We start from the raw sequence: 56760 nt of genomic DNA on the forward strand, positions 1-56760 counted from the left end.
CAATTTGTGGGAGAGTATGACACTGCCTTTCTTTTAAAAACCCTATCCTTTAATGGATAGGGTTTTTTGTTTTTATATAGGTTTGGTGTTTGCACTAAAAAATATTCGGTTTTTAGTCCATATTTTTTAAAAGAGGCATAGTGTTTGATTTTTCGTATTAAAAAAGATATAAATCTTACTATATTACAAATCATTAACCAATTAAACCTATGAAAAACAAACTGTTAGGATTAACCCTGATCGCCTTACTATGTGCAGGAAAAATGAATGCTCAGGAAAAAGAAGAACAAAAACCTAGTGTAGAGAAAGAAATTATAGGAGTTCAGGCCGGGCTTGGAGTATGGGCATATTATGAATTTAAAATGGCTAATCAGTTAACTCTTCGAACTGAAGCCGGCCTTAACGGAGGTGTTTGGTTCAAATCTTCCTTTTACGGAGGTACCGAAGGTGGACTTTTACTTACTCCAATTGTAAGAGCAGAACCGAGGTGGTATTATAATCTTAACCGCAGAGTAAGAAAAGGCAAGGATATTAAAGGGAATAGAGCTAATTACTTATCACTGGATACTTCGTTTGCACCTGATTGGTTTGTTGTTAGTACAAACGATGATTATAAATTTTATAAACGACCTATTGTATCGGTGATTCCTACTTGGGGTATAAGAAGGACACTTGGAAAGCATTTTGATTATGAAACCGGAGTTGGTATTGGTTATAGCCATGCTTTTAAGTTTACAAAAAATGGTTATACCTATAAAGCTCAGGATGGTGCTGTACTTAATTTACGTTTTCGTATAGGATATCATTTTTAAACTTTAGCAATATTTTAATATAGCGTGAGGTTGTATGTTGTAACTTTGGATAGATTCAACTAACTAAATAGCTAAACATGAAAAAACTGATTTTTGCTTCAGCGATGCTGATAGCTGCTTTTACTGCAACCGCATCGGTTACTGTTCATTATAATGATTCTGTTGTATTTTATGAACAGGAGAACGAATATAAAGAAATTAAGATTAGTGAAATACCTAAGGAAGTAATGGATAATATCCATAAGGATTATGGAGATTATAAGGTAGTTAAAGCCTATAAATCGGATAAAGGAAACTATAGGCTGGATATGAAAACTCAGGATGGTATTGGCCTAACGGCATCGTTTACCGGAGAGGGAAAACTGATAAAGATATATTCTTAATATATATTATTATATAGTTACTGAAAAAGAGAGGTTAATGCCTCTCTTTTTTTGTTTTATGATGTGTCGTTTTATTGCCCTTTTGTCACGGTATAAATGAACCAAATATAAAGTTTTGGTTTTCAGGTTTATAACGATTACTTCTTTTCGGTTTGGTAGTATTCGCAAACGTCTTTCATAATACATTCGCTATGTTTAGGATTGCTTGGTCGGCATGTTTCACGACCCAGGTAGGAAATTGCCATTCCAGCATCTGCCCACATGTCACGTGGTAGTGCTTCCATCATTTGTTTTTCAATTTTAATGGCATCTTTACCCTGTGCAATCCCTAATCGGGGAGCTACGCGTATAACGTGTAAGTCGGCCATTATACCTTCTACCGGCACACCGGATTCTCGCATTATTACATTTGCCGATTTTCGCCCAACACCTTTCAGGGCGGTTAGCTCTTTCATGGTCATTGGGATGTTTTTATCTTCTTTTACGGTAGAGGCTATATCCTGCAACCATGCTATTTTGTTTCCGTGGAATCGTACTTCGCTAAGTATTGCGGTAAGCTGTTCGGTATTGGCTTTTGCAAGTGATTTCATGTCAGGAAATTCCTTAAAGAATTTTGGTGCTACCTTATTGATATGTGCATCACTGTCTTGTGCCGAAAGTACTACCATTACCAGTAACTGGTATATGTTTTTATATTCCAGCGGATGTTTTGCGCCTCTGTATTTTGCGAGTAACGGTTTTAAGGCTTGTGCCCAGTCGGTTTTTTCATTAAAAAGATCCATAGTTTAAAGTTACTGTTTTATTTGATATGATTGATGTGTTTATGTCCTTTTGTCTTGGCACAAAAGAACGAAAAAGTCAAGGCTTTGGCTCTTTAAGCTAAAAATTATATCTCTCAGCTAAACCATCCGAACTCGGCTGTCGCCTCAAACAGCTGATGCTTATTAACGCTTCGTTTATAATTTTCTATACGCTACAGAACCTAATGCCGTTTGCTGACTCTTATGCTAATACTACTATTGTCATTCTGATTGCAGCGATAGCGGAATGAAGAATCTAAAAAGATTTCTCCTCAAGATCGAAATGACAAGGGTATTAATTAATAGATTGCAGCGTGGTTCTTCTTATCAGTGATTATAGTAGTTTATGTCCTTTTGTCTTGACACAAAAGAACGAAAAAGTCAAGGCTTTGGTTCTTTACGCTAAAAATTATGTTTCTCAGCTAAACCATCCGAACTCGGCTGTAACCTCAAACAGCGGATGCTTATTAACGCTTCGTTTATAATTTTCTATACGCTACAGAACCTAATGCCGTTTGCTGACTCTTATGCTAACACTACTATTGTCATTCTGATTGCAGCGATAGCGGAATGAAGAGTCTAAAAAGATTTCTCTCAAGGTCGAAATGACATAGGGTATATTGCAGCGTGGCTCTTCCTAGTAATGATAGTAGGGAATAAAAAAGCCCCGCTGGTGGGCGGGGCGGGGTATCTGTAAAAAAATGTTACTCTTTAAAATCTACCGAAAGGGAATTAACGCAATAGCGTTGTCCGGTTTGGGTAGGTCCGTCGTCAAACACGTGGCCAATGTGACCGCCACAGTTGGCACACATAATCTCGGTGCGAATCATACCGTGTGAGGTATCTTTTACGTATTCAATTTTACCGGGAAGGGCTTCATCAAACGATGGCCATCCGCAGGACGAATTGAATTTGGAATCAGAAGCAAATAGGGGTTCGCCACAGGCTCCGCATACATAAGTACCTTCTTCAAAGTGCATATTGTATTTGCCGGAGTGGGGGAACTCAGTTCCTTTTTGCCTAAGTATTTTATAACGCTCAAGGCCAAGTTGTTCTTTCCACTCGGCTTCTGATTTGTTTACATTGTATTCTTTCATTGTTGTTACTCCTTTTTTGCTTTTTTAAGTTCTTCTGCAGGGATAAATTTAATGGAAACCGAATTGGTACAAAAACGTTCTCCGGTTGTAGCTTTTGGTCCGTCGTCAAACACGTGCCCCAGGTGACCACCACAGTTGGCGCACATAACTTCGGTACGGTGCATACCAAGCGAATTGTCTTCTTCATAAACTACAGATCCTTTAATAGCCTGATCAAATGAAGGCCATCCGCAGTGAGAGTTGTATTTGTTGTCTGACTTAAACAGTGGGTTTCCGCAGGCGGCACATACATATACGCCATCTTCAAAAAACTCATCATATTTTCCGGTATAAGGCCTTTCGGTGGCTTTTTCACGAAGTACCGAATATTCCTCGGGGCTTAGCTCGCTTTTCCATTCGGCATCGGTTTTAGTAACCTTAAACCTGCCTTCCGTTTTTTCGGTTTTAGCCTTTTCGGTTTTATGTTCTTTCTTTTTTACCTGTCCGTTACATGCCGTAAGCGAGAACAGGATAAGCAATGCCATTAATTTTTTCATGATAGTAAGAATTGGGTTAACGTTTTGATGACAGTGCTGTCGCCCAAAATTTTTCGGTGTCCTAATCCCTGCGTAATCATAAGCTGGCTGTTTGCCAAATATTTATGAATGTGATGTGCAGCGGTTACGGGAACATCGGTATCATCTTCGTCGTGAATAACCAGTACGGGAACAGTCACTGCCTGTGCTGCTATATACGCCGAATAGCTGTTAATGGTTTCACCAAACTTTTTTTCAAACAGCTTCATCATCAGTTTACCTGTACCAATATTCATGCCTAACTCTTTTATAAAGTTATTCATTATATCTTCTATAATATCGCCACTGCCTATAATCACTGCCTTATCTACCTTAAGTCCCTGTTTTATGGCGTTAAGTACCGACATGCCTCCTAATGAATGCCCTACGGCATAGGTAAAGGGACCGTATTGTTTTTCAAGTTCCAGTATAGCGGCAATAAACTCGGTCATATCACTCGTTTTTCCGGGTGCTTTGCCATGCCCCGGAGCATCAAAACTAACAGTGCTGTAGCCTTTTTTAACCAGTTTTTCGGCGATGGACTGTAATTGTGTTCCGCGTCCGCTCCAGCCGTGTACTAATAGTACTTTTTTGTCGCTTTCGCCATAGTGGTAAGCCCTTATGGTTTTATTGATAGCCGGAACTTTTACAAACTCCTGCCTGCTTTCGGACTCCATTTTTTCCTCCCGTTTAGGGATAGGGAATTTCATAGGGGTTATAAATAGCTTCATGGCAAATTTTGCCGCCATTTTTTGTGAGGTGGCCTCTAGTACCTTAGCTGTGATCCTTATGGGTTTTGGTATGGCCATCGACCTTCGGTTTGAACTGCTTACTGACATGGTGGTAGAATTATTTATTGGCAAGTTAGAAATTTCTTACCTTAGATGGTATTAAAATTAAATTAAATGCTACGTCCGTTTGACAATTATTTTGACAAGCTTAATGAACCGGTAAAGGGATGCCTGCTTGCCCTAAAGGATTTTATAAGTGGTTTTGACACCGATATAACGCAGGAGTGGAAATACAGTATGCCGTTTTTTTATTATAAAGGAAAAATGCTGTGCTACTTTCATACCCACAAGAAAACGGGGGAACCTTACATTGGTTTTGTAGACGGAGGCCTACTGGATTTTCCTGAACTGGTACAGGAAAAGCGTGCACGTATGAAAATATTGCCGATAAACCCTGAAGCCGATATTGATTTGGCTTTAGTTGGGTCTATTTTAAGAGCATCGCTTGATTTAAGAAAGTGATTAGCCTAATCAAAACGTTCACAATACTTTAACGGACTAAGGGTAATTATTAAGGAAATTACAGGAAAATATTTACTAATTTTGATTTAGCAAAACCAATTTTATCGTTATATGAGAAAGAGTATAGTTGTGTTATCGGGGTTTATACTGATGATGTTTTTTGCCTGTACGACCAATCCTTTTACAGGAAAATCACAGTTTAACGTGGTGTCAAACGACCAGATTTTTCCTGCTTCCTTCCAGCAGTATGATGCTTTTATTAAGGAAAACAAGGTGATTACCGGTACTGCAGAAGCAAAAATGGTTACTACAGTAGGTCAGAAAATTAGAGCTGCTGCCGAGAAATACCTTAATGCCAATGGGTATCAGGGGTATTTAAAGGATTACCAGTGGGAATATCATTTAGTACAGGATCCGTCGCTTAATGCATGGTGTATGCCGGGTGGTAAAATTGTAGTATACAGTGGTATACTTCCGGTTACTAAAACCGAAGCCGGACTGGCAACTGTTATGGGACACGAGGTTTCGCACGCGTTACTTAACCACGGTGGACAACGTATGACGGCAAGCCAGGCTCAGCAGGTAGGTGCCGTACTTTTAGGAGCTGCAACAACCCAGGAAAGCGAAGCTGCACAGCAAATTTATATGCAGGCTTATGGTGTGGGGTCTAACGTTTTAGGTGTGCTTCCGTTTAGCAGAAGCCACGAGAGCGAGGCCGATAAATACGGACTTATACTTATGGCGATTGCAGGGTATAACCCGGATGAGGCAATTAGTTTTTGGCAAAGGATGTCGGCACAAGGCGGAGGTGGTACTCCAGAGCTGCTTAGTACGCACCCTAGTGATGCTACAAGGATTGCTAACCTGCAAAAAATGATTCCGGAAGCTAAAGCCGAAGCGGCTAAGTTTGGGGTAACATTCAAATAAAGATTTTAGATAAAAGATAATAGACATAAGACTATTATTTAAAGATATTGAGCCTCGCTTTTAGCGGGGCTTTTTTATGAAATTAGATTTTATGATTTAAAATTGAAAGATTTAATAAAGTGATGTGGGTAACAAGTTAAGCTGATATTTAATATATTGCTGTATGAAAAAACTACTTGCCTTACCCGTGTTGTTTTTATTGATAATATCCTGTAATAATGGAATTGAGAAACCTTTAAAAACAGAAAAAGAGATTAGTCTTCTATTATATCTAATTAGAGATAATGTTGCTATTAAAAATGTAGATATTGATACTCTCCCTTATTTTGGAAAAGATTCTCTGACGTTGCGAAAAATTGTGTTTTCTGATTCTGTTGTGTTTTATTATCCGTACAGGCATTTGATGGATTATACAGATACACTTATCATTAAAAATGATAAGGTTAATTTAAGACAGGAGTTAAAATACCTTTCCCAAAAAACAATTGCGCTTAACGGTAAGCCTGTTACAGTAAAAAAATATTCACAGGATGTTTTACCTACAGGACCAATGGGCAATATTTTTATAAACGATTCTTTGGGGATTGTTATGAGCCGTACATTAGCACACCCTAACTCAATGCATATTAACTGTTATGATACTCATAACCTGAAGGAATTACATATGGCTATTGCTGCAGATCGTTCGTTTTTTGAATTTGAAACAGATTAAAATTCTCTATGAAAAAACTAATCGCCTTACCCGTTTTGTTTTTAGTGTTTTTTACGGCCTGTAAAAAGCAGGAAACCGCTACTATAAATTTTGAGATTGACCTCTTGGAGTATTCTCGTGAACAAAGCAAATCGGTTACTATTACGGCTGACGGTTTTTTATATTTTTTAGATGAAAAACTGGAAGATTACCCGGAGGTAAAAAAATTAAAACTTAATCCGTCACAAATACAGGAACTGCAGGTTCGTTTAGAGGAGGTAAAACCAGTGGAAGGATGCAATACTCCAAACATTGCTGCTACAAATGGTGTATTATATACTTTAAATGTTAAGCATAACGGAGAAGAAACCACTTATAGGGCTAATCCGGGATGTGAAAGCTATAAGACAATCGATGCTTTTGTAGCTTACTTATTTGAGCTTGCGCAAAACAGTGAGGCTAATAAACTTTTTTTAATGCGTTCTGAATTAATTGATAAGTATAAAAGCAAAGAAAATAAGGAAATTAAGACTGTTAGCGATTTTAGGTTTATACCTGAAGAGAAGCCGGGGGGAACGGCAAATGAACTTCCCGATGTGCAAACACTTCGTAAGCTTGAATTAATAAAGGGAGCTGATCCGCTTATTTTAATGGGTGATTCATTTAGTTTTTGGGATGAAAAGATTCATAAAAGCTTTGTCGTTTTTTACAATGATAACACGATTTTTAAATACTGCATGCTTTTAAATGATAAGGGAGAGGTAAAGGAAATAAGGAAAAAAGAAGTGGTTGGGGAGAAGGAGAAACAGGAAATGCTAAACTTGTTGCAAGACATACAGCTATTACAAAAAACAATGCATTTTGTAGCTTATAATGCCAATAGGGGAAAATGGGATAACGTTGTAGATGGCGGTCATTATATACTTGGGATATATAAAAATGAGGCGTTCTCTGAATATGAAACTCTTGAGCTGGAAGATTATAAAGCTAAACCACAAAATAATTACGGTTATAAGGAGGTAAAGCAGATTATTGAAATTATTAAAAAGATTGATTTTTATAACGAGCTGTTTGGGTCATGAGACTAGTATAAGCTATTTTTAGTTTTGTATTATTTTTTTGATAGTAAAATACCTATAAAAGGGTATGGTGTAGTTTATGTTAAAATGTTAATTTTAACACTTTAACAAAATCACCAAATCCAATGAAAACAAAATTACTTTTATTATTACTAATTGCCTTTTGTGGAGCTAATGCTCAGGTTGCCGGACTGAAAGTTAAGAGCATATCACCGGTAAAGGCAAACAGACTTCAAAATTCTTTTACAGGAGAGTCTACAACAGTGAAATCTAAAGAACAGATTTTAATAGAATATCATACCAAAGATATTAGTGTAGAGGAAGAAAAAATTAACAAAATACAAACTGAACTTACCAATAATGCTAATAATTATGACCCTACGGCAAATCCGCCTGTTGAGCGATTTACCGATGATGAAATTAACAAGAAGCTTGAAACTATTGCCAGCTACAAAAAGAATATTAAGGAGCTAAATACCCAGATAGACAGCCTTGAGCAGGTAATGCGAATTGATACTGTACTTTTTAAAAAACTCACTTATTTTCCCGGAGGAAAAAAATCAAGAGCTGTTTTTGATGTGCTTTATGAAAACGAAGGCAAAAGGTTTAAGGCTCTTGGTAATACAGGTGTAAGCTTTGGTAACAATTCTGGTTCAATTTATTCAGAGTTGGTAGGAGGTAACCTTGGTGCTTTTAGGGTGAGCCTTGGTACAATGGTTTCCAGTAGTAATAGTAGTGACGAAGAAAGCGCACAGCAGGAAGAAGCCTATCAAAGACTGGTAACTTATGGAGGTAATACTGTTTTAACTTTTGAGTATCCTGTTATTTATACACACTCTACTAACCATGACTATAACTTGCTGGGTAGGTTTATTGCAAAAGGAGCAGCCGATTTACCAGCTTTTGGTACCACTACTGATGATTGGGCCGGAAGCGCATCTGTAGGGTTAAATTTTTATGGTGATGCAGCTATAGATAATAATGAACTGCGCTTTTTCTTTGAGGCGAGTACGTCTCTTTATTTTGGAACCGATGAATATCAAACCAACCTTGGTATAGATAAGAGTAACTTTACATTTGGACAGGTAACACTGGGACTTGTATTTCTTGAAAACTTTAAAATATCTTTTGTAGTAACAACCTTTAGTTCGCAAAGTAACCTTAGAAATAAAAATGTTGTTGCCGGTGGGCAGGTACTGCGATAAGTATTTAAATGAGTTATATTCTATAAAAAAGCTTTGGGAAACCAAGGCTTTTTTGTTTACAGAAATGCTATATTGCTGTATGAAAAAACTACTTGCCTTACCCTTATTGTTTTTACTATTTTGCTGTAAAGCCGTTCAACAACCTGCTGTTACATTAAACACTGTACATTTTAATAAATTTAATGACAACCAAAGTTTATATCAAAAACTCGGTATAAACGACCCCGATGCACTAATAGTATCGGTGTTAATATATAGTTCATGGAGTTGGGGTAAAAGCACCAGTTATCTGGCAGTGCTTAGTGACGGGAGAATGTTTAAATATCATCATCATGTTCATAGTCTGCAATATGAAGATGAATTACGAAGCGCTGAAATTACTGATGTTCAAGAGAAAGAAAAGTTTCTAAAACTTATTAATGCTACAGCAGATATTAATCCCGACAAACTTGATATACAGGTTAATGAAAAGGGGAAAAAGATGCTGATATATGATGCTGCCCAATATGAAATAACATTATGTAGGGGTAGTAACGTACTGGAACTTAACAGTTATGCTCCATACGATTTTATTAAATATGGGGCTATAGGAAAGGAGGACAGGCAAAAACTTATTGATTTTGCAGATGAAATGTACTTTTATAATGATTTGTTTAGGCATATTATATATATAGAATTTGACGCCGATGAGGAGGGAAGCAGCATAACCGAAGACAAACATAAAACCGAATTTAAATTACTGCCCGCGATAAGGGATGATAAGTTTGTTTACAATCCTGATAAGCATAAGGTAAAGGAGGTGCTTTTTGATGATGTAAAGGATAAATTGCTTACAAAGAAAAAGGCTGTGAAAAGCTTTGAAGATTATACTCAGGACAAAGTTGACGGTTTTCTTAAAAATACGGGTAATAATCCCAGGATGATAGCACCTTCGGCTTACTACTATCCTTCAGTCTATTTCAGTAAAATATACCTTTATAAAAAAACAGACGAAAAAAAAGGCCTCCTTTATGAGGTAGACTGGTATTGTAAAGCTCCAAAAATGGCGTATGAAAAATAACAGGTATTTTACTAATCATATTTATTTGAATATATTTTTTAAATGAAAAAACTACTGGTTTTACTAATACTTACTACAGGCTTTTGCAGTGCACAAACACAAAATATGACTTATACATTTAATTTTAATAGTTCACACCATCAGTTTTATCTTGAAGATAAGGAAGCCAAAGGTGATACTGGTTCACCTAATTTTTGGACAGATGAGGCTTTTACAAGTATGTTGGCAATGGAATCAGGTATTATTGGTGTAAGTACCTATAGTTATGGTAGTGTAAAAGGGGAAATAACCGTTTTGCAAGATCCCGTTAAGGATATAGATTATAGTTTGTATGATCATGTTGTGGTAGGAGGGATTGAGATCTCATCGGGAGAATTACAAATTGTGGATTGCTTTACAACAAGAGTAGAGTTATCCATAAAAGTGACTCCGGGTAAATACAGGGTAAGGGTTTATGGTTCTAACTTTAACAGTGTAGAAGATTTTGATTTAGTGAATGATAGTGATAACGATTATTATAAAATTGAAATTTGGCCTGACGATAACATGGAAAGAAAGGTTTTAAAACAATTTAAAGGTTTTTATTAATTGATTATGTGTAAAGATGTTTTTGGCGGTATGTTTGTGTTTTTTCTGGGGATATTGTTTATCGCCTTAATACTTACAGGTATACTTAATTTTTTACTTCCTCCTAAATACAGTAAATTGTGGATTCAACTTCTTGTATTTTTAGGTTTTGTCATTGTTGAACTGGTAGCAGTTTACTGGTTACTATCGGGTATTTCATTAAGGTGTTAGCCTGGTTGTGTTGTAAAATCTAACATTGCAATAATCCTATAATCCAAAAAATAAATTAGTTTTGGCAAAACAAACCAAATAATTAAGTATGTCGGTACAACTACAAAAGGGAGATAAAAAGCTCCTTAATGCCTGGGCGTTTTACGATTGGGCCAACTCGGTTTACAGTCTGGTAATTGCTTCGGCAGTATTCCCTATATTTTATGAGCAGCTTTTTAGCAGGGCAAAAATAGAATATATAGATTTTTTAGGCTTTACAGTAAAAGATACCGCCCTAATGAGCTTTATTACCGCCTTTGCCTTTTTGGTCGTGGCATTTATTTCGCCGTTACTTTCGGGTATTGCCGATTATAGCGGAAACAAAAAGGGCTTTCTTAAACTATTTTGTTACATGGGTGCACTGGCCTGTATTGGTTTGTACTGGTTTGACTTAGGTAATTTATACCTTAGTTTATTGCTTTACTTTTTTGGGCTTGTAGGTTTTTGGGGCAGCCTTGTGTTTTATAACTCTTACCTGCCCGATGTTGCCTACCCCGAGCAGCAGGACAGTATAAGTGCAAAAGGGTACTCAATGGGGTACATAGGTAGTGTGATACTGCTTATACTTAATCTTGCTATGGTTATGAAGCCTGAAATTTTTAATATTACAGGTACAGAAGAAGATCCTGCTGCTTTAAAAGCCATGCGTATATCGTTTGTAACGGTAGGTGTCTGGTGGATACTGTTTAGTCAGTACACTTATTATTATTTACCAAAAGGAAACAAAAACAGCAATAGGGTAACCCGCCATGTACTGCTTAACGGCTTTAAGGAGTTGCGCAAAGTATGGGATCAGTTAAAACACACGACCGAACTGAAGCGCTACCTTGGGGCATTTTTTGTTTACAGTATGGCTGTACAAACGGTAATGCTGGTAGCTACTTACTTTGGCGCAAAAGAGATAGAGTGGGGTAGTGACGATGCTAAGAGTATGGGGCTTATAGGCAGTATCTTGTTAATACAGCTTGTGGCCGTTGCAGGTGCGATATTAACCTCAAAACTATCTGCAAAATTCGGAAATATTAAAACTCTTATAGGGATAAATGCTGTTTGGGCTGTTATATGTGTAGCGGCTTACTTTGTAACCCTGCCTATGCACTTTTACATTACCGCCGGTTTTGTAGGATTGGTAATGGGAGGTATACAATCGCTGTCAAGAAGTACCTATTCTAAAATGTTACCTGAAACTCAGGATACTGCTTCATTTTTCAGCTTTTATGATGTGACCGAAAAAATAGGAATCGTTATAGGTATGGTACTTTATGGGGCTATAGACCAGATTTTCGGGAGTATGCGATATTCTGTGATATTCCTTACATTATTCTTTGTAATTGGTATAATATTGCTGACAAGGGTATTAAAAAAACATTAAGATATTAAAAAAAATACTTTATATTTGGGCACCTAACAACTATAAAACCATATGAAAAACTTTAGAAGATTATCGGCTTTAGTATTGTTTATTTCGGCATTTAGCTTTGTTTCATGTGACACAGAGCCTGTAGATCCGGTTCTTTTAGATAATGTAAACAATCCGGAGAATCCGGGTACTAATCCAAACAATCCTACTAATCCGGGTACAAGTGACGGTAGTTACTGGCCGCTTGCCGTTAATAACGAATGGGTTTTTGATGTTGAAGATGAAGGGGAGAGCCCAATGTTACTTACAGGTACACAAACAATAGATGGTAACCTGTACTATACATCAAGCACTGGTTTTGTTGATGCCGGAACGGGAGATTTTACCGGAGAATCGAGCACAGGAATAAGACATAATAACGGAGACTACTCTATGAGAATAAGTGTTGATATTCCAGATCAACAGGGAATGCAAATTACCGTTTCGCCATATGAGTATACTTTATTAAAAGATTACCTTGAACCGGGACAAAGCTGGGTAGAGGATTTACAACAAACAACCAGCTATCAGGTTGAAGGTGTAACTATTCCGCCAATTGTTATGGATATTCATGTTGAGAGCATTATTCAGGAAAAAGGAATTACTGTAGATGTAAACGGTACTACTTATGAAGATGTAATCAAGGTAAAACAAACAATGGTTTACGGAGGAGAACTGGGTAACGTAACAAACATGACTGTATATATATGGTTTGCTAAAAACGTAGGCCCTATTAAATCAGAATCTCAGGGAGGAGGATTTACATCAAGCAGTACGCTTGTATCTTACACGCTGAACTAGCAATTAAATACAGAATAAAAATAAGAAGTTATGAAAAAGATGAAAATTGTACAGGCGTTTGCGCTTCTGTTTTTGGCCATGGGCTTTGTAGCCTGTGATACAGAACCGGTAGACCCGGTATTATTAGACAATATTGGTAATAACCCAGGCGGTTCTACAGGATCGTTTACTGTAAACTTTAACGGCGAAACGTATACTGCTACCAATACACTTGCGGTTATAAACGATGGTATGCTTATAGTTTCGGGATTAAGAGGCTCACAGGGGGAATCGGTTAGCTTTGCTGTACCAAACCCTGCTGTAGGAACTTTTTCGGGTGATGATGTACTTATGTACTATCAGCCTGTAGGAACAGATTACCAATATATCAACTTTGGGTCAGAAGGTTCATCAGGATCTGTAAACATTACAAATATTGATGCCCTTAACCAAAAAGTGTCGGGTACATTCAGCTTTACCGGATGGTGGAGTAATGATGAGGAAGATTTAGAGCCTATAGAGTTTACTGCCGGTGCATTTACAAACATATCTTATACAGGTACAATACCTGGAGGTGGTGGAAACCCTACAGACGATTTATTTACAGCTGTTCTTGACGGTGCAGATTATCCTATCGCTAATGTTGCCGTAGCGGTTGCCGATGGTGGATTAGGAGAGACTATTAGCATTAACGGTCTTGATGCCGTTCAAAATAAAGTGGTACTTACTATAGATGCTTCATTAACTCCGGGTACATACCAAATTACCGGAAACATACTGGAAGACGTAGTAGGTGCAAGATATGTAACCGAATCTCCGGAGTCAATGTATATGGCTACAACCGGATCTATAGTTATAAACAGCAAAACAGAAGAGAGGATTGCAGGAACATACAGTTTTTCTGCTACAAACGGTACCGAAGTAGTTAACTTTACAGGTACTTATGATGTAGACTACAGCTTCTAAATTTTAGTTTCGAACTACTAACTCAAACTACTATATCTACTGGTACGCCCCGCTTTATGTGGGGCGTTCTTTTTTAAGAAAAACCCTAGTGTGGCATAATGATTGACATTATACTGCGTTAACATATCAGCTAATGCATTGTTATTACTGATATACAAGTAAATAATATCCCCAAGTTAACCGGGGCATTTGCATAACAGCAAATGTTTAATGACAAAATGACCTATTATAAGTATGTCTAATCAAAAAATATTAAATATTGACAGTTTGTCACTTCAGGAACTGGATACAGATGCCGATTTGATTCCGTTAATGACCCCTGAAGATGAGGAAGAAATGAACCGCGAGGTACTACCTGCAGATTTGCCTATACTGCCATTGCGCAATATGGTGCTTTTCCCAGGGGTGGTAATCCCAATTACAGCAGGCAGGGACAAGTCTATCAAACTGATAAACGAAGCCAATGCCGGCGGTAAGATTATTGGGGTAGTGGCTCAAAAAGACGAAAAGGTTGAAGAGCCTACAGCAAACGATATCCATAAAATAGGTACTGTAGCCCGCATACTGCGTGTACTTAAAATGCCCGACGGTAATACAACTGTAATCATTCAGGGTAAAAAACGCTTTGAGATTGATGAGATAACTACCGAAGAGCCGTACCTGCGTGCTACTGTTAAGGAAGTGAACGAAGACCGTCCTGAAAAGGACGACGTGGAGTTTAATACCATTATAGATTCGATTAAGGAACTGGCTATCCAGATTATTAAGGAAAGTCCGAATATCCCTACCGAGGCCACCTTTGCCATTAAGAACATTGAGAGCGACTCGTTCCTTGTGAACTTCGTTTCTTCAAACATGAGTCTTACGGTTAAGGAAAAGCAGGAACTGCTTGCAGAGGGGAGCCTTAAAAACCGTGCGCTGGAAACCCTTCGTCACATGAATCTGGAGCTGCAAAAGCTGGAACTTAAAAACGATATCCAGAGTAAGGTACGTTTTGATTTAGATCAGCAGCAGCGTGAATATTTCCTTCATCAGCAAATGAAAACCATTCAGGAAGAACTGGGTGGCGTTTCACACGATCAGGAAATAGAGGAAATGCGCAAAAAAGGCAAAGCCAAAAAGTGGAACACAAAAACCAAAGAACACTTTGATAAGGAGGTTTCGAAACTGCAGCGTATGAACCCGCAGGCGGCAGAATATGGTATTCAGCGTAATTATTTAGAGCTGATGCTTGATTTGCCGTGGAACGAATTCTCTAAAGATAAGTTTGACCTTAAACGTGCCGAGAAAATACTGCACCGTGACCATTTTGGACTTGAAGACGTTAAAAAACGTATTATAGAATACTTGGCTGTATTAAAGCTGAGAAACGATATGAAATCGCCTATATTGTGTTTATACGGTCCTCCTGGGGTTGGTAAAACATCTATAGGTAAATCGGTTGCCGAAGCTCTGGGACGTGAATATATCCGTATATCGCTGGGCGGACTTCGTGATGAGGCCGAAATTCGCGGTCACCGTAAAACATACATCGGTGCTATGCCGGGTCGTATTATCCAGAGTATTAAAAAGGCAGGGACAAGTAATCCTGTGTTTGTACTGGATGAGATAGACAAACTGTCTGTAGGGCCAAGCGGAGACCCATCAAGTGCATTGCTTGAGGTTCTTGACCCGGAGCAGAATTCAGAGTTTTATGATAACTTCCTTGAACTGGGGTATGACCTTAGTAAAGTGATGTTTATAGCCACGTCTAACAACATGGCAACAATTCAGCCTGCCCTTCGCGACAGGATGGAAATTATAAACATGACCGGGTATACCATTGAGGAAAAGGTAGAGATTGCAAAACGCCACCTGTTACCAAAACAACTTAAGGAACACGGACTTACCGATAAGGACCTTAGTATTGGTAAAAAACAGATGGAGAAAATCGTTACCGGTTACACAAGGGAGTCGGGCGTACGCGGATTGGAAAAACAAATTGCCAAAATGGTAAGGCATACTGCAAAATGCATTGCCATGGAGGAAGAATATAACCATAAGGCTACTGAAGCCGATATTGTTGAGGTACTGGGTTCACCAAGAATGGAGCGTGATAAGTATGAAAACAATGAAGTGGCAGGTGTGGTTACAGGTCTTGCCTGGACAAGTGTAGGTGGCGATATATTATTTATTGAATCGTTACTTAGTAAAGGTAAGGGATCGTTAACTATGACGGGTAACCTTGGTAATGTTATGAAGGAGTCGGCTACCATCGCTTTGGAATACATTAAGGCCAATGCAGAACAGCTTGGTATTAGTCCGGAAGTGATTTCCAGCTATAACGTACACATCCACGTGCCGGAAGGAGCTACACCAAAAGACGGACCAAGTGCCGGTATTGCTATGCTTACCTCACTGGTATCATCGTTCACGCAAAAAAGGGTGAAAAAGAATCTTGCCATGACAGGGGAGATTACCCTGCGCGGACGTGTATTGCCTGTAGGTGGTATTAAGGAGAAAATCCTTGCTGCTAAGAGGGCAGGTATTAAAGAGGTTATCCTTTGTGAAGAAAACCGTCGTGATATAGATGAAATCAAACAGGAATACTTACAGGGGCTAACGTTCCACTATGTGAGCGATATGCAGGAAGTGGTTAAACATGCCATTACCGACCAAAAGGTGAAAAACGCAAAAACGCTATAATTTCAAATAGGTTATACTTTATTTGAAACAGGAAACGGCTAAGGGATATCTTAGCCGTTTTTTTATGTTTCAGGGGTTGTCATTCCGATACGAAACGTAGTGTAGTGAGGAATCTCTGATTTTTGAATAGAGATGTCTCCTGCCGTCGACATGACATACAGAGCGCAATGACGGTTGAGGTTTTGTCCTTTTGTCTTGACACAAAAGAATCAAAAAGTCAAGGCTGTGGTTTCTCAGGCTATAAATTCCCTCTTTCGGCAAACCATCCGAACTCGGCTCTAGCCTCAAACAGCGGATGCTTTTATACGCCACTTTTGGTAATTTACATAACGCCTTCAAAACCTAATGCCGTTTGCTTACTCCGCTTGTCATTGCAAGCGTAATGCAATGGAGCGTGGCAATCTCACATTAGATTACTTCGTCGTTCCTCCTCGTAATGACGCAAGAGGTTGTCATCCTGACGTTAGGAAGGATCTCTTTTAAAATTCTTCATTTAAAATAGATTACTACGGCATATTGAAGTCTGTTTTCTTATGTCTTTTATCTGTTATCTAAATCAAAATTCTAATCTTTAATTACTCTTATCTCGTAAGTAAAAAAATAATATCTTCGCACCTGCGTTATAGTATGCAGAAAAACCTACAGACGGCAATGTTCAAAAAAGCGTTTATTTACTTCTTTATCTTATTTACGGCTGTGTCTTACAGCCAGATAGGAGGTAAATATACATATCAGTTCCTTAATCTTGTAACCTCTCCGCGTCAGGCGGCTTTGGGAGGTAAGATTGTTACCCTGTACGATTATGACGTAAATCAGGCTATTTACAACCCCGCAACCATTAACCCGGAGATGGACAATCACCTTACGGCGAACTATGGTAGCTACTACGGGGAGGTGAATTATGGTACTGCTGCTTATGCCTACACGTGGGACAGGCACGTGCAAACTTTCCATATGGGGGTTAACTATGTTGATTACGGTACGTTTGAAGGCCGTGACGAAAGCGGATTGCTAACTGGCGATTTTACCGGTAGTGAGATTGCCATTTCTTTTGGATATGCCTACAATGTACCCTGGACAAACCTTTACCTGGGGAGTAACCTTAAACTTATATCTTCTACACTGGAAAGCTATAACTCCTTTGGGGTGGCACTGGATATAGGGGCTATTTATATTGATACCGATAACGATATTAACTATGCGCTGGTATTACGTAATATGGGAACTCAGTTAACTACCTATGCGGGACTGCAGGAAAAGCTTCCGTTTGAGATTATTGCCGGTATATCGCAGGAGGTGGAAAACGTGCCTATACGCTGGCATATTACGCTGGAAAACCTACAACAGTGGAATATTGCTTTCTCAAACCCTAACCGCGCCGAACAGAGTATTGACGGTGAGGTTACCGAAGAGAAAGTTTCGTTTATCAATAATGCACTTCGTCACGTTATACTGGGCGCCGAACTCTTTCCGGGTAAGAGTTTTAACCTTAGGTTAGGCTATAACTTTAGGAGAGGGCAGGAGCTAAGTATACAGGACAAGCGAACTTTTTCGGGAATTTCTGCGGGAGTAAGCGTAAGGTTTAATAAATTGCGCTTTGATTATTCGTACTCAAGATATACCCTTGCAGCAAATACAAGCCTTATAGGGTTAACCATTAACCTTCAGTAAATTGGATAAAAAAATTACGATTGCCATAGATGGCTTTTCGTCTACCGGAAAAAGTACGCTGGCTAAGCAACTGGCCAGATATTTGGGCTATGTGTATGTGGATACAGGTGCTATGTACCGTGCCGTTACGCTTTATGCCATGCAAAACGGACTGATAGGTGAAGATTTTTTTAACCGCGAAGGCCTTATTGAGCACTTAGATGATATTACATTACAGTTTCTTTACAATCCTGTACTGGAGTTTGCCGAAATGTATCTTAACGAGGAGAATGTAGAGAAGGAAATACGTACTCTTGCCGTGTCACAACTGGTAAGCCGCGTTGCAGAAGTGCCACAGGTGCGCCACAAGCTGGTAGAACAGCAAAAGCACATGGGCGAGAAAAAAGGTGTGGTTATGGACGGACGCGATATAGGTACCGTAGTGTTCCCTAATGCCGAGCTTAAGATATTTATGAATGCCACCCCCGAAACGCGTGCACAGCGCCGTTTTAAAGAGCTTACAGGACTGGGGCAGGAGGTAACTTATGATGAGGTGTATAAGAACGTGGTAGAGCGTGATTATATAGACACCCATCGGGAAGACTCTCCGCTTGTTAAGGCCGATGATGCCATTGAGATGGATAACTCCAATATCACCAAGCAGGAACAACTGCAAAAGGTTATTGATATTGTAGATAAGCTACTGGCAGAATAAATCTACCTGCATTATGCAAAAAAAGCTACTTTTTATATTTGGCGCCATAGTGGTTTTTCAGTTGTTTTATTTTTTAAGGAAAAGTATCATGCAACGCCGCAATGAAAAAGGTGTTTCCTTTTTTAATGCTGCTCAAATACGTACTTACTTTGTAATTGTCCTTATTGCTTTACTGCTGTTTTTTATGATGACGTAGGTACTCTCCTTGTCATTCTGATACGAAACGTAGTGTAGTGAGGAATCTCATTTAAAATTTAAAATTCATCATTTATAATAGATTGCCGCGTCGTTCCTCCTCGCAATGACGATTGAGGTTCTGTCCTTTTGTCTTGACACAAAAGAACGAAAAAGTCAAGGCTATGGTTTCTCAGGCTATAAATTCCCTCATTCGGCTAAACCATCCGAACTCGGCTTTCGCCTCAAACAGCGGATGCTTTTATAAGCCTCTTTTGGTAATTTACTTAACGCCTTCAAAACCTAATGCCGTTTGTTTATTCTGCTTGTCATTGCGAGCGTAATGCAATGTAGCGTGGCAATCTCTCATTAGATTACTTCGTCGTTCCTCCTCGTAATGACGCAAGAGGTTGTCATCCTGACGTTAGGAAGGATCTCCTTTCCATTCCGACTGTAGCGATAGCGTAACGGAAGAATCTAATCCAAAATTTATACGTCTATATTATTAAGATGTAATATCTTACATGTTTTAATTGTTGAAAACTCCTGAATTTTTAAATGTTAAAAAGTGTTAAACTTCTAAGCAAAATAATTATTTTGGCAACATAATTAACCAAACCTTTACCTTATGAAACCACCAATTAACATCTACAATTATGTAGAGGAGTATCATCGTCATAACGATAAACTAAACAGGGAATTTGAAATTAATGAAATTAACCTTGGAGTAATCAAATCGTTTATCACCCCTAATTTAAATGACCCCGAACTGTATAGTACTTATACTATTGATGAGGTTACTGCCGATAAAATAAACAAACACCTTTCAAAAAAAATAAGCTTTGATTTTAATACCTATGAGTATTTCTTTCAAAGATATGGTGACTATGATGAATAGGTAACCTATGGGGATGTTTAGAATAAAAAGCTTAAATTGTACAGTAATTATTTTTTATAAACATCCCCATGAAAAAAATAATCCCCTTTCTTTTAATTGCGTTGTCATCGTGCAGCAGCAGTGTTTCGTTAATAACGGCTAACGATGAGTATGCCTACTATATAACAAGCAAAAATCTTAAAGAGTTTAGTAACCCTGATAAGACAATCCTAAAACAGGTAAAGAACAAAGAGGTGGCTGCCGAGTTTGATTATCTGAAAAAGTACCTGATTACAGGAAAAGATCACATGATGCCTACAGCTATTTTTACTTATGCTATAGTTAAAGGGAACGATACCATATACGCCACTTCTAACCTTACTTATTGGTTTTATAAAGAGAGGGTGATCTTGTATCAGTCGCCTATCATAAATGTAGAAACCATAGCTGATTTACAGTAAACATTTATATTTGCACAAAATATAACCTTACCTATATGAAGTATCTTTCTTTATTAGTTGTATTGCTGTTGTTATCATGTAAAACTAATAATAGTATATCCCAAAATCCATGTAACACTGATTACTTGTATAAGCTTGAAAATGCCGATACATTAAACGACAGGAAAATATTCCTTTTCTTAAAAAACTACAATAATACGGAGTGCGATAATAATGCAGAATACTGCCAGTGGAGAAATGAACTATTGTTTTTGTTGTTGGCTAACCATACAAATCAGTTTTTAAGTCAGTTAGACAGAATACCCGATAAAGCAAAAATACTGGATGAACTGGCTTCTCCTGTTCATGACGGAATAGATATTACTTCTGTTTTAGATAAGGTTAAAACTTATGATAAATATCCCGAAACAAAGCAGGAAGTGATTACAGCTTTAAATACAGCGATGCAAAAATATAAACGAACGGTACGCAATACACGATTCTTTTAAGCCTATACAATACCTAATATTTACTTTATATTAAATCTTACTATAATGAAATACACTATTGCTTTTTTAATTGTCTTTTTATGTGCCGGATGTGAAATTAAAAAAGAGTATATAAACGATTCCGAAGATGTTGCCATGAGCAAACATTTAGCAAATTCGTTTTATGAAACCATGTCTCATGAGGAAAGAGTACCGCTTTATAAACTAATGGGGGATGAGGTAGATTTGGATGAATTTAAGTCAGTTATTGATGAGAAAGATTCGCTTTATGGAAATATAGCCTATGTTAAGGTTATTGATGTGCAAACAAAAAAAAGCGAAGGGACAGCCGGACTTCATGTTGAAAGTGAGGTGAGTACCGAAATATACCGTGAATTTGCCAAAGTTTACGAAAAGATACTTATAGTGCAGGAAGGGTATGAAGAGCCCAGGGTACAAAAATTTATCACTGATAGTGTAGGAGAAATCAATTTTGAATACAGGGATTATAAAAGGCATATGGAAGAAGAGGAAAAGCGTAAGTATGAATATTCTAAATAATAAGAATTTTGCATAAAAAAAGCGCATTGGTCAGGTATTATTTGCTTTTCATCGAATATTTAAGAAAAACACTGTAAATATTTTTCTTACAATAGTTTACAAGGAAATTTTCTTATTAAATTTACTTCCCAACCAAAAACTACGGCCTGTTATGAAACACATTAGCTTAATGCTATTTGCAGTGCTTGTTTGCGCATGTACACAACAAAAACAAAAGGAAACAGCACTACAGCCGGCGCATAAAGCCGCAATGCACGTAACCCCGTGCGACTCTGATTTACTGTCACAGCTGGAAGATAATAAAAATATTACCAGCTATGAGATTTTTCAGTATTTAACCACCTTTGAAAAACTTGATGCCAATGTAAACCCTGAGTGCAATTACCGAAGGTTTAAAATTTTGTTCAATTTACTTGATACACATACCGACACTTTTTTACAAAAGCTGAATGAAGTATCGCTACAGGCAAAACAAAATGTACTTAAACTTATTAGCATTGCCCAGATTAAGGAAGGGGATGTGAGACGCCTTTCTGAAAAGGTTACAGCAGCCGAGGCACAGCCAAGAACCAAGTCGGAAATGCTGGTTACCCTAATGAAGAGTTTAGGGCAGCACGAATAATATAGCTGAATGAAAAAATATACCTTACTAACCCTGTTACTGGTTGTAACCTGTATATCTGTACTATACTGGCAGTATGATTACACACCCTTTTATCCGGTAAAGCATATAGGACAGAAATATGTGGTAGATAATATAGAGAAACAGTCACACCAGTTTAACGAAAACCTGGTTAAAGTGCTTGATTACTATGATGTTGACTACAAACTGTGTAACGGGGTAGTACATATTAAAAATCAGCTCTATGCCAACAAAGCTTTAATGTATAATTATACCCGAAAGGCTAAGGATGAGATGTGGTTTAGCGATCATCATTTTGCTTATTACAAACAAAAATAAAATTGAATACCGAAAGAATAGCCTACAAGCTTTTTTTAGACGATGTTAGGGAAGTCCCTATGGTGTACCCCGAACTTACTAATAAGGATTTTGTGATTGCAAGAACCTACAGTGAGTTTGTAGAAATTATTAAAGAAAACGGACTCCCTTACTTTATTAGTTTTGATAACGACCTGGGGGAAGACGAAAAGGGTAACCTGCTGCCTGATGGTTATGCCGCTGCACAATGGCTTGTTTACCAAAGCGGACTCGATTTAAAGAAACTCATTTTTAAGGTGCATTCGTCTAAGCCGGTGGCAGCGCTAAAAATAAAGTCGTTACTGGATAATTATATCAATTTTATAAACGAAAACTGATTTGTGTTTATATCCTGTCCAGATTTTTTACGGTAAAATCATTCTCGGTATTACCCGTATTTAGTGTGGTATTAGGCTCAAAAAGCAATACTTTCACTTCTCCTACGGCTACGGGTTTATGGTTAGTTCCCTTTGGGATAACAACAAATTCCCCGGCATTTATCTCCAATGTCTTATTATCAAGCTCCATAATAAGTTTTCCTTCCGTAACGAGAAACATTTCGTCTTCATTATCGTGTTTGTGCATTACAAACTCGTCTTTAAACTTAGCCACTTTAACCAACTGTCCGTTAAGTTCGCCTACAATTTTAGGGTTCCAGTATTCTGTAAAAGAGTCAAATTTTTCCTTAAGGTTTACTGTTTTTATTTCCATAGCTTAATTTTTATCAAATATACAGTTTTAAGCTATGAGATAATAGGCATGCATGGTGTTAAAACTTAACCTACATAATTCACTATATTTCAACTTTTTTGGTAGTTTTACCACCATGTTCAATCAATGTATATACACATGGGGATAAAAGGCCGTTTGGTGTTAATGAACTTCCTACAGTTTTTTATATGGGGTTCGTGGTTAATTTCTTTAGGTAATTATATGGGCGCTTCGCTGGGCTTTAGCGGTATACAGATAGGCGGAGTTTATACCACTATGGGTATTGCCTCGCTTTTTATGCCGGGACTGCTGGGGATTGTTGCCGACAGATGGATTAACGCCGAAAGATTACTGGGGCTTTGTCATCTTATAGGAGCGGCCCTTATGCTTTATGCCATAACGGTTACCGATTACTTTTGGTTTTACATTATAATGTTGCTTAATGCCTGCATGTATATGCCTACCATTGCATTAAACAATTCGGTTTCTTATAACGTACTGGAGAAAAAGGGATACAGCATAGTAAACGATTTCCCGCCTATACGCGTGTGGGGTACTGTAGGTTTTATTGCTGCCATGTGGACGGTAGATTTTTTAGGCTATACCCAAAGTGCGGGTCAGTTGTATGTGGGGGCTGCTTCGGCTTTACTGCTGGGCTTTTATGCCTTTACCATGCCACCGTCCCCACCATTGCAAAAGGAAACCAAAAAGAGCCTTATGTCTACCCTTGGGCTCGATGCCTTTGTATTATTCAAGCAACGAAAAATGGCAGTATTCTTTATATTTGCCATGCTGCTTGGGGCTGCATTACAGATAACCAATGCCTTTGGCGGACCTTTTCTTGAAGATTTTAAAACCGATTATCCTGATTCCTTCGGGGTACAACACCCTAACTTACTGCTGTCTATCTCACAGGTTTCCGAAACCGTATTTATATTACTTATCCCGTTCTTCCTAAAACGTTATGGTATTAAAACTGTTATGCTGTTTAGTATACTGGCATGGGTATTCCGTTTCGGGCTGTTTGGTATTGGTAACCCGGATGACGGACTGTGGCTACTGGTACTTTCTATGATTATTTACGGTATGGCGTTCGATTTCTTTAATATATCGGGCTCTATGTTTGTGGAGAAAGAGGCCGATCCAACCATTCGTTCGAGCGCACAGGGACTGTTTATGATTATGACAAACGGTATAGGTGCTTTTGTAGGCGGACTGGCAAGCGGATGGGTAGTAGACCATTTTACCGAAAACGGAATACGCAACTGGCAATACATCTGGTTTACTTTTGCTGGTTATGCACTGGTACTAGCCATTATTTTCCCCTTTGTATTTAAGGTAGAAAAAGGGGAGATGGTTAAGGAGGAAAATTAATATGAAACTTAACTCAATAATGAAACACCTTACACTACTATCTGTTTTTATGTTACTGCTTGCTGGCTGTAATAAACCAAGTCATCCTGTTTTTACCGAAAAATATATAGGTAATGAGAACGGTTTAAACCTAAAGATTAAAACCAAACATTACCGTAGCTGTGATACAGATTCTGTGAACTGCGAATCGACTCTGTTTTCTCAAAAACTGTACTTTAGGGATGGAGAGAAAGTTTTTAATACAGTTCCGGAGGATATTAATTTTCGTGTAAGCAATGTAGCTATGTGTACTACATATGATAAGACTGTTTATTACAAGGTGTGTTTGTTTAAACAATCATTTTTTAGTGCAAAAAAGAAATTGACTGTCTATGATCATAAAGGTGGTTTTGTTGCAGAAATAGAATTTGGTGCTGAAAGCAAACACGACACAATATTTTCTGATGAAGAAATAATAGATTATTTTGAGGATATGGGGAATAAAATAATAGAAAAGAAGTCTTTTACAGCGCTTTATTCCGAGTAAATTATTTCAGATAATCGTTTATATTTTCAGCTACATTTTTATTGATGTTTTCCATATTTGTAGGAGTTACTCGACGTTTTGTCGTGATAATTTGCTTTTTGTCGAAAAATATACCCCCTTTACAGATGTTTCAAATAATTGGGAACCTATAATTCAATATTAAATTCGTATTTTAATCCCCAAATTGTTAGTTATTATAAGTATTTTGTAATAAAAGGAGACGATTAAACAAAAATTTAATATTTAGTTTCCTACAAGGATAAATTTTACTATTTTCGTAATAACCATAATCAACTAAAAACCACCGCCTTATAATGAAACAGATGCCCCTATTACTGTTTTCCGTAATGCTATTGCTGGTGGGTTGTAAAAAAGAACCCAAAAAAATTGCGGAAGTAGAGCCTGTAGAAACTGTTGTTCCTCAGGTTGAGTATACTATTAGCCTGCAGCCGTACAACGGTGTTTGGGTTCCAAAAAACTATGTAGATTCACTAAAGGTAAGCCGTTCGCCGTTTGCCTCATCAAAATTCCTTAAAGGTATAAACAGTGTTGTAATTGCAGCCGCACCCGAAGAGCCTAAAACGCCCATAAAAATATATTATGGTACCGAAGGCGAACAGGGTATGATTATACAAAAAGATGCCGAACCTTATATTAGCTACAATACGCTTGACGGTAATGTGGAAGAGCGACTGTACATTAATAACGACATGCTTACATTTAACCTTAACGGACACAAGGCCGAACTGGTTAGGGTGGCTGAGGTTGCTAATGCCAAAGACGAGTCTAAAGGGGTGAATGATATTACTAACAGGGTATTATTCGATAATAAGAGCTATTCCTGCCATTGCCCTGAACTGGGTGGTTTTACGACTAATATAAAACTGAATGCCGATGGTAGTGCCCAAAATCTTTTCGGGTATGATAACTATGAGGTGGCGACTGTTTTTGTATCGGATATCTACCCGATGGATAAAATATACTTTAAAAATGGTAGTGAGTGGGGTAAAAGCTATCACTACAAACTGGAAGGCGATAAAATAAGGCTGTTTGATATGGTTATTAATGATGAAGGTGCCATTGATATTAAACCGTTTTGTGTACTGGAGGAAACCCAGTTTTTTAAGCTTACGCCTAACGAGAAACAGGCTTATATAGAAGAGAATAAAAGAAGCCTTGACGAGCTTGTGGTAAGCCACTATGGCGAGTATGCCACTATGGGTGACATGATGGAAATTACCGGAGTACTGTCGTCGTTAAAGGAACAGAGGGATAACCTGTCGTTTTACATGTTTGTGGCAGGACAGATTTATAAAAATAAGATGGCCGATTCATCCAATCCTATAGGGGAGAGCCTGGGGATTAGTGCCGATGATTATTTTTATCATATCTTCCTTGAAAGGCCTGAGCTTTTTTATGCTTACCTGGGTGCCGACAAAACCCCTTATATTCAGCGTAGGCTGAGACAGGCGGTTAAAGAAAGACTTCAGCTTGAAAATGATGCTGCCGATGGTACCAGGTTTGCCGATTCGCTTTACAATGTGCATATCCAATACTGCAAAGGATATGAATGGTCTGTAAAATCAGTATTTAAATAAGAGTTTAATAAGTACAGTAGGCTATTACCTATATGTACTTTTTTGTATTTCTATTGTAGTTATTGTGCTACAAAAGTGCAGTTTATCGATAAATTCAATCTTTTTATAGTCTTTTTTTCATGAATTGTTGAGTAAACAGCAGGTGATTTACTTATTTGTTAAATTTAACTGTGGTTCCTATTATGAACCAAGAGTGTTATTGTTTATCTTTTTTTGAATTACCACGCTATACCCCATGAATCTTAAAGAAAAACTATTGCTTACAGTTCCCGAATTTGATTTTAGGGAATACCAAAACGAAGACGATTTTATTGTTGTTTGTTTTTTTGCCCTCTTCACGGCAAATAATATGCACAGTACCATTATCATGGAGCATTGTGCTAACTGCATTACTTTTATATATAACAATAAGTACCCTAACTATGATGCCATGCTGGACCAGATTGCGCTAACTCTTTTTGATGAAAATCAGTTTAATGATGCATTTTTAAAGATGCTTCCGGCTGAGGTGCAACAGCGTTTTCACAACTCTATAGCGATGTGGAGGCAGGGTAGTGGTAGTGTGCAGTAGTTTTTATTTATGTTGTATTTTAACATTAGCGGGACGCTTGCGCCAGTATAGGGAGTAGTTCTATCTTAATCAAAGCTTTGTGAATAAACCTCTCACACTAAAAGTGCTAAAAAAATGGAATTAAATTACATAATGAAGTAATATCATACTTGCCTTTCCATTAAAAAAACAAATATGATACACAAATTAACTGCTTAGATTTATATTTAATCTGTAACCATATTTCAGGGCTAGACACTTGGAAACCATCTGTCGATTAAATTTTTTATTTCAAATTTGGCATTCTCAAGAGTTGAATTTAATTGGTCTCTATTTTGGTCTACACCAAAAGCTGAAATCTGTTCTGAAGAAATTCCCATAAAATCAAAATTTTGTTTTATTGTAAGCGAAGCATATTCTTTAATATTACCAGAATTATTATAATCAAACCCACTAACCACTAGTGATAAAGCCTTTTTATTATTACAAAGACCGACAAATCCTGTTTCAGGGCTAAAAGAGAATGTTTTGTCACTAACTACGATAGCATCTATCCATGCTTTTACAGTTGCTGGCATTGTGAAATTATAAATGGGAAAAGCTAATACAATATTATCAACTTCAAGAACTTCATCTATAAGTTTATTATGATTAGATAGTATTGAGAGCTCCTCTTCTGAAAAATCTCTTTTTCCCATATTCCATTCCATTATTAAATTCAAATTTTTTTCTAATAATAAATCCGGTGGAGTTTCGGCTAAATTTAAATGCTTCATTTCTGTTTTTCCTTTTGCCAGTTTTACAAATTCATCAAATAAAATTTTGGTGTAAGAACCTTTTCTGGGCGTGTAGTTTATTACTAATGTTTTTGTCATTGTTTCTATTTTTTCTACAAATATAGATTCGATAAATTGATAATTTTAATTATTTTTGTTTATCTATTTATAACATATATTATGATTAATTTGGAGTGGTTGAGGACTTTTAGCTCTATTTATGAATGTAACAACATTACAGAGGCCTCAAAAAAATTGAATATGACTCAACCCGGAGTTAGTAAACATTTATCTGCTCTTGAAAATCATATCGGTAAAAAACTATTTGAAAGAACCACTCGAAAATTAGAACCTACCGAATACGGAAAGTTCTTGTATACCCAAATTACTAATCCATTACAGGAATTAGAAAAAGTAGAGTATTATTCAGGGCAAAGAGCAAAAAAAGAACGTTATGCTATAACAATTGGTTGTACTACAGATTTTTTTAAAAAAGAATTAATTAATAAAATTTATTCTTTTGATATGTATATTGTCACAACTTTTGGAACTGAAAAAGATTTGATTGAAGCCCTTGAAACGGATAAAATCCAATTACTGGTAGGTGTAAAAAAGCATAACGTTTATGATCATGAATTCAAATATATTAAGACTGAAACATTAGAGTTAATATGTTCTAAAGACATTGAAATTCCAAAAAATATAGAGAAAAATGATAAGGAGCTAATCAAATGGTTAGAAAAACAAACTTGGTTTAGCTATGACAATAATCAAAAAGATATAGAGAAATTTTGGGAAACCCGATTCAATACTAATCCCAGAATTATTCCGAGGTATATATTACCTTCTTATTTAGATATAATCGAAACTTTAAAAAACAATAATGGATTTAGTATTGTCCCTAAACAATTGTGTAAAGAAAAATTAATTAAAGTGCCTATTGAATCATCTAAAATGGCAGAACAAAAATTATTTTACTCATTTAAATTTAAGAATAGTAAATTAAAAGAAATTAATTTTTTTATGGAGAAGATGGAGAAAACTAATGTCAATAATGTTTCTTATTAATAGCACTAGTCCAGTTCTTTGAATTTAATATTATCCTTTTGCCCACACGAGCGGGACGATCGCGCCAGCGTGGACAATTTACTCACTATATTAAGCGTTTTATACTAAAACCTTACCATGAAAAAATGTTTACTTTTCTTATTACTGCTTGTCGGTTTTTACTGTAACGCTCAGGTTAAAAATTATTTATATAATCATAAAGAGGCAAACGGAGAGGTATTTAAAGATTATATTACACTTATCTTTAATAATAACAGCATTGTTAAAGGTGTGTATTATGGAAACCAACCTGAAATATCTTTTGTGGCAGATATAGATTTTGAAGAGAATAAAAGCACTGAGTTAAGTTTTAATCTCACTAACTATGAATTCAGCAGGCAAATTGTAAGTCCTTATATTAAGGCTCAATATTTTGAACCCAAAAAATTAGCTTTTGCATTAAACGAGGGTTATTACTTTGGTTACGTTGTAGATAATGAGTTACAATTGCAGTTTACATGGGTTTCTGCTGATTCGGCAACTAAAGACATGGTTTTTAAGCTGGTTAAGAAAGAGTAGTTAGTTGATCACGAGCGGAACGCTCGCGCTAGCATAGGGGATTGAAAATATATTAATCTAAATCAAATTTTTGTAGTATGTTGAGTTTAAGTATATCTTCAAAGGGTAAATTTAATACTTCTTCAAAAGTTAATGAGATTGTATCTTCATCGTAAATCAAAGTATAAAATTCCTCTTTAGTCTTTTTTATTATTACCGGAAAGTTACCTACTAATGCGTTTGATATATTTTTATTTATCAGGTAGTCTTCGGTATTGTATATTAAATAATAAAAATCAGGAAACTCTTTAAAATACTCTTCATCAATGATGATTTTATAGCCAATTTGCTTAGTTAAATATTGTAAAAGTAAATCGATTGTATTTTGTATGTTATTCATTAGGTGTTTTCTAAAATAGAGTTTCTATTCAATATTTTACTAGCCTAAGCTTGAATGAGCGGGACGCTCGCACCAGCGAAAAAGCGTCTAATGTCTCAAGTCTATTATCTTGTATCTAAATACTACCTCACCATAGAGAAATGCCCTTTATGTTCGCGTCCGTCCTGACGTTTAACAAGGAACCAGTAATCGGTACTAGGCAGTCGCTTCCCGTGGAAGGTTCCGTCCCAGCCTTCGTAGTTAGGACCAAAGGAAATAAGTAGTTTACCATACCTGTCAAAGATATAAATTTCCATATCGGGCTCAAAGAAAGAATACTGTATGCGCCACGTTTCGTTTATACCATCGCCGTTAGGTGTAAAGAACTTAGGGTAGGTGAGCAGGTATACATCACCAAGATCGGCACCACAGTCGTACTTATCCCTTACATACACAGTGTATGGCCCCGGAGTAAGGTTTGTAAATAGGGGCGAATCCTGATAGATATACCCATCAAGCGAATATTCAAACTCCTGTGGGTATTGAGATGGTTCTACAATTACATTAATGGTATTGTCGGCAGTAGTCCAGTCGGTTAAATCAATTTGTGCAATACGCGGAATTGCAGTCATGTTAACCGTAAACGAGTGGGTGGTTTGGCATCCGTTCTCGTTTGTGGCGGTAACGGTGTAGTTTCCGCTATCGGTAAAAGTTACACTTTGAGTAGTTTCTCCGGTAGACCATTCGTAGCTTTCATAACCGTCTGGCGCAGTAACGGTAGTGCTTTGTCCTTCACAAAGGGCATAGAAATCTTCCATATCCAGAGAAGGGGCATCCTGCAGTATAAGCTCGAATTGTGATATAGATACGCAATCAGGGTTGGCACTGTGAGTTGCCCTTGCATATATGGTAGCATTACCCGATGTATAAGTGTCCGGTAACGGATTAATACCTGCATCGGCATCACTCTCACTGATGTGGAAGGTAATGGTTACTAAATCAGGATCCTGATTGTCCAGTACAAATGCTACCTGTGCCGCAAGGTTGAAATCTTCCTCACCATCGTTACCTACATCGCATAATGTAATATCGGGAGCGGTGTTTGCAGTAACTAATGAAGGCAGATCGTTTACATTAAAATACATTGGTACTATTGTACCACAAGGATCTTCTACCTGCAGGAGGTAAGAGGCAGTTTCCAGTCCGTAAAAAATATTACTGTTGCCGTTATCTATCATTACGGGATTCCCGTTCATTTCAATAATACGGTAGGTAAGCGGTTCTACACCTGTGGCATTAACCAGTACATCGTTTGTTGCACCACCGTCGCAGGCAATGTTTAAAATATCTCCAATAAGGAGTCCGTTAGGTACAATAAATTCTTCCAGTATTTCAATACAGGTTTTTTTACTGGCACCACTACCATAAGTAGAGAACGATTTTATTACCCTAAATGTACCGTGATAGGCTATGCTGTATAGTGTTTGATTATTCGTTAGCTCAATCGCTGTGTCTTCATCGGGTTCTTCACCTTCAACATAGTCTATATCACTGCCGGGCATGCGCCATGTATCGGTAGCTTCGTTGTATTGCTGTAACCAGTATTTAACCTGATTAATAGCATTACTGCTATGGGATATATACACGTCAAAAGAACCACAGTTAAGGGTAACATCTACTTCGGTTGAATTGATTTGGTATCCGGTAAGAGTTATTGGTTCTGTTCTAGTACCACAATCATCTGTTAGCTCTATGGTATATGAGCCGGCAGGCAGGTTATCCATATATATGCCTGTAGGAGATGTTGCAAACTGCATAATATCATAAGGCAGGGTTTCGCTAAAAGTAGCCGGAGCAGCTATAATATACGCCTCGGTTATTGGAGGAGTTGCGCTTCCAACATACAGGGTTGAATACCCCTCACGGCAGTCTACCCTTGGGCCTATATGAATTTCAGGGTCGGCCACTTCAATAATAAAGTCAAGTGGGTCGTACACCTTACCACATTCATCTGTAAGTATAATTACATATAGTCCCGGTGGTAATCCCGGTATAGTAAGAGAATTTATTTCTTCGCCCGGTTCATCAGAATATTCGTAGTACTCCATTACATCATCCGGAAGCGGATCAGGGTACTCATCGGGTGCTTCTATAATCTCGGCAGTTGCCATAACAAGTCCCGGTATTGATATCTCTACCGATCCCAGTTGTGTACTACAATCTGCCGGAGACGGATTGGCGGTAGGTATTACCTCAATCTCTTCTATTTCAATAGTAAACTCACCTACACGTCCGCAGGCATCAGTGATATATCCTGTATAGGTGCCGTAAGGGCATTCGTATTCGTCACTACCAAACTCTATTTCTTCGTCATCTACAGTATAAGGGCCGGGATAGGTTTCGTTTGCCAGCTCCGGGTCCCATCCGGCAGGGTAAGATTCAAAGTTGATGGTATAAGGCCCTACAAATTTAAAAGGCTGAATAAGGAGTTTTTTACCAAAACAGTTGGCGTTGTCAAACTGTGCTACGGCAAGTAAGGTTACATATACTTCGCAGTTTTCGGTATAGGTTGTACAATTGTCTGTAACGGTTATATCATAATAATAGGTTTGTTCGTAATATAAAGGTATTATGGCAGATATTGATAGGGTGGAAGCTTCGTAAAAACCTTCAACCTGTATAGGTGTGCCCCCGTCCGGAGGATATACGGTAAGTATTATACTTTGTACTGTAGTTGCAGCTTCAAATTCTGTAGTGTATAATGTATTGGTCACAGTTACTAAATCACAGCCAGGTAGTTCCACGTCTGGTAGCCCTGCTGTATCTCCTAGTATGAGTTCTTCCGACTGGGAGAAAAGTGTTACGGCCTGTGGTACACCAAACCCACAGTCGTCGTTTACCCTTACAGTATATATACCCGCAGGTAAATCAGTAAATGATGGTGTGGCTTGTGGCGGAAAGGTTACCGGTCCGCTTATAATTTCATAGCTTATTGCTGTTCCGTTGTTTACGGTTATGTCTATAACTCCGTCGTTACAAACGGGATCTGTGGTTGTGATGGAATAGGCAACGGTTTGGGTATTATCTTCAATTACAACCTCAATGGGTGCCGATGTGGTTGCTCCCTGTTTAACTACTATTCTATAAGTACCATCGGTAAGGCTGGTTACTATGGGGTTAGTAGAATTCCAAATAGGGTTATCTATATCGGGTAATTTGTATACTATATAATTTACGTCGGTTCCTGTTTGTGCATTTTGGGCAGCCAGAGTAATGGTACCGTTACCGGGGCAGGTTTCATCGGTTTTGTTTACCATTGTTACGCTAAGTTGTGAATAGGCAGCAGTGCTAAAAAAAAGCAATAGGAATAGTGCTACAAAATTTCGGTTTAGAAAATGTAGTTTTAAAAAGGCGTGACTGATTGATAATTTCATAAAAAAATTAAGTTTTTAGGACTTAATTTCAAGTTGTTTCCGGGTTCTAAGGTAAATAAAATAATCTATATAAAATATATGTTAAATAATTTGTTTTTTAAAGTTATGATTATAACAAATTGTGTGTAAAATTTTACAATAAATGGTTGCAATAATATTGTGTTGCTAAAGCATTGTTAGTAAATGTTTTGTAGAGTTATAAAAGTTTTGTACCTTTGCGCACCTTTTAGCAGGAGATGGTTTCTAAAAGGTTTATAATCAAATATGTAAAACACTTCCGTAGCGTTTTGTTACTGCACAGGAAACCTGCAAAACAACGGGATACAAATTATTAGATCAGCAATGTCTGAACAAGTAAAAACACAAGAGGAATTTTTAAAAGAGTTTAACTGGCATAACTTCGAAGAAGGTATTGATCCTGTAGATGAGCAACACCTAAGAGAGTTTGAAGAGCTAGTTGAAAAAACTTTCATTTCTACTGATAATGATGAAGTAGTAGAGGGTACAGTAGTAAGAATCACTGACAGAGATGCTATCGTTGATATCAACGCTAAATCTGAAGGTGTTATCTCTTTAAATGAATTCCGTTACAACCCTAACCTAAAAGTAGGGGACAAAGTAGAGGTATTAATCGACGTTCGTGAAGATAAATCAGGACAGTTAGTATTATCCCACAAAAAAGCACGTACAATTAAAGCTTGGGACAGAGTTATCAATGCTCATGAAACAGGTGAAATCGTTAACGGTTTCGTTAAGTGCAGAACTAAAGGTGGTATGATCGTTGACGTATTTGGTATTGAAGCATTCTTACCAGGTTCTCAAATTGATGTTAAACCTATTAGGGATTACGACCAATATGTAAACAAAACTATGGAGTTCAAAGTTGTTAAAATCAACCACGAATTCAAAAACGTAGTAGTTTCACACAAAGCGCTTATCGAAGCGGATATCGAAGTACAGAAGAAAGAAATCATCGGTCAGCTTGAAAAAGGCCAGGTACTTGAAGGTGTTGTTAAAAACATTACTTCTTACGGTGTATTTATCGACCTTGGAGGTGTTGACGGACTTATCCACATCACTGACCTTTCATGGAGCAGAATTAACCACCCAAGTGAAGTTCTTGAACTTGACCAAAAACTTAACGTGGTTATCCTTGACTTTGATGATGAGAAAACAAGAATCCAACTTGGTCTTAAACAATTACACCCTCACCCATGGGATGCACTTGATGCAAACCTTGCAGTAGGTGACAAAGTTAAAGGTAAAGTAGTAGTTATTGCTGACTACGGTGCGTTTATCGAAGTTGCTGAAGGTGTAGAAGGTTTAATCCACGTTTCTGAAATGTCTTGGTCTACGCACCTAAGATCTGCTCAGGATTTCGTTAAAGTTGGTGATGAGGTAGAAGCAGTTATCTTAACTCTTGACAGAGAAGACCGTAAAATGTCTCTAGGTATCAAGCAACTTTCTCAGGATCCATGGACTGACATCACAGCTAAATATCCTGTAGGTTCTAAACACACAGGTATCGTTAGAAACTTCACTAACTTTGGTATATTCGTAGAGCTAGAAGAAGGTATTGACGGTTTAATTTACATCTCTGACCTATCTTGGACTAAGAAAATCAAGCACCCATCTGAGTTTGTAAACGTAGGTGATAAACTTGATGTTATTGTTCTTGAGCTTGATGTGGAAGGACGTAAATTATCTCTTGGTCACAAGCAAACTACTGCTAACCCATGGGATAAATATGAAGAGTCTTTTGCAGTAGGTACTGTTCACGCAGGTGAGATTGCTGAGATCGTTGACAAAGGTGCTACTGTAGAGTTTGGTGACGATATCGTTGCTTTCATCCCTACAAGACACCTTGAGAAAGAAGATGGTAAAAAACTTAAAAAAGGTGAAAGCGCTGACTTTAAAGTAATTGAGTTCAATAAAGAATTCAAAAGAGTTGTAGCTTCTCACACTGCTATCTTTAGAGAAGAAGAAGAGAAAAATGTTAAGGCTAATAACGAGTCTAACAACTCTAACAACAATGCAGAGAAAACCACTCTAGGTGATATCAATGCACTTGCAGAATTAAAAGAAAGAATGGAAAAAGGTGAGAAATAATCACTGATTCCTCTTTTAAATATCAAAGCCCTGACCATTGGTCAGGGCTTTTTTTATGTGTTTACTCCGTTTGTCATCCTGACGATAGGAAGGATCTCATTTAAAATTCATCATTTAGCATAGTTAATGTTTTGTCCTTTTGTCCTGACAGAAAAGAACCAAAATGTCAAGGCTATGGTTTCTCAGGCTATAAATTACCTCATTCGGCTAAACCATCTGAACTCGGCTTTTGTCTCAAACAGCAGATGCTTTTTTACGCCTCTTTCATCAATTTACTTAACGCCATAAAAACCTAATGCCGTTTGCTTACTCTGCCGTTCTATTTTGATTGTCATTCCGATACGAAACGTAGTGTAGTGAGGAATCTCTGAATTTTGAATAGAGATGTCTCCTGCTGTCGACATGACATACTTAGGGCAATAAGAGTTGTTTACTGTGACTGAATACTGAATACTTCTTCTTTTGTCCTGATACAAAAAGACAAAAAAGTCAAGGCTGCGTGGCTGTGAGAAAATTTGTATATTAGCTTTTTAAACCTCCTTACCATGAGATACTTAACTTCACTGTTGTTTTTGGTTTTCTGTCTATCGGCAAATGCTCAAAACTATCCCAAATACAAAACTACAAGGGTAAAAGATACTGTTTTTACCCAGCCGGAAAAGACAGATGAAATTGTTATAGCCGAGACTCAGCTGGCAGAAGAATCTAAAAGCGAATTTGAAGAGCTTTTAGAGAAAGCCAGACAACTTTATAGGGATTTAGATAATGAGCAGGCGATTGATGTTTTAAACCAGGCGCTGGCTATAAGTCCGCCAGATTGGGAGTATGTCGTTTTGAATTTTAGAGGACATTGTTACTTTAGGCTAAGGGATTTTGACAATGCTATAAATGATTATACAAAAGCTTTAGAAGAAACAAAAATTCCACATTATAATGCTAAGGGACAGCTATGTTTAGCCCGTGGAATTGCTTATAGTGCAAGAGGTGGTGAGGGAGATAAAGAGAGAAAATGTGCCGATATTACTGTTGCCCGTGCAACGGGAGCATTGGGTGGCGATAGGTCAATACTTGATGAAGGTTGTGATTAGTAGCTGTACTATCACTGTGTATTATACGTTATAATTAATAACTTAGCTATAAATAATTTACTATGAAAAGAATTACTTCAATATTAATAGTTTTACTTACATGTAGTAGTAGCCTGATGGCACAGGAATATGCTAAATATACTACTAAAAAAGCTAAAGATACTGTTTTTGCCGAACCGCAAAAAACTCCTGTAGTTAATGAAAAAGCATGGGTAGAACCACAGGAGGTGAAAAATAAAGAAACAAAATCGTTTGGTGATTTTCAGGCTATAATGAATAAAGCGGGAGAGCAGACAATACAAAATAATTATAGGCAAGCCCTTAAGTTTTATACACAGGCACTTGAGGTAAGTCCGGAGAGTGAATCATGGAGGGTGTACATTTCAAGAGCAACTTCATATTATCAGCTAAAGGAGTATAAAAAAGCAATAAAGGAATACACCCTTATGATTGAGGATAGCAATACTCCGCAAAAAGAAGTAGCATATGCTTATTTGATGCGAGCTAATGTAGTAGCTGAAACAGGAACAAAAAAGGAAAAGGCAAATGCTTGTGATGATTTAAAAAAAGCCAAGGAACTTGGTATAGATGACATGGTGATAAAAACCCAACAGGTTTATGCGTTAAAATGCCGATAGATTATAATGAAACACGTACTAAAAATACAACTATTACTCTTTTGTTTGTTAGCATTTACTGTTGCTAATGCACAGGAATATGCCAAACACAGGGTTAAAAAGGGTAAGGCTAAAACCGAGCAGGAAGCAGCAGAACAGCCTGAACCTCAAAAAGCAGTGGTTACTGATAGTGTTGCTAAAGAAATCCCTGTTGATGATGAGTTTGAAAAGCTAATGCGTAGAGGAGCAAAAGAGGTGAGTACCCGTAAATACCTGGATGCTATAGCAACGTTTAATAAAGCAATGGAATATAACCGAGAAACCGCACGTGTTTTGCGGTGCCGTGGTGAGGCTTTTTACAGTAGTAAAGATTATCTTAGCGCTATAAAAGACTACACCGAGGCTATTGAACTGGGTACCGATTACCCGGGGGAAGTGTATTACTCTCGCGCCATGTGTAAGGCAAAACTAACCGAACCCGACTATGAGGGGGCCTGCATCGATTTTAAAAAGGCAAAAGAGTTAGGCTTTACCATAGAAGGACGTGATGTAATAAGCCTGTACTGTAACTAAACTTAAAAAAACACCTTACAACGATGGATAAAAAAAGTATTATTTATCATATTTTAAAACGATCATTTCAGGTTTTTTTAATATTTGCGTGCTTTATGGCATTGGTTAAAATCGTTTCACTGTTTTCTCCTTTTAAGGAGATTCTGTTAAGTTGGGAGTTAGCATTACCTATATTACTGTTTACATTTATTGTTGTAAGGAGTAACGTTATTCGTTACAGAAAATGGAAAAACGGTGAAGAGGTTGGAAATGTAGATCACCCTGCTGTTACATTGTTTGTTAAGATATGTTTGCAGCTCTTTTATATTTACATAGTGACGGGGATTACTTTATATGTGTTTGGTCTCAATAAGGGGTTACCTAATACTGTAAATATGTTACCTGTTGTGTGGTTTGTATTGATAATTGTTTGGGATAATATTAAACGGTACAAACAAACCAGGGCAGAGGCATGAGGTGGCTTTCTCTTTTTCTCATTGTATTAGTTACAGGTTGTTCATCGGTCCAAAAACTTGACTATAGTCTTGACAAAGAGTTACTGATTGAACTGGGTGCATTTAATGGGAAAATTAAAGGAGGGCAATTTTATCAGCATCGATTGAATGAAAAGGAATTTGCTTTCCATATCTATAATTTGATATTTAAAGACGAAGTGTATAATTCCAGAATTCGTTTTTTAAATAATGTTTTTGTTTGGGATGATGAATTTGAATTTGATGGTTACGAAGTTTTAAGTGAGCGAAAGGAAGATAATTATCAAATAAGAGTATGTAAAGTAACATGTAATCATCCTGCTTTTAAGAAATATGGTAGTCCGTTTAAAAGTGTTTTTATTTCTAGAAACGAAGGTGATTTTACAGCTATGTTAAGTAACTATTCTGCTTTTGCAGATAATGTAAATGAAAATTATTTGCTTTCACAATTCAAAAAAATAGATTTTGAGTTGAGACAAAAGAAATAGCAGGTACTTTATTTACTATCTTTAACGTTATATATTGACAACCAATTTTTAACACACCTATTAAAACCTTTGATTTATGAAAAAAGCAGTTTATTTAGCCTTTATGGCAGTAATGGGAGCAGGGATGATTTCCTGTAGTACCGAAGACGCTACTGAGAATGATACTGCAATCCAACAGAAACAGGCAGAAGCATCTGTAGAGGCGTATAAAGGAATGGATTTCTCCAACCTGTTTGCTGATTTCCGTTTTAACCTGAATATCGATTTTTCCCTATTGTACAGTTATGCCAATATGCAGGAACTAAAAGCTAGTTCTGATAAAGACCTTACTGAAATTATTGATGAGTTTAGAGATCTCATTGCCGAAAAACAGGAAAATGGTATTACTGACATAGTTGCTACTATTGAGTTTAAAAATGGTGAGGCTCGGGTTAAGCAGTATCTTTTCCTGGATAACAGTTTAATGAAAGAAAAGGTAGAGTTTGCCGGTAGGGATGGGGTAGAATCAATAACCAGCGGAGAGTATAAAGCGCCAAATTCCCTACTTACAAATACTGTTGACGATGATATGCCTACAGTAAGTGATTATTTAGTAAACAGCCTGCAAAACAGTGATAGTGTAATACTGCAGTTTAAGGTTAATGCTAAAGCCGGTAAGGGGAGTGTTTATATCATATAAACTAAAAACAATACCTATATAAATTGAAGAAGCCTGCTAAATATAGCAGGCTTCCGCGTTTTTGATAAAAATAGATATAGAGTAAAACAGAGTAGAGTAATGTTTAAATAAGTTAAAAATTGCCCAAGAGACTTATAAGTTCTGCTGTGATCCCCCATGATAACGCACCTAACTAGCTCAAGGGCAATTAGAATAACAAAGTAATACTAAATATTAATATCTTAAAATAAGAACGTATATTAAACGCGCACCGTAGTGCTTTGTTTTCAGTTTTTAAAAAACTGCCCGAACGTATTGGCTTCCCTTAATCCCTCATGACGCAGGCTGAACCTCATTTCAGGCAATTTTTTTGAAGAAAATATATAATAGCAGGGCATGTTGTTTTCCCAAAAAGCATTTAAAAATGCTGACTTTTTTGCCGATAGGTAAGGTTACGGCCTATATGTTTGAATGTGTTTGCCACAACGGGCATTCACATAATGACAATCTTTAAAAAAATTGCCCGAAAGAAAGTTAGTTTGTAATCCCCCACAATGATAACGTACCTAGCTTATTTTGCTTTCAGGCAATTAGTATATAAAATAGCAAAGTAAATTCCTTAATTATACTTTTAAATAAATCCGATAAAACTTATTACACACTTGCAAACTCCTACAGGGATAAGCAAGGCAACCAAAATAAATGCTATTATTTGCCACCAGTTCTTAATTTTTTTCGAAAAGGCGTAGTTAAGCATTGTTATAATAATAAGCGATATTATTATCGCGGTAAAAAATACATATACTGTTAGTATGCCAAGGCTCTCGGCTAAAAAAAACGTTTCCATAATTTTATACAGTTAAAGTTGAAAAAGTAAATTGTCTAAAAAGAGTAAACAAAATTCTCCCCCGGCGCATTAGCAAAGGCTATTGCACTTAATTAGCTGGCAAACAGGGTTTAGGGCAGCACTTAGCTAGGGTGCTGTCACATAACTGTTTTTAATGTGGTAGTGATTTTTTTTAGTTGGTTATTCCTGTACCTGTTTTAAAATCAAGCAGGTCTTTTACATATTGCGGCTGCAAGTGCATGTATTCGTCACAGCTTTGTAAAAGTTTGGAGTAACCTCTTTCTACAGCAGCCCAAAAAAGTTGCTGTTCATCATCACACAGGCTGCATACTTCAAGTCTTCGGCAAATGGTTTTATGCTCTAAACTGTCAATAAAACCCCATCCCATTTCGTAGCGTTCGTTAAAACCCTGTGGAGGAATGTGCGACTTTAGCCTGTTGATTAGATTTTTAGAAGTGGCCTTTGGGCTAAGGCCTGCTAACTCGTTTAAAGTGAGCTTAATGATCTCGTCATAACCTTTCCATTTGATGGAGAAGATTTGACCGGAACTTAGTTCGATAAATCCGCTTAGCATGTTTGTAATTTGTTTTTGGTGGATAATTATTGGTTGGTTGGTTTGTGTGTATTCAAATATTTTTATTGCATTAGTTTTTAATTTTAATGTTTTTATGTTATCCCTACTGTTCCGTACGGGATTTGTTTATCGTCATCTTTTTCTATCACTATGCCTTTTACTGTTAGCGGAATTTGCTGCACTTCTTCAAACAAATTAGCCTGTTCCAAAATCACTGTGTTATAATCCTGCGGATTTAACAATAGTTTATTATTTGTATTTAGGCTCTTTTCAGTAACTACATCTCTAAGTGCTTGTAAGCTAACATTTTTACCTATATATTTTAACTGTGTTCTCATAGGTTGCTTAGTGATTTGATCGAAAATTAGTTAAAATTTTATAAAAGATTGTTTAATTAAAACCAAAAATCGATGAACGACGTAAATCTTCCTATAAAACGTTAATTTTTCCAATTATGAAAAACCTTAAAAGAATTTATCCGATTGCAGTAGTGGCTTTTATGCTGCTTTTAGGTTCGGTTTCCTATGCACAAAAAACCGTTATGGTAGGCGGAGCACCCATGTATCCTACTAAAGACATTATTGATAATGCCGTAAACTCTAAGGATCATACTACCCTGGTTGCTGCTGTTAAAGCTGCCGGACTGGTAGAAACCCTTAAAGGAGACGGACCGTTTACCGTGTTTGCACCAACAAACGAAGCTTTTGCAAAGTTACCTAAAGGTACTGTAGAGACCCTTTTAAAACCCGAAAACAAAAAAATGCTTCAAGGTGTATTAACCTACCATGTGGTAGCCGGTAAATGGAGCGCTGCCGATGTGATGAAGGCTATTAAAAAAGGTAAAGGCAAATATGTTGCAAAAACGGTACAGGGCGGCGAGCTTACTTTTATGATGGATGGTAATGATGTATGGGTTATTGATGAGAAAGGCGGCAAAGCTAAAATTACAATTGCCGATGTGAATCAGAAAAATGGTGTTATACATGTAATTGATACTGTATTAATGCACAATTAAAATAGTTTGGATTTCATATACATGATTTAATCAGTGTATGGTTTGGTTTAAGTTGATTTATTTAAAAAGCCCCGATTGATAACCGGGGCTTTTTTACTTATTGGCTTACTCCGTTTGTCATCCTGACGATAGGAAGGATCTCTTTTTCATTCCGACTGAAGCAGGAATCTTTTATTTTAATTAGATTTTTCGACTTCACTTCGTTGCGCTCAAAATGACAAATGAGAATGTCGTTCTGATGAAAGGAAGGATTTCACTTAAAATTTAAAATTCATTATTTAGAATAATAGAAAAGGCTTAATCTTCAATAAGTTCTTTAAGCCTGTTGGTAACCACTTCCCAGTTTTGCAGGGAGTGTTGGGCTTTTTCTTCGTCGTAGTTGGTTTGCGAGATGGTGAGCTCGGTTCCACCGGGTATTTTTTTTACCTGATAGGAAACCTCAAGATAGTACTGAGGTTCATCGGGTAGGGTAGTCCAGCTACTATGATAGCTGTAGGACAGCTTATCGTTTTCGTTATACTCCAGTACAATACCTTTGTCCTCATAACGTGTGCCTTTATATTCGCCATAAAAGCGAATAGGCTTTCCTACTTTCCATGTGGTTTCGAGATTGGAGCCAAAAAAATACTGCCTAACCATTTTGGGGTCGGTAAGGGCTTTCCATACATCACTAACATGGGCATTGACCACTGTTTGGTGTGTAATTTTGAAATCGGTTTGCATTGTTTTTTGGGTATTTGTTATTGCTTAGGTAAACAAATATAACCATCTAAATGATGAGATAAAAGGAGGAATCCCATAAAGAACTATGTTTTTCAACAGATATTTTACTGGTTTTCAGGAGATAATTTGCTAACGGTTGCCGGTGGAAAGCCTATATGGGTACTTAGTACTTTCATTTCAAACCAAGGATTTAGTGTGTAGGTATTTTCTCTTGCTGATATGGATACTGTAAGTAATTTTAAGGTAAGTAAAAGGTAGGAAGTTGTTAAAAGCGGTATAGATATAAATTTAGGAAGGTTAATTTTTCGAACTCTGTTTATAAGTGCTATTATTATATAGAGTACTGTAAAGTATATTAGTAAATCGGCCAGAAGAGGTAATATAAAAAACTGACTTGCCATAGAGGTATGAAAAGCAGGAGCCTCATATATAAAAGGGTAGCCTAAAACGAAAAGGTTGTCTACATCTTCAACTTCAACTATACTGTATGGAGTTAAAAATGTAAAGGCTATTATTGTTAAAGGAATAACTAAAAGGAGTGTTAGTTTTTTCATAAGCTAATACTTAAGGAGTTGTAACAGTTAACCTTTTTATTAATCCGTTTATTTTTACCTCTATTTCAGGATATTTTTTTAGGCAGGGCAGTAGCCCTTTAAAAAAGGGAAGGCTGTTTTGTGTTCCCAGAAGATATTTTGTATCTATATTTTTATTTTCGACTGAATAGCAAATAACATTGTAAGTACCATAAGGTAACTCAGATTTTAAGATGTCGTTTTTGTTAACCTCATAATTTGCTATATATAAACTTATAATATCGAAGCTTTCTTTGTCTACTTGGTAAATGTTGGTTTCAGGATGTGTAGCCTGATTTATAGGGTTAACAGAAATAATTATATTCGGCATAGGCTTATCCTGATCTCCTATGTGAAGGAAAGCATAGCTTTGTGAATAACATATCATTGAACAAAAAAACAGAATTAGTAAGGTGACGTTTTTCATGGTAATAAGGTTACATTCAAAAATAGCAAAAGTTTATCTGTTTATGATGTAATGTATAAGTTGAAGATAAATAAAAAGCTCCCCGAAGGGAGCTTATATATAACAGTTTAAAAACAGTTTTATTGTTTTACTCTTATTTCAAACATTTTATCCCAGTTTTTACCGGTAATAAAAATGGTTTTGGTTTTAGGGTTGTAGGCAATACCGTTTAGTACATCCATATCAGGGTGCATGGTCACCTGTTTTTTAAGCGGACTAATATCCAGTATATGCTCTACAGCTCCGGTAGCAGGATCTATTACGGCAATACCGTCTGTTTGGTATACGTTACCGTATATTTTACCATCAATCCACTCCAGCTCGTTAACCGATTTGATTTTGCTGTTAGAGGTATATACATTTACATAATCAACTTCTTTAAGGGTTTTAGGGTCCAGTTTCCAAATCTTTTCAGTTCCGTCACTCATATATATATACTTGCTGTCATCGTGAGTAAGTCCCCAGCCTTCAATCTCCTTGAAGTATTTAAACTCTTCAAGTCTTTCAAAAGTATCGGCATTAAAAACAAAACCGGTACGGCTTTGCCATGTTAGCATATATATTTTATTGTCTACAACGGTGATACCTTCGCCAAAGTATTTTCCTTCAAGTTCGGTTTTTTTGTATACCTCTCCGGTTTTGTAGTTGGTTTTACGAAGAGTTGATAGTCCGCGTCTTCCAGTACTTTCAATAAGCGTATCACGGTAAAACTCCAGTCCCTGTGTATAGGCCTGCATATCGTGAGGGTAGGTGTTAACCAGTTCATACTCCAGTTTGGTAGGTGTAACGCCACTGCCCAGTTCTACACGCCCGGTAACTTCGCTATTATCTCCGTCACTATATACAAGTGCTTTGATGTTTTTGTAACCGAATTTTTCATTTTCAAATTTAAAATCCAGTTTGGTATTTCCGTTAACACTACCCACTTTAGTATCGTTTATGTAGTAAATTACCGAGTCGATAGTTGCGTTTTTAGGGTTTTCTATACCTAAAGGAAACGTTTCATTAGGGTGATATAGCTGTTTTAGACCTGTAGTATCGAGCTTAAATAAATTTTTTTGAGAATTTTTTCCGCCGTCACAGCTCATTGCGGCAGCTCCCAATAAAATGAATGCTAATAAGTTATGTTTCTTCATGGTTTTATTAATAGTGATTACAATATACAATTGTATTTTACAATTGGCAATGACCTTTGCGAAAATACAAAAAGATTGTATATTTGCACTGGCAAGTCCTACACGACCAGCTCCTGTAGAATCCTCCAGGGCGGGAACGCAGCAAAGGTATACGGTTGTAGCGGTGCGATGTAGGTCGCTTGCCATTTTTTGTTTTATAAAAGTGGTCTCCCAATGGGAGATTTTTTTGTTTATAGGGGTAGCTGTTCTTTTGTCTTGACACAAAAGACCGAAAAGTTCAAAACCTAATGCTGTTTACTTACTCTTACGTCATTGCGAGCGTAATGTAATGGAGCGTGGCAATCTTTTTGAAATAACGACTATATTTCATTAATTTTAGATTACTAATATTTATAATCAGGTTAGTTATGAATGGTATTCAGCGATTTGCGAGGCAAATAATAAAATGGTCTTTTAATACTTCGGTTAAATTAATAGAACGATTCCATAATATGGACTATTATAACAGTAAGGTGAATACGTTAAGGCAGTATCCTGAAGGAACTATAGGCTATGATGTTGCCAAACGCCTTGATGATCATAATCTGAGCCTTGTTCCTAAGTATGAAAGCCATGACCTCAAACATGTTTTACTGGGCTATGAGATGACACCTGTTCACGAAATCAGGATGCAGGCATTTATGTTAGGGAATGGTAATTATACTGTTCCGTGTTTTGCGATTTTATTGTTTGGAACCATACTATTACCCGACGAATGGAGTACTTTTTATAATGACTTTAAACTTGGACGAAAATCTATGTCTGTTTCGGCATATACAATTGAGGATTATGCCTCTTTTAATACAATAAGTCTAAGACAGGGGGTAATAGGCACTAAAAAACGTAAAAGATATATTTTGAAGTTAAATACACTTATAAGATATGGTGCAATAACTTCTGTGTTTGGAGGAGTTTTTGGTATGATATTTTGCCTTCCGTTCTTATTTTCTTCAAACATTGCCGATTTAGTAGGTGCAGGGTTTCCTTTTGTAGGCGGATCGATACTTACTGTTGGTGGACTTTACACCCTTTCAAATCTTACAAAACTTAAACCACAGGCAGAAGGGGTGGTTTAAGTGGGGGCTTATACAAAAGAACGAAAAGTTCAAAATCTATTGCCTTTTGCTTACTCTTACGTCATTGCGAGCGTAATGTAATGGAGCGTGGCAATCTTTTATTTGATTACTTCGTTGTTCCTCCCCGTAATGACGCATGAGGTTGTAATCCTGACGATAGGAAGGACCTAATTTAAAATTTAAAATTCATCATTTATAATAATGTTGTTTATTGTCCTTTTGTCTTGACACAAAAGAACGAAAAAGTCAAGGCTATGGTTTCTCAGGCTATAAATTACTTCTTTCGGCTAAACCATCTGAACTCGGCTATCGCCTCAAACAGCAGATGCTTTTTTACGCCTCTTTCACTAATTTACTTTGCCTTTAAAACCTAATGCCATTTGCTTACTCTGCTTGTCATCCTGGCGACAGTAAGGATATCTTTTCCATTCCGACTGAAGTGATAACGTAACGGAGGAATCTCTATTAGATTACTTCGTTGTTCCTCCCCGTAATGACAGTAGGTGTTGTCATCCTGACGATAGGAAGGATCTCATTTAAAATTTAAAAAGCATCATTTACTATAGTGTTTCGTCTCTCATTTATTATCTAATCGTCTTTAACTTAAAATCCGTATTTTCGCCATTCAATTATAAATCTCCAATTAACCAATAATGAAGAGAGTTGTTTTTATTACCGGAGGATCTTCGGGTATAGGGAAATCCATAGGCGAATTTTTATCTGAAAAAGGGTATACCGTTTATGGTACAAGCCGTAACCCGCAAAGGGTAACCGGTTCTAAGTTTCCGCTTGTGGCGCTTGATGTTCGTGATCCCGCTACCATTAAGTCAGCAGTTGCCGAAGTGATAGAGAAAGAGGGCAGGCTGGATGTGCTTATCAATAATGCCGGAGTAGGTATAACGGGGCCGCTTGAGGAAATCCCTGCCGATGAAATTAAAAACAACTTTGAAACCAATGTTTTTGGACCCATAGAGGTAATGAAAGCCGTAATGCCGCAAATGCGCGAACAGAAAAGCGGACTCATAATAAACGTTACTTCTATTGCCGGATACATGGGGTTGCCATACCGTAGTGTTTACTCGGCTTCAAAAGGGGCACTGGAACTTATTACCGAAGGCCTTAGAATGGAGGTTAAAGGTTTTGGAATTACCATTACTAATATTGCTCCGGGCGATTTTGCCACAAACATTGCTGCAGGACGTTACCATGCCCCGCTTGTAAAGGGTTCGCCATATGAAACCCCATACGGAAATACGCTTAATATGATGAATGAGCATGTGGACGGTGGTAGCAATCCGCTTGAAATGGCCGAAGCGGTTTACTCGATAATGAAAGACCCTAACCCTAAAGTACACTATAAGGTGGGGGCATTTATGCAAAAGTTTTCTATCGTTTTAAAAAGGTTACTGCCTGATAAAGTGTATGAAAAGTTGTTAATGAATCATTATAAATTGTAGTTTTGCAAAAAAGTTTTCCAGAACATATTTTAAAGTAAGAACATGAAATTTTTTATCGACACAGCTAATCTTGACCAGATTAAGGAAGCTCAGGAGCTTGGCGTTTTAGACGGAGTTACAACTAACCCATCTCTAATGGCGAAAGAAGGCATTACAGGAAGAAACAACATTTTGAAACATTATGTTGACATCTGTAATATTGTAGACGGCGACGTAAGCGCTGAGGTAATCGCTACCGATTTTGAAGGTATGATTAAGGAAGGTGAAGAGCTTGCCGAACTGCATGAGCAAATTGTGGTTAAAATACCTATGACTAAAGATGGTGTTAAGGCTGCTAAGTATTTCTCAGATAAAGGTATCAAAACAAACGTAACGCTTGTTTTCTCTGTAGGTCAGGCTTTACTTGCTGCTAAGGCAGGTGCTACTTATGTGTCTCCGTTTATCGGTCGTCTGGATGATATCTCTACAGATGGTTTAACACTTATCGAAGATATCCGTCTTATCTATGATAACTACGGTTATGAAACAGAAATTCTTGCTGCATCTGTACGTCACACTATGCATATTGTGAATTGTGCTAAAATTGGTGCCGACGTTATGACAGGTCCTCTAAGTGCAATTACAGGTTTATTAAAACACCCACTTACCGATAGTGGTTTGGCTCAGTTTATTGCCGACTACGAAAAAGGTAATAAGTAATATTATGAAAGGCTGCTTCGGCAGCCTTTTTTATTGGATATGATTTTAGATTGAAAGATATGCCTGCTGTCATTGCGAGCGTAATGCAATGGAGTGTGGCAATCTGTATTAGATTACTTCGTCATTCCTCCTCGTAATGACTGTAGCGGTTTTGTCCTTTTGTCTTGACACAAGAGAACGAAAAAGTCAAGGCTTTGGTTTCTTAGGCTATAAATTACCTCTTTCGGCTAAACCATCTGAACTCGGCTATTGCCTCAAACAGCAGATGCTTTTTTACGCCTCTTTCACTAATTTATTATACGCCATCAAAACCTAATGCCGTTTGCTTACTCTTACGTCATTGCGAGCGTAATGCAATGGAGCGTGGCAATCTGTATTAGATTACCGCGTCATTCCTCCTCGTAATGACAGTTGAGTTTGTCATCCTGACTGTAGGAAGAATCTCATTTCCATTCCGACTGTAGCGATAGCGTAACGGAGGAATCTCTTTTAGATTACTTCGTCGTTCCTTCTCGTAATGACAGTTGAGTTTGTCATCCTGACGATAGGAAGGATCTTATTTAAAACAATAAACGATTTACTTTTTCTTTGTGAGCCTTTTGTATATCTGTTTGTATTTTTTTCGGGCAGTGTGCGATGGGTACTTCCTGTAAGGGGTAAGGTTGTTAAAAATTAGTGCTATGGCAAGCAGTATTAAACATCCTGATAGTACAGGAGATAGCACATACATATAGCCCAGTGCCTTTATTTGTGGTGAGGCTGTTGCTGCTATTAGTGCTGTTGCGCCACCGGGAGGGTGCAGGGTTTTGGTTATCTGCATCATTACAATTGATAGAGATACGGCAAGAGGCGCAGCTACCCATAGCAAATCGGGAAATATTTTTTGCACTGTTACACCAACTATGGCCGATATAACGTGTCCGCCAATTAAGTTACGCGGTTGTGCTAACGGACTCTCAATTACTCCATATACCAATACGCAGGTAGCTCCAAAAGACCCTATTAAGAACACCAGTTCTCTTTCGGGCATTAATCCGTATTGCAAATAGGCAATTATACCTAGACCTATAAATGAGCCTATAAAAGCCCAAAAATGTTCTCTAAAATCTACTAAAGTTTCCCTGTACAATACGTATCGGGTTTTGCGGTAGGTTTTTTTAATCTTTTTTATTGGCATGAACGTGATAATGATTTTGTAAAATTTGTGCAAAGATAAACTGATATTTGCTTTTCATTCTTAATAAAAGAATCTATTTATTTCATACCTTTAAAACCTAATGCCATTTGCTTATTTTGCTTGTCATTGCGGGCGTAATGCAATGGAGTGTGGCAATCTTTATTAGATTACTTCGTCATTCCTCCTCGTAATGACGCATTAGGTTGTCATCCTGACGTTAGGAAGGATCTCGTTTATTATGTTTGTATAATCTGTTTAATGCACGAGCGTCCCGCTCGCACTGGCATTTGGTATAATACTTAAAGACTAGTTTTCTCAATTAACCTGCTCAAAATTCTTATTTCCAATAGCTTTTATGTACATTTACTAAAATCGAATATTATGTACAGTTACAAAGAAGCGGTTTACCTGGTTGATTATTATAAGGATAAGGTAATAGGTAAGCCTATAATACCAAGTAGTAAAAAACTAATAGATCTTGTTGAGGTTGAAAATAAAAATAACGATTCTTACAGCGTAAAATGTGTGGTAACCGAACAGAAAGGAGCTAACCTTTTTAGGGATATACATGCCATTACTAAGGAACTGGAACTTACCGAACCTAAAGTGGTTTTATCGCAATGGGGTGCTAACAATGCATAATACTGTTACTCAATAATCATCTCGATGTGCTTATCTCTGTAGTCTTTCAGGATTTTTGACTTGAATACCAGTCCGTAAAACTTATCATCTTTTAATATAGGGTAGTATTCGGCTTTAGTGGCATCAAACTTATCCATTATCATTTCTACCGAATCTTCCAGTGATACGGTGTCGCCCACCGGACTCATAAGTTCTTCCAGTTTGGAGTATTTTATTTTAAACGGACTAAAGGCTATGTGCCTTATGGCGTTAAAGTCTATCATACCCACCAGACGTTTTTTCTCGTCTACCACGGCAAAAATACTCTGGTTAGTGGTACTAAGCAGTTGTATCACATCGTCTGGCGATTGAGTGGGCAGTAGTGTAGGGATATCGGTAGTAACTACATTAAGTATATCAATGGAGTTAAGTACGTTTCTGTCTTTGTCAGATGTAAATACCTCACCCTTATCGGCCAGATGTTTTACGTCCATCGAGTGTACCTCAAACTGTTTTGATACTGCAAAACTGATGGAAGACACTATCATTAGCGGAAGCATAAGGCTGTAGCCTCCGGTAATCTCACCAATAAGGAATATGGCTGTTAGCGGTGCGTGGAAAAGTCCGCTCAAAATACCCGCCATACCTACTATGGTAAAGTTACCCACAGGCAGGTCTTTATCCAGTCCGGTAAGGGTAATAAGCTTGGCTACAAAAAAACCAAGGTAGGAGCCTACAAAAAGGGAAGGGGCAAAGTTACCACCATTACCACCGCAGGAAAGTGTTAGTCCTGTAGCAAATACCTTTAGCATCATGGTAACTCCTGCAAAAAGCAGCAGTATCCATGCGTTGTCTTTAAGGCTTTCTACAAGGGTGTTCTCCATAATGGCTTCGGGGTTTAGTCCAGATAATACTTTAAGGCTCTCATAACCTTCACCAAACAGCGTAGGGAAAAAGAAGATAAGTATTGCCAACGGAATGGCTCCATACAGTGCCTTGCGGTATTGTCCCATTTTAGTACGGGCAAAATGCTCTTCTATACGCTGAAACGTACGGGCATGGTATAATGATACAAATCCTGCCAGTATACCCAGCAGTACGTAGTAATGTATATTGTGATAGTCAAACGACTGTTCTTTAGGAAACGTAAGTAATACTTCTTCGTTAAGTACAATGGTAGAAACCAGTGCGCCCGTAGCAGCCGATATCATAATAGGGATAAAGGCGGTTATGGTAACATCGGTAAGTACAACCTCTATGGCAAAAAGTACACCGGCAATAGGGGCGTTAAATGCTGCGGCAATACCGGCAGCCACACCACAGGCTAATAGGAGTATCCTGTCTTTTTTAGAGAGCTTATATTTTTGTGCAAAGTTAGACCCAAAGGCCGCACCGGTAATGGTAATGGGTGACTCAAGTCCTGCCGATCCCCCTAAACCTACGGTAAGGGAACTGGTTAATATTTGGGCATACATTTGCGAACGCGGAATAATACCGCCTTTTTTTGCTACAGCATAAAGTATGCGAGAGCTTCCTTTCTCAATTTTGTTGTTAAGTACCCTGCGTACCACCCATACCGTTAGTACTATACCTACTATAGGCAGTATACTGTTAATAAACGGAAGTTTAAGGTAACTGTTTACATAATTAGCAAAACGGAAAACATTATGGGCAAACCCTTTTAGTATAATTACCGCAAACCCGGTGGTGATTGATACCAATACACACGACAGGTATATAAAATGCCTTTCGGACAAAAGGCTTTTAAGTAAAAAAAACAGGGTTTCAAGACGCCTAAAGTTATTTCTTAAAAATAATCTGATTTTAGAAATCGTTCTTTTGGGCATTGCGTTTCACAAGGTTTTAATTGAGGAAAATAATTGAAAAAATAAAAACGCTAAGGTACTGCATTTGTAAATTATTTTCGACTAAATCATAAATTTTTTAACGCTTCTCTCGTGCTTAGAGGTTTAAGTGCTGCTGTTGTTACGAATTCCCTAACGGCTTCGGGATTGGTTTTTCCGTATTCGCGTAGTGCCCAGCCTATTGCCTTTTGTATAAAAAACTCGTTGCTGTCCTTGTGTTTAAGGCATTGTTCAAACAAAATTGCCTGATTGGTGTCCCTTTTATATCCCAGCTGAAACAGAATAGCTGTACGGTTTAGCCACATGTTGTCGTTGTTCGAAAAATGGTTTATAACCATTGTGGTTTCTTCGGGGTACTGTTGCAGGTAACCACCCACTAAATATTTGGCAATAGTATCTACAGTGTCCCACCAGGAGTGGTTTATAATAAGGAACTCTATAAGATGGATATCATCCTTTAAAAACTTCTTTTTAAGCTCTTTTGTAAGTATCTCTACAGCACAGTAGTGGTAATCCCTTTTTTCTTTAGTATATAAAGTACGTGCTATATTACGGCAATCGGTTTTAATCTCTTCCTTATGGTTGGCATAGGCTTTTTTAAATATAACTCTCCTGTCGTTTGTTTTCAATCCGTAAAAAGTAAACAGTCCGCGCATATAGTTGTGCATGTAAAGCGCGTTTTCGGCATTGGTATTAGCTTCAAATCCGGCAGTAAGTTCCTGTATGAATGTCATATTTCCAGTTCGGTTTTTTTATCCGCTACAAATTTCTGCATATCCTCAAAAAAGGCAAAGAATTCCTGTTCATATTCGGTATAATACTGCTGTAGCTGTACTCCGGCGTTTGTCATGCCCGATTTGTGTTTGGTGCGGTAATCCATTTGCATCAGTATAAAACTGATACCTTCTATAGTAGCATATTTGCTAAGCCAGTCTTCCTTTTTAAGGTGTACCATCATGCGCTGGGTGCGGGGTGCCAGTATATCATAATTGTCATCAAGGCTTTTGTAAAATGCAGCGGCATATTGGGGCAGGGGCGTGTTGCAGTACCTGTTCCAGTTTTTGGCCAGAAGGTGATCGTAAAACATATCCATTATAACCCCCGAATAGTGGTGGTAGTGCGGATGCAGCCTTTTTGTTCCCTGGCGGAAAATAGGATGGGCATCGGTATGGCTGTCAATTGCCCTGTGCAGCAGTATTCCTTTTTGCACATTAGGCGGAAAGTGATCTATTTTGTTTCCCTGTATGGCATCGGCCATGAAATTGCCTATTTTAACAAGGTCGTTATCGCCCGAAAGGTATATGTGTGCCAAAAAGTTCATAGGCACAATTTAGGGATAAGTTTAATAGCAATCAATAGTAAAAACGGGCAATTGCGGGATAATCGTAATTTGTTAGTTAAAAATATGTTTAGGATTGAGCTTAAAAAAACTGCATTGCTATCTTTGTGGTGTAAAAATGAACCTGCTAACTAAATTTTATAATGACGTTAATTAAATCAATATCAGGGATTAGGGGAACCATAGGTGGTAAAACCGGGGATAACCTGACTCCCGTAGATGCTGTAAAATTTGCCTCTGCTTACGGTACGTGGCTAAAATCACAAAGCAATAAAGAAAAACTTACTGTAGTTATAGGGCGCGATGCCCGTATATCAGGACCTATGATTCATAGTCTGGTAATGAACACTCTTGTAGGGCTTGGTATAGATGTGGTTGATTTGGACCTATCTACTACGCCTACGGTTGAGGTTGCCGTTCCGCTGGAACAGGCAGACGGTGGTATTATACTTACTGCCAGCCACAACCCAAAACAATGGAATGCTCTTAAACTGCTTAACGAAAAAGGGGAATTTTTAAGCGGTGCCGATGGTGCTAAGATTTTAGAGATTGCCGAAAGTGAAGCGTTTGATTTTGCCGATGTGGATAACCTGGGCGAAATTACATCAAACGATGCTTTTATGGATATTCATATTGATGAGGTACTAAACCTTCCGCTTGTGGATGTTGAGGCTGTTAAGGCCGCTAAATTCAAAGTAGTGGTAGATGGTGTAAACTCATCGGGAGGGGTTATTATCCCGAAATTATTGGAACAGATGGGAGTAGAGGTGGTAAAGCTGTATTGCGAGCCAAACGGACACTTCCCGCACAACCCGGAACCTTTAAAGGAGCACCTTGGTGATATTTGTGAACTTGTGGTTAAGGAGAAAGCTCACTTTGGTATTGTGGTTGACCCGGATGTGGACCGACTTGCTTTTATTAGCGATGACGGAGAAATGTTTGGTGAGGAGTATACCCTTGTGGCTGTTGCCGATTATGTATTGAGCAAAACTCCGGGGAACACGGTAAGTAACATGTCGTCTTCACGTGCGCTTAGAGATATTACCGAAAAACACGGTGGTACCTATGAAGCAAGTGCTGTGGGTGAGGTTAATGTTGTGGAGCTGATGAAAAAAAACAATGCCGTTATAGGCGGCGAAGGTAACGGTGGTATTATTTACCCTGAGCTTCACTATGGTCGTGATTCACTGGTAGGTGTTGCTCTTTTCCTTACGTACCTTGCCGGAAAGAAAATGAGTGTTGCTGCACTTAGAGCCAGTTACCCTCAGTATTACATGAGTAAAAACAAAATTGAACTTACGCCACAAATTAATGTAGATGCTATTTTAGAGGCTATGGCTACTAAGTATGCTAACGAAGATATTTCTACTATAGATGGTGTGAAAATTGATTTTGCTGAAGAATGGGTACACCTTAGAAAATCGAATACAGAGCCTATCATCAGGATTTATACCGAAGCCAAAGGTCAGGATAAAGCCGATGCTCTTGCTGTTAGGATTATAGATGAGATTAAACAGGTAGCGGGTATTTAATAAGCTATTCACATATTGAATTATATAAAGCCTTCCTTTTTAGGGAGGCTTTTTTTGTGGTTTAACCCTGTTGTCACTGCGAGCGTAATGTAATGAAGCGTGTCAATTTCGTTTATACTGGTATATAGATTGCCGCGTCGTTCCTCCTCGTAATGACAGTAACGGGTTGTCATCCTGATGTTAGGAAGAATCTCATTCAAAATTTAATATTCATCATTTAGAATAATGTTGTTTATTGTCCTTTTGTCTTGAAACAAAAGAACCAAAAATTCAAGGCTGTGGTTTCTCAGGCTATAAATTACCTTATTCGGCTAAACCATCTGAACTCGGCTGTCGCCTCAAACAGCAGATGCTTTTTTACGCCTCTTTCACTAATTTACTTTACGCCTTTAAAACCTAATGCCGTTTGCTTACTCAGCTTGTCATCCTGACGATAGTAAGGATTTCTTTTCCATTCCGACTGTAGCGATAGCACAATGAAGGAATCTAAACGAAAGGAGGTGTAACACTCAGTACTTAAGCTACTTATTTGCTAAGAGCTTTTCTTGTAAATACTTTCCTGTTATAGAAGTTAAAGTTTTGATTTTTAAATAATTATATGGTTTTCCGTATAGAGGTTCTGTCTTTTTTAGTGTACCTTTATTAGTGGTAAATTAGTATTTACTAATTATTGGTTAATGATGGCCCCGGTTACATAAAGCAACCGGGGCTTTCATTTTTTTATCATTTAAAGATTTAAAAATGAATATTTAAGGTTTGATTCAATTAGAAATAATAAGATCTGTGAGGAAAAATTAAATCTTCTTAAAAATATTTTTATAGAAAACGAAATAAACTTTGGTTCGGCAGTTACTTATTTATGTGGTTTTTCTTACGGTTTTATGTTTTTGTATCTCAGTGTTTTAAGCAAAAACTAAGAATTGTTTTTAATAGTTAAAAAAATACTATGCGCTCATAATAAATGATTTACGGTCTGTTTTAACATTAATTTAATACGGGTTTCCGTAAAAATTTAACAAATATTTATAAATTTGCGCCGCTTCGTTGAAATAGATTTGAGTTAACTCAACGAGGAAAACAAAATCAGTTGTTATGGGCAGGGTTTGGTACCTCTGCCTTTTTTGTAGGATTTTAACAAAACCTGTCAGATTTCCTTAAAATCGTGTTATACTTTTCATAAATAAGCAATTGGTTAAAAATATAGCCTGTTTTGCATCGTTACATTCTACATGTCGGTCACCTTACTAAAACCAAATCACATTTCACGAAACTACTAACTCTAAAACTGATTGACATGGATTACATTGTTCCAATACTGGCGGTAGGGTTGCTATGCTACCTGGCCTTTTTAATTTACAAGGATCTTAAAAAACGCCATAGGAAAAGAGACTTTTACTAATACAACTCTCATAATTTTTAATTATAGTTTTTTATATGTTGAGCCGGTAGCTTAGGGGTAATATTCTAAGCTTTCCGGTGTTTTTTTATAAATATCACAAACAGGGGGTGTTAGTTTATAAAAGTAATTGACTATAACGTTTTAATTTTCCTAAATTTGCGCTTTATAAAGATTAAAGAATGTTAGAAGCTGCAAACACTACTTTAGGTACACAAATGGAACAGTACTTTGAAAAGTTCCGTAATAACATTGTGGGTATTAACCAGGAGTTTGATACTCCCTTTGGTAAACAAAAAATTGTTTATACCGACTGGACTGCCAGTGGCAGGCTGTACCGACCTATAGAGGAAAAACTGCTTAACGAATTTGGTCCGTTTGTGGCCAATACCCATACTGAGACTACCGTTTCGGGTACGGCAATGACAAATGCTTACCATGAAGCGCGTCATATCATAAAGCATCATGTAAATGCAGGAGCTGATGATGTACTTATTACCGATGGTAGTGGTATGACAGGGGTGGTAAACAAATTCCAGAGGATACTGGGGCTTAAAGTGCCAGAGAACCTAAAGGAGTTTACTACAATACCGGAGGAGAAAAGGCCTGTGGTATTCGTTTCGCACATGGAGCACCATTCTAACCAAACCTCATGGCTGGAGACTATTGCCCGTGTTGAGGTTATTCCTGCCTGTGAGAAGGGACTTATCTGCCTTGACAGCTTTAAAGCCCTGTTAGAGAAACATAAAGACCGTACGCTTAAAATAGCATCGGTAACAGGTTGTTCTAACGTAACAGGAATCAGGACTCCGTATCATGAAATTGCAAAACTAGTTCACCAGTACAACGGTGTTT

General features: G+C 37.4%; 62 protein-coding genes and 1 other RNA gene (1 of these 63 only partly in view). 44 read left to right on the forward strand and 19 right to left on the reverse strand.

The features are described from left to right. The first annotated feature begins 209 nt into the window (after nucleotides 1–209). Both ABS768_RS13055 and ABS768_RS13060 read left to right on the forward strand, forming a co-directional pair. Nucleotides 210–812: a hypothetical protein gene (locus ABS768_RS13055; protein WP_408075398.1), complete on the forward strand. Its 603-nt coding sequence runs from the start codon at nucleotides 210–212 to the stop codon at nucleotides 810–812. Between the two features lie 77 nt (nucleotides 813–889). Next, complete coding sequence (locus ABS768_RS13060; protein ID WP_408075399.1) at nucleotides 890–1195, forward strand: hypothetical protein; 306 nt, start codon at nucleotides 890–892, stop codon at nucleotides 1193–1195. A gap of 137 nt (nucleotides 1196–1332) precedes the next feature. Here the strand turns inward: ABS768_RS13060 and ABS768_RS13065 are convergent, their stop codons facing one another. The 4 genes from ABS768_RS13065 to ABS768_RS13080 form a co-directional block, all read right to left on the reverse strand. Next, entirely contained in the window at nucleotides 1333–1977 is a 645-nt protein-coding gene (locus ABS768_RS13065; protein WP_408075400.1) for an endonuclease III domain-containing protein, read from the reverse strand. A gap of 722 nt (nucleotides 1978–2699) precedes the next feature. Beyond that, a complete protein-coding gene (gene msrB / locus ABS768_RS13070) occupies nucleotides 2700–3092 on the reverse strand; it encodes a peptide-methionine (R)-S-oxide reductase MsrB (RefSeq protein ID WP_408075401.1) in 393 nt (130 codons plus the stop codon). A gap of 5 nt (nucleotides 3093–3097) precedes the next feature. Further along, nucleotides 3098–3628, reverse strand: a complete 531-nt coding sequence (gene msrB / locus ABS768_RS13075; protein ID WP_408075402.1) for a peptide-methionine (R)-S-oxide reductase MsrB — start codon at nucleotides 3626–3628, stop codon at nucleotides 3098–3100. Beyond that, nucleotides 3625–4455 carry an alpha/beta hydrolase gene (locus ABS768_RS13080; RefSeq protein ID WP_408075403.1) on the reverse strand — a complete coding sequence of 277 codons (831 nt, stop codon included), beginning with the start codon at nucleotides 4453–4455 and terminating at the stop codon, nucleotides 3625–3627. Before ABS768_RS13080 ends, msrB (ABS768_RS13075) begins: the two co-directional genes overlap by 4 nt. A 96-nt stretch (nucleotides 4456–4551) precedes the next feature. On the opposite strand from ABS768_RS13080, the gene ABS768_RS13085 reads away from it, so the two are divergent. The 21 genes from ABS768_RS13085 to ABS768_RS13185 all read left to right on the forward strand — a co-directional run bounded on the left by ABS768_RS13085 (nucleotide 4552) and on the right by ABS768_RS13185 (nucleotide 22750). Beyond that, nucleotides 4552–4899: a DUF1801 domain-containing protein gene (locus ABS768_RS13085; RefSeq protein ID WP_408075404.1), complete on the forward strand. Its 348-nt coding sequence runs from the start codon at nucleotides 4552–4554 to the stop codon at nucleotides 4897–4899. Nucleotides 4900–5010: 111 nt separating this feature from the next. Next, nucleotides 5011–5826, forward strand: a complete 816-nt coding sequence (locus tag ABS768_RS13090; RefSeq protein WP_408075405.1) for a M48 family metallopeptidase — start codon at nucleotides 5011–5013, stop codon at nucleotides 5824–5826. 163 nt (nucleotides 5827–5989) lie between these two features. Next, nucleotides 5990–6538 (forward strand): hypothetical protein, encoded by a 549-nt coding sequence (locus ABS768_RS13095; protein ID WP_408075406.1) that lies wholly within the window; start codon nucleotides 5990–5992, stop codon nucleotides 6536–6538. Between the two features lie 8 nt (nucleotides 6539–6546). Then, the gene (locus tag ABS768_RS13100) at nucleotides 6547–7599 is read left to right on the forward strand and encodes a hypothetical protein (RefSeq protein ID WP_408075407.1); all 1053 of its coding nucleotides are present in this window, start codon (nucleotides 6547–6549) and stop codon (nucleotides 7597–7599) included. Nucleotides 7600–7721: 122 nt separating this feature from the next. Next, nucleotides 7722–8801: a hypothetical protein gene (locus tag ABS768_RS13105; RefSeq protein WP_408075408.1), complete on the forward strand. Its 1080-nt coding sequence runs from the start codon at nucleotides 7722–7724 to the stop codon at nucleotides 8799–8801. A gap of 79 nt (nucleotides 8802–8880) precedes the next feature. Further along, on the forward strand, nucleotides 8881–9861 hold the full coding sequence (locus ABS768_RS13110) for a hypothetical protein (RefSeq protein ID WP_408075409.1): 981 nt from the start codon (nucleotides 8881–8883) through the stop codon (nucleotides 9859–9861). A gap of 42 nt (nucleotides 9862–9903) precedes the next feature. Then, nucleotides 9904–10449 (forward strand): hypothetical protein, encoded by a 546-nt coding sequence (locus ABS768_RS13115; protein ID WP_408075410.1) that lies wholly within the window; start codon nucleotides 9904–9906, stop codon nucleotides 10447–10449. Between the two features lie 298 nt (nucleotides 10450–10747). Beyond that, on the forward strand, nucleotides 10748–12070 hold the full coding sequence (locus ABS768_RS13120) for an MFS transporter (protein WP_408075411.1): 1323 nt from the start codon (nucleotides 10748–10750) through the stop codon (nucleotides 12068–12070). 51 nt (nucleotides 12071–12121) lie between these two features. Continuing rightward, nucleotides 12122–12898, forward strand: a complete 777-nt coding sequence (locus ABS768_RS13125; protein ID WP_408075412.1) for a hypothetical protein — start codon at nucleotides 12122–12124, stop codon at nucleotides 12896–12898. Between the two features lie 30 nt (nucleotides 12899–12928). Beyond that, a complete protein-coding gene (locus tag ABS768_RS13130; RefSeq protein ID WP_408075413.1) occupies nucleotides 12929–13843 on the forward strand; it encodes a DUF6252 family protein in 915 nt (304 codons plus the stop codon). A 234-nt stretch (nucleotides 13844–14077) separates the two neighbouring features. Further along, a complete protein-coding gene (lon, locus tag ABS768_RS13135) occupies nucleotides 14078–16528 on the forward strand; it encodes an endopeptidase La (RefSeq protein ID WP_408075414.1) in 2451 nt (816 codons plus the stop codon). Nucleotides 16529–17179: 651 nt separating this feature from the next. Beyond that, a complete protein-coding gene (porQ, locus tag ABS768_RS13140; protein ID WP_408075536.1) occupies nucleotides 17180–18199 on the forward strand; it encodes a type IX secretion system protein PorQ in 1020 nt (339 codons plus the stop codon). Nucleotide 18200: 1 nt separating this feature from the next. Beyond that, nucleotides 18201–18893, forward strand: a complete 693-nt coding sequence (gene cmk / locus ABS768_RS13145) for a (d)CMP kinase (protein ID WP_408075415.1) — start codon at nucleotides 18201–18203, stop codon at nucleotides 18891–18893. A gap of 13 nt (nucleotides 18894–18906) precedes the next feature. Further along, on the forward strand, nucleotides 18907–19089 hold the full coding sequence (locus ABS768_RS13150; RefSeq protein ID WP_408075416.1) for a hypothetical protein: 183 nt from the start codon (nucleotides 18907–18909) through the stop codon (nucleotides 19087–19089). A gap of 606 nt (nucleotides 19090–19695) precedes the next feature. Beyond that, on the forward strand, nucleotides 19696–19965 hold the full coding sequence (locus ABS768_RS13155) for a DUF7683 domain-containing protein (RefSeq protein WP_408075417.1): 270 nt from the start codon (nucleotides 19696–19698) through the stop codon (nucleotides 19963–19965). Nucleotides 19966–20033: 68 nt separating this feature from the next. Continuing rightward, on the forward strand, nucleotides 20034–20405 hold the full coding sequence (locus tag ABS768_RS13160) for a hypothetical protein (RefSeq protein WP_408075418.1): 372 nt from the start codon (nucleotides 20034–20036) through the stop codon (nucleotides 20403–20405). A gap of 35 nt (nucleotides 20406–20440) precedes the next feature. Further along, nucleotides 20441–20893, forward strand: coding sequence for a hypothetical protein (locus ABS768_RS13165; protein WP_408075419.1), 453 nt, complete (start codon nucleotides 20441–20443; stop codon nucleotides 20891–20893). Between the two features lie 45 nt (nucleotides 20894–20938). Continuing rightward, nucleotides 20939–21433 carry a hypothetical protein gene (locus tag ABS768_RS13170; protein WP_408075420.1) on the forward strand — a complete coding sequence of 165 codons (495 nt, stop codon included), beginning with the start codon at nucleotides 20939–20941 and terminating at the stop codon, nucleotides 21431–21433. Between the two features lie 151 nt (nucleotides 21434–21584). Then, entirely contained in the window at nucleotides 21585–22055 is a 471-nt protein-coding gene (locus ABS768_RS13175; RefSeq protein WP_408075421.1) for a hypothetical protein, read from the forward strand. A gap of 9 nt (nucleotides 22056–22064) precedes the next feature. After that, on the forward strand, nucleotides 22065–22394 hold the full coding sequence (locus tag ABS768_RS13180; RefSeq protein ID WP_408075422.1) for a hypothetical protein: 330 nt from the start codon (nucleotides 22065–22067) through the stop codon (nucleotides 22392–22394). Between the two features lie 2 nt (nucleotides 22395–22396). Beyond that, nucleotides 22397–22750 carry a cyclic-phosphate processing receiver domain-containing protein gene (locus ABS768_RS13185; RefSeq protein WP_408075423.1) on the forward strand — a complete coding sequence of 118 codons (354 nt, stop codon included), beginning with the start codon at nucleotides 22397–22399 and terminating at the stop codon, nucleotides 22748–22750. Nucleotides 22751–22757: 7 nt separating this feature from the next. On the opposite strand, the gene ABS768_RS13190 is transcribed toward ABS768_RS13185, so the two are convergent. Next, entirely contained in the window at nucleotides 22758–23123 is a 366-nt protein-coding gene (locus ABS768_RS13190) for a cupin domain-containing protein (protein WP_408075424.1), read from the reverse strand. Nucleotides 23124–23261: 138 nt separating this feature from the next. Between ABS768_RS13190 and ABS768_RS13195 the strand changes: the two genes are divergently transcribed. The 4 genes from ABS768_RS13195 (at nucleotide 23262) to ABS768_RS13210 (ending at nucleotide 27192) form a co-directional block, all read left to right on the forward strand. Further along, nucleotides 23262–24497, forward strand: a complete 1236-nt coding sequence (locus ABS768_RS13195) for a nucleoside permease (protein ID WP_408075425.1) — start codon at nucleotides 23262–23264, stop codon at nucleotides 24495–24497. A gap of 19 nt (nucleotides 24498–24516) precedes the next feature. Beyond that, nucleotides 24517–25023, forward strand: a complete 507-nt coding sequence (locus ABS768_RS13200) for a hypothetical protein (protein ID WP_408075427.1) — start codon at nucleotides 24517–24519, stop codon at nucleotides 25021–25023. 314 nt (nucleotides 25024–25337) lie between these two features. After that, nucleotides 25338–26621, forward strand: a complete 1284-nt coding sequence (locus tag ABS768_RS13205; RefSeq protein WP_408075428.1) for a hypothetical protein — start codon at nucleotides 25338–25340, stop codon at nucleotides 26619–26621. 235 nt (nucleotides 26622–26856) lie between these two features. Further along, nucleotides 26857–27192, forward strand: a complete 336-nt coding sequence (locus tag ABS768_RS13210) for a hypothetical protein (RefSeq protein ID WP_408075429.1) — start codon at nucleotides 26857–26859, stop codon at nucleotides 27190–27192. A gap of 230 nt (nucleotides 27193–27422) precedes the next feature. On the opposite strand, the gene ABS768_RS13215 is transcribed toward ABS768_RS13210, so the two are convergent. Further along, nucleotides 27423–28046 (reverse strand): NAD(P)H-dependent oxidoreductase, encoded by a 624-nt coding sequence (locus ABS768_RS13215; protein ID WP_408075430.1) that lies wholly within the window; start codon nucleotides 28044–28046, stop codon nucleotides 27423–27425. 81 nt (nucleotides 28047–28127) lie between these two features. On the opposite strand from ABS768_RS13215, the gene ABS768_RS13220 reads away from it, so the two are divergent. Together ABS768_RS13220 and ABS768_RS13225 are read left to right on the forward strand one after the other, a co-directional pair. Then, on the forward strand, nucleotides 28128–29015 hold the full coding sequence (locus ABS768_RS13220) for a LysR family transcriptional regulator (RefSeq protein ID WP_408075431.1): 888 nt from the start codon (nucleotides 28128–28130) through the stop codon (nucleotides 29013–29015). 117 nt (nucleotides 29016–29132) lie between these two features. Next, the gene (locus ABS768_RS13225) at nucleotides 29133–29573 is read left to right on the forward strand and encodes a hypothetical protein (protein ID WP_408075432.1); all 441 of its coding nucleotides are present in this window, start codon (nucleotides 29133–29135) and stop codon (nucleotides 29571–29573) included. 52 nt (nucleotides 29574–29625) lie between these two features. On the opposite strand, the gene ABS768_RS13230 is transcribed toward ABS768_RS13225, so the two are convergent. Further along, a complete protein-coding gene (locus ABS768_RS13230; protein ID WP_408075433.1) occupies nucleotides 29626–29952 on the reverse strand; it encodes a hypothetical protein in 327 nt (108 codons plus the stop codon). Between the two features lie 122 nt (nucleotides 29953–30074). Beyond that, complete coding sequence (locus tag ABS768_RS13235; protein ID WP_408075435.1) at nucleotides 30075–33365, reverse strand: T9SS type B sorting domain-containing protein; 3291 nt, start codon at nucleotides 33363–33365, stop codon at nucleotides 30075–30077. A 342-nt stretch (nucleotides 33366–33707) separates the two neighbouring features. On the opposite strand from ABS768_RS13235, the gene rpsA reads away from it, so the two are divergent. The 7 genes from rpsA (at nucleotide 33708) to ABS768_RS13270 (ending at nucleotide 39392) form a co-directional block, all read left to right on the forward strand. Beyond that, on the forward strand, nucleotides 33708–35474 hold the full coding sequence (gene rpsA / locus ABS768_RS13240; protein WP_408075436.1) for a 30S ribosomal protein S1: 1767 nt from the start codon (nucleotides 33708–33710) through the stop codon (nucleotides 35472–35474). Between the two features lie 545 nt (nucleotides 35475–36019). Next, entirely contained in the window at nucleotides 36020–36562 is a 543-nt protein-coding gene (locus tag ABS768_RS13245; protein ID WP_408075437.1) for a tetratricopeptide repeat protein, read from the forward strand. A 62-nt stretch (nucleotides 36563–36624) separates the two neighbouring features. Then, nucleotides 36625–37200 (forward strand): tetratricopeptide repeat protein, encoded by a 576-nt coding sequence (locus tag ABS768_RS13250; protein WP_408075438.1) that lies wholly within the window; start codon nucleotides 36625–36627, stop codon nucleotides 37198–37200. 6 nt (nucleotides 37201–37206) lie between these two features. Next, complete coding sequence (locus ABS768_RS13255) at nucleotides 37207–37752, forward strand: tetratricopeptide repeat protein (RefSeq protein WP_408075439.1); 546 nt, start codon at nucleotides 37207–37209, stop codon at nucleotides 37750–37752. Between the two features lie 95 nt (nucleotides 37753–37847). Continuing rightward, nucleotides 37848–38207: a hypothetical protein gene (locus ABS768_RS13260; RefSeq protein ID WP_408075440.1), complete on the forward strand. Its 360-nt coding sequence runs from the start codon at nucleotides 37848–37850 to the stop codon at nucleotides 38205–38207. Continuing rightward, nucleotides 38204–38713: a hypothetical protein gene (locus ABS768_RS13265; protein ID WP_408075441.1), complete on the forward strand. Its 510-nt coding sequence runs from the start codon at nucleotides 38204–38206 to the stop codon at nucleotides 38711–38713. Before ABS768_RS13260 ends, ABS768_RS13265 begins: the two co-directional genes overlap by 4 nt. A 76-nt stretch (nucleotides 38714–38789) precedes the next feature. Beyond that, nucleotides 38790–39392 (forward strand): hypothetical protein, encoded by a 603-nt coding sequence (locus ABS768_RS13270; protein WP_408075442.1) that lies wholly within the window; start codon nucleotides 38790–38792, stop codon nucleotides 39390–39392. Between the two features lie 998 nt (nucleotides 39393–40390). Here the strand turns inward: ABS768_RS13270 and ABS768_RS13275 are convergent. Both ABS768_RS13275 and ABS768_RS13280 read right to left on the reverse strand, forming a co-directional pair. Further along, nucleotides 40391–40792, reverse strand: coding sequence for a hypothetical protein (locus ABS768_RS13275; protein ID WP_408075443.1), 402 nt, complete (start codon nucleotides 40790–40792; stop codon nucleotides 40391–40393). Between the two features lie 92 nt (nucleotides 40793–40884). Beyond that, nucleotides 40885–41130, reverse strand: a complete 246-nt coding sequence (locus tag ABS768_RS13280; RefSeq protein WP_408075444.1) for a hypothetical protein — start codon at nucleotides 41128–41130, stop codon at nucleotides 40885–40887. Between the two features lie 161 nt (nucleotides 41131–41291). Here ABS768_RS13280 and ABS768_RS13285 point away from each other — a divergent pair, with 161 nt between their 5' ends. Continuing rightward, nucleotides 41292–41807: a fasciclin domain-containing protein gene (locus tag ABS768_RS13285; protein WP_408075537.1), complete on the forward strand. Its 516-nt coding sequence runs from the start codon at nucleotides 41292–41294 to the stop codon at nucleotides 41805–41807. A gap of 297 nt (nucleotides 41808–42104) precedes the next feature. Here ABS768_RS13285 and ABS768_RS13290 read toward each other — a convergent pair whose 3' ends face one another. From ABS768_RS13290 to ABS768_RS13305, 4 genes are all read right to left on the reverse strand, one after another. Beyond that, on the reverse strand, nucleotides 42105–42530 hold the full coding sequence (locus ABS768_RS13290; RefSeq protein ID WP_408075445.1) for an SRPBCC family protein: 426 nt from the start codon (nucleotides 42528–42530) through the stop codon (nucleotides 42105–42107). A gap of 104 nt (nucleotides 42531–42634) precedes the next feature. Further along, nucleotides 42635–43084, reverse strand: a complete 450-nt coding sequence (locus ABS768_RS13295; RefSeq protein ID WP_408075446.1) for a hypothetical protein — start codon at nucleotides 43082–43084, stop codon at nucleotides 42635–42637. Nucleotides 43085–43094: 10 nt separating this feature from the next. Further along, nucleotides 43095–43529, reverse strand: a complete 435-nt coding sequence (locus tag ABS768_RS13300; protein ID WP_408075447.1) for a hypothetical protein — start codon at nucleotides 43527–43529, stop codon at nucleotides 43095–43097. 119 nt (nucleotides 43530–43648) lie between these two features. Next, complete coding sequence (locus ABS768_RS13305) at nucleotides 43649–44704, reverse strand: glutaminyl-peptide cyclotransferase (protein WP_408075448.1); 1056 nt, start codon at nucleotides 44702–44704, stop codon at nucleotides 43649–43651. An 89-nt stretch (nucleotides 44705–44793) separates the two neighbouring features. Between ABS768_RS13305 and ffs the strand changes: the two genes are divergently transcribed. The 4 genes from ffs to fsa all read left to right on the forward strand — a co-directional run bounded on the left by ffs (nucleotide 44794) and on the right by fsa (nucleotide 47975). Continuing rightward, nucleotides 44794–44892, forward strand: an RNA gene (gene ffs / locus ABS768_RS13310) — signal recognition particle sRNA small type. A 219-nt stretch (nucleotides 44893–45111) separates the two neighbouring features. Then, nucleotides 45112–45819: a hypothetical protein gene (locus ABS768_RS13315; protein WP_408075449.1), complete on the forward strand. Its 708-nt coding sequence runs from the start codon at nucleotides 45112–45114 to the stop codon at nucleotides 45817–45819. Between the two features lie 653 nt (nucleotides 45820–46472). Then, complete coding sequence (locus ABS768_RS13320; RefSeq protein ID WP_408075450.1) at nucleotides 46473–47276, forward strand: SDR family oxidoreductase; 804 nt, start codon at nucleotides 46473–46475, stop codon at nucleotides 47274–47276. Nucleotides 47277–47318: 42 nt separating this feature from the next. Beyond that, nucleotides 47319–47975: a fructose-6-phosphate aldolase gene (gene fsa, locus ABS768_RS13325; RefSeq protein ID WP_330443824.1), complete on the forward strand. Its 657-nt coding sequence runs from the start codon at nucleotides 47319–47321 to the stop codon at nucleotides 47973–47975. Between the two features lie 577 nt (nucleotides 47976–48552). Here fsa and ABS768_RS13330 read toward each other — a convergent pair. Next, a complete protein-coding gene (locus tag ABS768_RS13330) occupies nucleotides 48553–49152 on the reverse strand; it encodes an HPP family protein (protein ID WP_408075451.1) in 600 nt (199 codons plus the stop codon). A 381-nt stretch (nucleotides 49153–49533) separates the two neighbouring features. Here ABS768_RS13330 and ABS768_RS13335 point away from each other — a divergent pair, with 381 nt between their 5' ends. Further along, complete coding sequence (locus ABS768_RS13335) at nucleotides 49534–49794, forward strand: hypothetical protein (protein WP_330443828.1); 261 nt, start codon at nucleotides 49534–49536, stop codon at nucleotides 49792–49794. 5 nt (nucleotides 49795–49799) lie between these two features. Here ABS768_RS13335 and ABS768_RS13340 read toward each other — a convergent pair whose 3' ends face one another. The 3 genes from ABS768_RS13340 to ABS768_RS13350 all read right to left on the reverse strand — a co-directional run bounded on the left by ABS768_RS13340 (nucleotide 49800) and on the right by ABS768_RS13350 (nucleotide 52959). Next, entirely contained in the window at nucleotides 49800–51620 is a 1821-nt protein-coding gene (locus ABS768_RS13340) for a chloride channel protein (protein ID WP_408075452.1), read from the reverse strand. An 86-nt stretch (nucleotides 51621–51706) separates the two neighbouring features. Next, entirely contained in the window at nucleotides 51707–52372 is a 666-nt protein-coding gene (locus tag ABS768_RS13345) for a DNA alkylation repair protein (RefSeq protein ID WP_408075453.1), read from the reverse strand. Further along, nucleotides 52369–52959, reverse strand: coding sequence for an acyl carrier protein phosphodiesterase (locus ABS768_RS13350; protein WP_408075454.1), 591 nt, complete (start codon nucleotides 52957–52959; stop codon nucleotides 52369–52371). The genes ABS768_RS13345 and ABS768_RS13350 overlap by 4 nt, the downstream gene beginning before the upstream one ends. 161 nt (nucleotides 52960–53120) lie before the next feature. Between ABS768_RS13350 and glmM the strand changes: the two genes are divergently transcribed. After that, on the forward strand, nucleotides 53121–54509 hold the full coding sequence (gene glmM / locus ABS768_RS13355) for a phosphoglucosamine mutase (RefSeq protein WP_408075455.1): 1389 nt from the start codon (nucleotides 53121–53123) through the stop codon (nucleotides 54507–54509). Between the two features lie 20 nt (nucleotides 54510–54529). On the opposite strand, the gene ABS768_RS13360 is transcribed toward glmM, so the two are convergent. After that, nucleotides 54530–54709 (reverse strand): hypothetical protein, encoded by a 180-nt coding sequence (locus tag ABS768_RS13360; protein ID WP_408075456.1) that lies wholly within the window; start codon nucleotides 54707–54709, stop codon nucleotides 54530–54532. Nucleotides 54710–56087: 1378 nt separating this feature from the next. Between ABS768_RS13360 and ABS768_RS13365 the strand changes: the two genes are divergently transcribed. Beyond that, nucleotides 56088–56760, forward strand: the 5' end (the start) of a protein-coding gene (locus tag ABS768_RS13365) for an aminotransferase class V-fold PLP-dependent enzyme (RefSeq protein ID WP_408075457.1). It continues 824 nt past the right edge of the window; only the first 673 of its 1497 coding nucleotides appear in the window; the start codon lies at nucleotides 56088–56090; its stop codon lies beyond the right edge, outside the window.

It is taken from the genome of Flavobacterium rhizophilum (assembly GCF_046000485.1).
In the GTDB taxonomy this organism is placed as follows: domain Bacteria; phylum Bacteroidota; class Bacteroidia; order Flavobacteriales; family Flavobacteriaceae; genus Flavobacterium; species Flavobacterium rhizophilum.

What these genes read in the sequence shown, in the direction of transcription:
- ABS768_RS13055 (WP_408075398.1), top strand. Translation starts at nt 210, where the DNA reads ATGAAAAACAAACTGTTAGGATTAACCCTGATCGCCTTACTATGTGCA.
- ABS768_RS13060 (WP_408075399.1), top strand. Translation starts at nt 890, where the DNA reads ATGAAAAAACTGATTTTTGCTTCAGCGATGCTGATAGCTGCTTTTACT.
- ABS768_RS13065 (WP_408075400.1), bottom strand. Translation starts at nt 1,977, where the DNA reads ATGGATCTTTTTAATGAAAAAACCGACTGGGCACAAGCCTTAAAACCG.
- msrB (WP_408075401.1), bottom strand. Translation starts at nt 3,092, where the DNA reads ATGAAAGAATACAATGTAAACAAATCAGAAGCCGAGTGGAAAGAACAA.
- msrB (WP_408075402.1), bottom strand. Translation starts at nt 3,628, where the DNA reads ATGAAAAAATTAATGGCATTGCTTATCCTGTTCTCGCTTACGGCATGT.
- ABS768_RS13080 (WP_408075403.1), bottom strand. Translation starts at nt 4,455, where the DNA reads ATGGCCATACCAAAACCCATAAGGATCACAGCTAAGGTACTAGAGGCC.
- ABS768_RS13085 (WP_408075404.1), top strand. Translation starts at nt 4,552, where the DNA reads ATGCTACGTCCGTTTGACAATTATTTTGACAAGCTTAATGAACCGGTA.
- ABS768_RS13090 (WP_408075405.1), top strand. Translation starts at nt 5,011, where the DNA reads ATGAGAAAGAGTATAGTTGTGTTATCGGGGTTTATACTGATGATGTTT.
- ABS768_RS13095 (WP_408075406.1), top strand. Translation starts at nt 5,990, where the DNA reads ATGAAAAAACTACTTGCCTTACCCGTGTTGTTTTTATTGATAATATCC.
- ABS768_RS13100 (WP_408075407.1), top strand. Translation starts at nt 6,547, where the DNA reads ATGAAAAAACTAATCGCCTTACCCGTTTTGTTTTTAGTGTTTTTTACG.
- ABS768_RS13105 (WP_408075408.1), top strand. Translation starts at nt 7,722, where the DNA reads ATGAAAACAAAATTACTTTTATTATTACTAATTGCCTTTTGTGGAGCT.
- ABS768_RS13110 (WP_408075409.1), top strand. Translation starts at nt 8,881, where the DNA reads ATGAAAAAACTACTTGCCTTACCCTTATTGTTTTTACTATTTTGCTGT.
- ABS768_RS13115 (WP_408075410.1), top strand. Translation starts at nt 9,904, where the DNA reads ATGAAAAAACTACTGGTTTTACTAATACTTACTACAGGCTTTTGCAGT.
- ABS768_RS13120 (WP_408075411.1), top strand. Translation starts at nt 10,748, where the DNA reads ATGTCGGTACAACTACAAAAGGGAGATAAAAAGCTCCTTAATGCCTGG.
- ABS768_RS13125 (WP_408075412.1), top strand. Translation starts at nt 12,122, where the DNA reads ATGAAAAACTTTAGAAGATTATCGGCTTTAGTATTGTTTATTTCGGCA.
- ABS768_RS13130 (WP_408075413.1), top strand. Translation starts at nt 12,929, where the DNA reads ATGAAAAAGATGAAAATTGTACAGGCGTTTGCGCTTCTGTTTTTGGCC.
- lon (WP_408075414.1), top strand. Translation starts at nt 14,078, where the DNA reads ATGTCTAATCAAAAAATATTAAATATTGACAGTTTGTCACTTCAGGAA.
- porQ (WP_408075536.1), top strand. Translation starts at nt 17,180, where the DNA reads ATGTTCAAAAAAGCGTTTATTTACTTCTTTATCTTATTTACGGCTGTG.
- ABS768_RS13150 (WP_408075416.1), top strand. Translation starts at nt 18,907, where the DNA reads ATGCAAAAAAAGCTACTTTTTATATTTGGCGCCATAGTGGTTTTTCAG.
- ABS768_RS13155 (WP_408075417.1), top strand. Translation starts at nt 19,696, where the DNA reads ATGAAACCACCAATTAACATCTACAATTATGTAGAGGAGTATCATCGT.
- ABS768_RS13160 (WP_408075418.1), top strand. Translation starts at nt 20,034, where the DNA reads ATGAAAAAAATAATCCCCTTTCTTTTAATTGCGTTGTCATCGTGCAGC.
- ABS768_RS13165 (WP_408075419.1), top strand. Translation starts at nt 20,441, where the DNA reads ATGAAGTATCTTTCTTTATTAGTTGTATTGCTGTTGTTATCATGTAAA.
- ABS768_RS13170 (WP_408075420.1), top strand. Translation starts at nt 20,939, where the DNA reads ATGAAATACACTATTGCTTTTTTAATTGTCTTTTTATGTGCCGGATGT.
- ABS768_RS13175 (WP_408075421.1), top strand. Translation starts at nt 21,585, where the DNA reads ATGAAACACATTAGCTTAATGCTATTTGCAGTGCTTGTTTGCGCATGT.
- ABS768_RS13180 (WP_408075422.1), top strand. Translation starts at nt 22,065, where the DNA reads ATGAAAAAATATACCTTACTAACCCTGTTACTGGTTGTAACCTGTATA.
- ABS768_RS13190 (WP_408075424.1), bottom strand. Translation starts at nt 23,123, where the DNA reads ATGGAAATAAAAACAGTAAACCTTAAGGAAAAATTTGACTCTTTTACA.
- ABS768_RS13195 (WP_408075425.1), top strand. Translation starts at nt 23,262, where the DNA reads ATGGGGATAAAAGGCCGTTTGGTGTTAATGAACTTCCTACAGTTTTTT.
- ABS768_RS13200 (WP_408075427.1), top strand. Translation starts at nt 24,517, where the DNA reads ATGAAACACCTTACACTACTATCTGTTTTTATGTTACTGCTTGCTGGC.
- ABS768_RS13205 (WP_408075428.1), top strand. Translation starts at nt 25,338, where the DNA reads ATGAAACAGATGCCCCTATTACTGTTTTCCGTAATGCTATTGCTGGTG.
- ABS768_RS13210 (WP_408075429.1), top strand. Translation starts at nt 26,857, where the DNA reads ATGAATCTTAAAGAAAAACTATTGCTTACAGTTCCCGAATTTGATTTT.
- ABS768_RS13215 (WP_408075430.1), bottom strand. Translation starts at nt 28,046, where the DNA reads ATGACAAAAACATTAGTAATAAACTACACGCCCAGAAAAGGTTCTTAC.
- ABS768_RS13220 (WP_408075431.1), top strand. Translation starts at nt 28,128, where the DNA reads ATGATTAATTTGGAGTGGTTGAGGACTTTTAGCTCTATTTATGAATGT.
- ABS768_RS13225 (WP_408075432.1), top strand. Translation starts at nt 29,133, where the DNA reads ATGAAAAAATGTTTACTTTTCTTATTACTGCTTGTCGGTTTTTACTGT.
- ABS768_RS13230 (WP_408075433.1), bottom strand. Translation starts at nt 29,952, where the DNA reads ATGAATAACATACAAAATACAATCGATTTACTTTTACAATATTTAACT.
- ABS768_RS13235 (WP_408075435.1), bottom strand. Translation starts at nt 33,365, where the DNA reads ATGAAATTATCAATCAGTCACGCCTTTTTAAAACTACATTTTCTAAAC.
- rpsA (WP_408075436.1), top strand. Translation starts at nt 33,708, where the DNA reads ATGTCTGAACAAGTAAAAACACAAGAGGAATTTTTAAAAGAGTTTAAC.
- ABS768_RS13245 (WP_408075437.1), top strand. Translation starts at nt 36,020, where the DNA reads ATGAGATACTTAACTTCACTGTTGTTTTTGGTTTTCTGTCTATCGGCA.
- ABS768_RS13250 (WP_408075438.1), top strand. Translation starts at nt 36,625, where the DNA reads ATGAAAAGAATTACTTCAATATTAATAGTTTTACTTACATGTAGTAGT.
- ABS768_RS13255 (WP_408075439.1), top strand. Translation starts at nt 37,207, where the DNA reads ATGAAACACGTACTAAAAATACAACTATTACTCTTTTGTTTGTTAGCA.
- ABS768_RS13260 (WP_408075440.1), top strand. Translation starts at nt 37,848, where the DNA reads ATGGCATTGGTTAAAATCGTTTCACTGTTTTCTCCTTTTAAGGAGATT.
- ABS768_RS13265 (WP_408075441.1), top strand. Translation starts at nt 38,204, where the DNA reads ATGAGGTGGCTTTCTCTTTTTCTCATTGTATTAGTTACAGGTTGTTCA.
- ABS768_RS13270 (WP_408075442.1), top strand. Translation starts at nt 38,790, where the DNA reads ATGAAAAAAGCAGTTTATTTAGCCTTTATGGCAGTAATGGGAGCAGGG.
- ABS768_RS13275 (WP_408075443.1), bottom strand. Translation starts at nt 40,792, where the DNA reads ATGCTAAGCGGATTTATCGAACTAAGTTCCGGTCAAATCTTCTCCATC.
- ABS768_RS13280 (WP_408075444.1), bottom strand. Translation starts at nt 41,130, where the DNA reads ATGAGAACACAGTTAAAATATATAGGTAAAAATGTTAGCTTACAAGCA.
- ABS768_RS13285 (WP_408075537.1), top strand. Translation starts at nt 41,292, where the DNA reads ATGCTGCTTTTAGGTTCGGTTTCCTATGCACAAAAAACCGTTATGGTA.
- ABS768_RS13290 (WP_408075445.1), bottom strand. Translation starts at nt 42,530, where the DNA reads ATGCAAACCGATTTCAAAATTACACACCAAACAGTGGTCAATGCCCAT.
- ABS768_RS13295 (WP_408075446.1), bottom strand. Translation starts at nt 43,084, where the DNA reads ATGAAAAAACTAACACTCCTTTTAGTTATTCCTTTAACAATAATAGCC.
- ABS768_RS13300 (WP_408075447.1), bottom strand. Translation starts at nt 43,529, where the DNA reads ATGAAAAACGTCACCTTACTAATTCTGTTTTTTTGTTCAATGATATGT.
- ABS768_RS13305 (WP_408075448.1), bottom strand. Translation starts at nt 44,704, where the DNA reads ATGAAGAAACATAACTTATTAGCATTCATTTTATTGGGAGCTGCCGCA.
- ABS768_RS13315 (WP_408075449.1), top strand. Translation starts at nt 45,112, where the DNA reads ATGAATGGTATTCAGCGATTTGCGAGGCAAATAATAAAATGGTCTTTT.
- ABS768_RS13320 (WP_408075450.1), top strand. Translation starts at nt 46,473, where the DNA reads ATGAAGAGAGTTGTTTTTATTACCGGAGGATCTTCGGGTATAGGGAAA.
- fsa (WP_330443824.1), top strand. Translation starts at nt 47,319, where the DNA reads ATGAAATTTTTTATCGACACAGCTAATCTTGACCAGATTAAGGAAGCT.
- ABS768_RS13330 (WP_408075451.1), bottom strand. Translation starts at nt 49,152, where the DNA reads ATGCCAATAAAAAAGATTAAAAAAACCTACCGCAAAACCCGATACGTA.
- ABS768_RS13335 (WP_330443828.1), top strand. Translation starts at nt 49,534, where the DNA reads ATGTACAGTTACAAAGAAGCGGTTTACCTGGTTGATTATTATAAGGAT.
- ABS768_RS13340 (WP_408075452.1), bottom strand. Translation starts at nt 51,620, where the DNA reads ATGCCCAAAAGAACGATTTCTAAAATCAGATTATTTTTAAGAAATAAC.
- ABS768_RS13345 (WP_408075453.1), bottom strand. Translation starts at nt 52,372, where the DNA reads ATGACATTCATACAGGAACTTACTGCCGGATTTGAAGCTAATACCAAT.
- ABS768_RS13350 (WP_408075454.1), bottom strand. Translation starts at nt 52,959, where the DNA reads ATGAACTTTTTGGCACACATATACCTTTCGGGCGATAACGACCTTGTT.
- glmM (WP_408075455.1), top strand. Translation starts at nt 53,121, where the DNA reads ATGACGTTAATTAAATCAATATCAGGGATTAGGGGAACCATAGGTGGT.